Source organism: Micromonospora sp. NPDC047707 (assembly GCF_040704235.1).
In the GTDB taxonomy this organism is placed as follows: domain Bacteria; phylum Actinomycetota; class Actinomycetes; order Mycobacteriales; family Micromonosporaceae; genus Micromonospora.
In genome coordinates this window covers 1-57,066 of sequence record NZ_JBEYSU010000025.1, presented here as the reverse complement: position 1 = coordinate 57,066, position 57,066 = coordinate 1, and the positions used below count along the sequence as shown (strand labels likewise).

Here is a 57,066-nt window from a genome sequence, read left to right as displayed (position 1 = left end):
GGCCCGGTGGCTGGCCGACGCCGCCGTTCGCCGAACTGGCGGCAGACGGGACGTGGCGCGCGTCCGACGGCTGCAACGGCTCGGGTGGACGCTGGGCGGCCGGGCCCGGCGGTGCGTTCGGGGCGACCGGGGGCATGAGCACCCTGATCGGCTGCGACAACGTGCCGGTCAACGGGTGGCTCACCACCGCCCGACAGGCCGGTCTCGACGGTGACGTGCTGGTGCTGCGGGACGCGCAGGGCAAGGAGACCGGCCGGCTGCGGCGCGGCTGACCGACCGCGCCGGCCCCGGGGCGGGATGCTCCCGTCCCGGGATCAGTCGTGCAGCTCGGCGCGCTGGATGTCGGTGAAGGCGGCGGCCAGGTGCGCGTCGAGCGTCGCCCCCGTGGCGGCGAGCAGGTGCGCGACGAGCAGCGGGGCGTGCCGGGCGTACGCCTCCGGGGCCGGCGGGGCCTCGTCGGCCTCCGGGTCGTACAGGCCGAGCGCGCCGGCCAGGAGCACCAGCAGGACGTGCGGGTCGACGTCGGCCCGCCAGGTTGCGGCGCCACGGACGCAGCGCTCCAGCACCGCTCGGACGTCGTCACCGGCGAGCCCGTCCGGATGACCCACCTCCAGCAGGGACCGGACCACGGCGCCGAGGACCAGCCCGGACCGCTCGGCCGCCGCGAGACGCGCGGTCGTCAGGTCGTACGCCTCGACGTCGCGGCCCTGCGCCGCGGTGACCGCGTCGGTCGCCGCCACCGCGATCTCCCGTGCCGGTGCGGGCAGGTGGCGCCACGTCGTGGTCATCGGGCCAGCATCGCAGACCCCACCGACGGCGTGGGTGCTCGTGCTGTCAGGCGGCGGGCGCCTCGGTGGTGAGGCGGATCCGGTCCAGCGCCGGGCCGGACACCGGAGAGTTCGCGGTCAGGTACGCCACGAACGCGTCCAGGTCGATCTGGCCGGTGACCTGGTTGGTCCCGCCGGTGAGGACGCTGAAGCCGTCACCACCGCCGGCCAGGAAGTTGTTCACCGTGACCCGGTAGGTGGCACCGGTCTCGACCGGCACGCCGCCGAAGGCGAGGCTGCCCCGGACCACGCGGGTGCCGGCGCACGGGTCGGCGGCCGGGGCGGTGGTGCCGTCCGGGTCGACCACGTAGCGGACGGTCGACGACGGGTACAGGACCCGGCCGGTGACGAACTGCTGCTCCAGCAGGCAGTACAGCTGCGCGCCGGTGAGGTCGAGCGTCACCAGGTTGTTGGCGAACGGCTGCACCGTGAACGCCTCCTCGTAGGTGACCGGGCCGGCGTCGAGGTCGGCGCGGACACCACCGGGGTTCATGAAGGCGGCGACGGCGTTCTGCTCGTCGTCGGTGGCCCAGAGCTGCGCGTCGGCGATCAGGTTGCCCAACGGGGACTCGCCCCGAGTCGTACCGAATAGGGTCTCCTGGGTCCGGGTGATCGCCTCGGTGGTGGTGCCCACCTGCCGGCCGGCCACCGGGCCGAGGACGGCCTTGTAGCGGTCGATCAGCGCGGTCTGCGCCGGGTCCTTGGCGACGTCGCGGGTGACCACGACGTTCTCGGCGGTCGCGGTCAGCACGTCACCGGTGCGCCGGTCGATCTTCAGGTCGATGTCGGTGACCAGGCGGCCGAACGAGCTGGCGCTGGTGACCAGCTTGTTGTTGACCTCGCAGTTGTACGCCTGGTGGGTGTGCCCGCTGACGATGACGTCGATCGACGGGTCCATCCGGTTGGCGATGTCGACCACCGGGCCGGTGAAGTCGACGCAGTCGTTGATGCCGCCGGCGCCGGCCTGGGTGCCGCCCTCGTGCAGCAGCACGACGATGGCCTCCACACCCTTGCGGCGCAGCTCGCGGGCGTACCGGTTGGCGGTCTGCGCCTCGTCGGTGAAGGTGAGGCCGGCGACGCCCTGCGGGCTGACGATCTCCGGGGTGCCCTCCAGGGTCATCCCGATGAAGCCGACCTTGACGCCCTGGACCTTGTGGATGGCGTACGGCGGCAGCAGCGGCTGCTGCGTCTCGTCCACGAACGCGTTCGCGGACAGGTACTGGAAGCCGGCGCCCTCGTACGGCGTACCGTCGGCGCAGCCGTCGACCGGGTGGCAGCCGCCGTTCTGGATGCGCAGCAGCTCGTCGGAGCCCTCGTCGAACTCGTGGTTGCCGACACTCGCGTAGTCGAGGCCCGCGAGGGTCAGCGCCTCGATGGCGGGCTCGTCGTGGAACGCGGCCGACAGCAGCGGCGAGGCGCCGATCAGGTCACCGGCGGCGACGGTGATGGTGTTCTTCTTCCTGCTGGCCTCGCGCAGCTCGGCGAGGTGGGTGGCGAGGTATTCGACACCGCCGGCGGGCTGGCCGGCGATGGTGCCGCTGGACCCGCTCGGCGGTTCGAGGTGGCCGTGGAAGTCGTTCAGCGCGAGCAGGGTGACGTCGACCGGCTTCGGTCCGGCGTCCGCCTGGTCGGGGGTGGTCGCGACCGCGCCGAACGCGGTCACGGCGAGCGCGGTCAGACCGATGGCGGCCCGACGCATCCCGGGGATGGACATGGATCTCCTCGTGGGAAGCGGCGCGGACGCCCGGGCGATGGGTCGCGCCGGGCCAGGCCGCGCCGTCGGCAGGTTCGGTCGCGGGTGGCGGCGGTGGGGGACCGCCGCCGGCGTCGGTCACAGCCTCTCACCGGGAACCGTCGCCAGTCGACCGGAGCAGCACATCAGAGCTGCGGGTACGGCGGATTGCCCGGACACACGGACGGACGAGTCCGACATGACCGGCGAATGGCCGCCGGCCGGTCCACATCAGAAGCTGCACGTTGTCCCGGCGGCGTGGCTGACCTGCACGAGATGCGTGACGCAGGCGGCGCCGTCGAGCCGGTGCAGCAGCAGCGCGGTGGGCTCGGTGACCCAACCGATCTGCTCGTCCGGGCTGAGAGTGAGCGAGCTCTGCCGCCACGTGCTCGGCGCGGTGGTGAGCACCGTACCGGCGAAGCCGGCCGTCACCGGCCGGTGCAGATGTCCGGCGGCGACGCGGACCACGTGGGGGTGCCGGCCGATCACCTCGGCCAGCGCGTCCGCGTCGGCGAGCCCGATCGCGTCGGCGGCCGGAATGCCGACGGTCACCGGCGGGTGGTGGAGGCAGACCACCGCCGGCACCTCGGGCCGCCCGGCGAGCACACCGTCCAGCCAGCCGAGCTGCTCCGGGCCGATCCGGCCGCCGCCCGCTCCCGGGACGAGCGAGTCCAGCACCACGACGGTCACCTCCGGGTGGTCGACGTGGTAGTACGCGGAGAAGCCCCCGCCCAGCCACGGCGTACCGCCGAACGCGTCGAGCAGGGACTCCCGGTCGTCGTGGTTGCCCGCGACGAGATGAACCGGAAGCGGGAACCGCCCGATGATCTCGCGCAGGGCCGCGTACTCGTCGGGGCGGCCCCGGTCCACCAGGTCGCCGGTGATGACCACGCAGTCCGGCCGGGGGTTAAGCGCGAGGACCCGGCCGAGGGCCCGGTGCAGCCCGGTGGCCGGCTCGGCGGCGAGCACGCCGGTGGTCAGGTGCGGGTCACTGAGCTGGGCGATGAGCATCGGACCTCCACTCGACCGGGATCCCCACGCTATCGCCACGGCGCACCACCCGGGGCCCGGCCGCAGTGAACACACAGGCCCCGTCCACACCCTGTGGATAGCACGTGTGTACGAAGGATCCGCACGTCACCGCGCGCTGGTTACGCTTGATCGCGTGACCCGGCGACGGCCGGGCCGCTGCCGACCTGGGACGACGTACGAGTGGATCATCAGCGAGTCATCCGTGACGTCACGGTCCGCCTGCCGATGGCGTCGACCGCGGCCGAGGCGTGCCAGTGGACCGTCACCGCGCTGGCCCGGCACGCCCCGGCCACCATCTCGGTGCTCCTCCAGGTCCACGACGGGCTCCGCTGCGTCGCGGCGACCGGCTCCTGGCAGGTCTACTCGACCGTCCCGCCGGACACCGGCATCGTCGGGCGGGTCTACGCGTCCGGGCGCACCGCCGTCGTCCCCGACGTCGCGGCGGACCCGGACTACATCCCGGTACGCCCCGACGTCACCAGCGAGGTCTGCGTACCGGTCCTCGATCCGGCGGGCCGGCCGATCGGCGTGCTCGACCTCCAGTGGAGCGAACCGGCGGACCTGGTGGCCTGGCGGGACACCGCCGAACGCCTGGCGGGCCGGCTCGGCGCGCGGATCGTCGCACTCGGCGGACCGCCGGCGGAGAGCCGCAGCGAGAAGCTGCTCCGGCACGCCGCCGCGCTGAATTCGGCGCCCACCGAGTGGGACCTGATGCACGCCGCGATCACCGCCGCGAGGGACGTCTCCACCCTCTCCGCCGCCGTCCTGGTGCTGGCCGGCCGGCAGGGCCCCCGGCTCGGCGCGCCGACCGCCGCGCCGGGCGATCTGGAGTCCCGCATCCGGGCGGAGCTGGCGGAGGCCGGCCCCGAAACGCTCAGCCGCATGATCAGCCTCGCCCACCGGTACGGCGCCGGCTACACCCTCGGCGAGGCCGGGCACCCGCCCACCGACGACCATGCCCCGCTGACCCGCGCCGGAGCACGCACCCTGGTGGCGGTGCCGGTCGGCCCGTCCGACGGCGGCGGGCTGCTGCTGGTCGCCGACGAACGGCTGCTGCGCCCCGACCCGACGACGGTGAACCTGGTGGAACTGCTCGCCGGGCAGGCCTGGAACGCCCTGGACCGGCTGCGCACCCTGGCCCGACTGCGCGAGCAGGCCAGCTCCGACCCGCTGACCGGGTTGCGGCACACCGGGCCGTTCGGCCAGCGCATCGCCGCGGCGACCCCCGGCCGTACGGCCCTGCTCGCGATCGACGTGGACGGCTTCAAGAACGTCAACGACACGTACGGCCACCAGGCCGGCGACCGCGTGCTCGTCGGGCTGGCGCGGGCGCTGGAGGGGGCGCTGCGGCACGGGGACGAGCTGTACCGGATCGGCGGCGACGAGTTCGTGGCGGTGATCGAGGTGAACCGCCCGGAGGAGGCCGTCCGGATCGCCGAGCGGCTCACCGAGGCGGCCCGGCGTATCGGTCGGACGATCAGCGTCGGCGTCGCCCTGCCCCGCCCCGGCGAATCTCCCGACCTGACCCTCCGCCGAGCCGACCAGGCCCTCTACCGTGTCAAGCGCGAGGGCCGCGACGGCGTCCACCTATCCGCCGCCTAACCGCCCCTCCCCCGGCGGACACCTCCCCGCCAAGCTCCGGTCGATCATGAAGTTAGCGGGTGATTCGATCTCTAAATCACCCGCTAACTTCATGATCGACGCGGGGATCCGGGGGGTGGGGGGGGGACCGGGGGGTGGGGGGACGGGGGGTGGGGGGGGGTTATGGGTGGGTTAGGGCTTGGGCCAGGAGTTCGGCGATCTGGGCCGTGTTCAGGGCCGCGCCCTTGCGGAGGTTGTCGCCCGTGACGAAGAAGTCGAGGGCGCGGGGGTCGTCGAGGGCGCGGCGGATGCGACCGACCCACGACGGGTCGGTGCCGACCGCGTCGATCGGCATCGGGAACTCACCGGCCGCGGGATCGTCGACCAGGATCACGCCCGGCGCGTTGCGCAGCACCTCCCGGGCGCCCTCCGCATCCACCTCGGTGGCGAAGACCGCGTGCACGGCCACCGAGTGCCCGGTCACCACGGGTACGCGGACCGAGGTGGCGGACACCTTGAGGTCGGGCAGGCCGAGGATCTTGCGCGACTCGTTGCGCAGCTTCATCTCCTCCGACGACCAGCCGCCGTCGGCCACCGAGCCGGCCCAGGGGACCACGTTCAGCGCGAGCGGCGCCGGGAACGGGCCCAACTCGTCGCCGACCGCCTGCCGCACGTCGCCGGGGCGGGAGCCGAGCACCCGGTCGCCGGCGATCTTGGTGAGCTGGGTGTGCAGGGCGTCCACGCCGGCCTGCCCGGCCCCGGAAACCGCCTGGTACGACGCCAGCACCAGTTCGCGCAGGCCGTACTCGCGGTGCAGCGGCGCGACCGCGACGATCATGGCGAGCGTCGTGCAGTTCGCGTTGGCGATGATGCCCTTCGGCCGGTTGCCGACCTGCTCGGGGTTGATCTCGGGCACGACCAGCGGAACGTCGGGGTCCATCCGGAACGCGCCGGAGTTGTCGACCGCGACCGCGCCCCGGCTGACGGCCACCGGGGCCCATTCGGCCGACACCTCGTCCGGCACGTCGAACATCGCGACGTCGACGCCGTCGAACGCCTCCGGGGTCAGGGCCTGGACGGTCAGGTCCTCGCCCCGGCACCGGAGCACCCGCCCGACCGAGCGGGCGGAGGCGATGAGCCGGATCTCGCCCCAGACGTTCCTCCGCCCGGTGAGCAGCTCGCACATCACCGTGCCGACGGCACCCGTCGCCCCGACCACGGCCAGGGTGGGCAGCGACGTCACGGCACTACCGCCCGGTCCCCGCGTACACGACCGCCTCGGTGTCGCCGCCGAGGTCGAAGGCTTCGTGGATGGCGCGTACCGCCGCGTCCAGGTCGGTGTCGCGGCAGACCACGGACACCCGGATCTCCGACGTGGAGATCATCTCGATGTTGACGCCGGCCTGGCCGAGGGCGGCGAAGAACCCGGCGGCCACGCCGGGGTGCGAGCGCATGCCGGCGCCGATCAGCGAGACCTTGCCGACGTGGTCGTCGTAGAGCAGGCCCTTGAACTTCACCACGTCCTGGATCTTGCTGAGCGCGGCCATGGCGGTGGGGCCGTCGGTCTTGGGCAGCGTGAACGAGATGTCCGTGCGACCGGTGCCCTCGGTGGACACGTTCTGCACGATCATGTCGATGTTGATCTCCGCCCCGGCGACGGTGTCGAAGATCCGCGCGGCCGCACCCGGCTCGTCGGGCACGCCGACGATCGTGATCTTGGCTTCGCTGCGGTCGTGGGCGACCCCGGTGATCAGCGCCTGTTCCACGGGAAGGTCCTCCATCGATCCGGTGACCATCGTGCCGGTGTTGGTCGAGTATGACGAACGGACGTGGATCGGCAACCCCGCCCGGCGGGCGTACTCCACGCTCCGCAGGTGCAGCACCTTGGCGCCGCAGGCGGCCAGCTCCAGCATCTCCTCGTACGTGATCTGCCTGATGTGCCGCGCGTTCGACACGATCCGCGGGTCGGCGGTGAAGACGCCGTCGACGTCGGTGTAGATCTCGCAGACGTCCGCGTGGAGCGCGGCGGCCAGCGCGACGGCCGTGGTGTCCGAACCACCGCGGCCCAGCGTGGTGACGTCCTTGGTGTCCTGGGAGACGCCCTGGAACCCGGCGACGATGACCACGGCGCCCTCGTCGAGCGCTCCCTTGAGGCGCCCGGGCGTGACGTCGATGATCCGTGCCCGGCCGTGCACCGACGTGGTGATCACGCCGGCCTGCGAGCCGGTGAACGAGCGGGCCTCGTACCCCAGGTTGTGGATCGCCATGGCGAGCAGCGCCATGGAGATGCGCTCCCCGGCGGTGAGAAGCATGTCCAGCTCGCGGCCCGGCGGCAGCGGGCTGACCTGGTTGGCGAGGTCGAGCAGCTCGTCCGTGGTGTCCCCCATCGCGGAGACCACCACCACGACGTCGTCGCCGGCCTTGCGGGCCGCGACGATCCGCTCGGCCACCCGCTTGATCCGCTCGGCGTTGGCGACGGAGGACCCGCCGTACTTCTGCACCACGAGTGCCACGACGGTGCACTCCCTCCCAGTGACCCTGAGCGTGCCGACGCCGCCGGGTGAGGGCCGGCGGCGCATGTCAGACGCCCTCAGCCTATCGGGCGGGCGGATCGGCGGGGTCGGGTGATCCCACCATCCGGCCCGGACGCCGGCACCCGGTGGCGTACGACACGCCGGCCTCCGCCCGGGCGGCGGGGCACCGGACACGGGCGGTGCACCCGAGAATGGGCGGGTGCCCGCCCACCTTCGTCCGGCCGTACCCGCCCGGCTCCCGGCGGTGCCGCCGACCCGGCGGCTCACCGGCCCGCTCGCGCTGGCCCTGCCGGCGCTCCTGGTCTCCTGCACCGCCGACCAGCCGGCCGCCGGCCCACCGACACCGACGGCGCCTCCGACGGCGGCGGCTAGCGCGGACGCGGCGCGGGACGAGCTGGCCGCCCTCGCAGCGGCGGCGCAGGACCGCCACCTGGTTGCCAGCTACACGCTGCGCGGCACGGACGGTCCGGACCGCACGATCCTGGTCACCACCGCCGGTGACGGCAGCTGGCGGGTCGACGTGCCCGGCGGTGCGCTGGGCGGCGGGGTGGACGTCTCACTCGCCGCGACCGCCGACGGCCTGTTCCAGTGCGCCCTGCCGTCCGCCGCGCGGCCGGAGGCGGCGGGCTGCGTACGCGTCGGCGACTCCGACGACGCCCTGCCGCGCCGCCTGGACCCCCGGGTGCAGCACCCCTTCACCGACTGGCTGGACGTGCTGACCGACCGCCGGTCGCCGCTGTCCGTGTCCCCGGCGCAGCCGCCGCCCGGCGCCACCGGGACGTGCTACTCGGTCGAGACGACGTCCGCGTCGATCAACGCGCCGCTGGACGTCGGGATCTACTGCTACGACGCCGACGGGACGCCCACCGCCGTCCACACCGCCTCGGGAACGCTGACGCTGGCCGGCCCGCCGGCGCCCGGCCCGGCCACCGTGCAACTCGCGGGACCGGTGACCGAGGGGGAACCACTGGGCACGGCCGCGCCCGAACCGACCGCCGGAACGGTCTAGACGGCAATCCGTTACGGGTGCGTTTGCCCACATTCCAACCCCACCGCCCTCACCCGCAAATCGGCCATACGGGACACTGCCTCCCATGCCCGACCTCACTCCGCTACTCGCGTTCCGCTGGAGCCCCCGGTCGTTCGACCCCGGCGCCGACCTCAGCCCGGCCGAGGTCGGCGTCCTGCTGGAGGCCGCCCGATGGGCACCGTCGGCGGCCAACCGGCAACCCTGGCGCTTCGCCGTCGGCCGGCGCGACGACGAGACCTGGAAACGAATCATGGTGAACCTGCCGGCGCGCGACCAGCGGTGGGCCGGCCGCGCATCGGTCCTGCTGCTGGCGGCGCACCTCACGCCGCAGGCCGACCCGACCGGCTGTGCGCCCTACGACCTCGGCCACGCGGTCGCGCACCTGACCGTGCAGGCGACCGCCCTCGGGCTGCACGTCTGCCAACTGCGCGACCTGGACCGGGCCGGCCTCACCGCCGACCTGGACCTGCCCGGCGACGTGCACCCCACCGTGGTGGTCGCCGTCGGCCGGCTCGGTGACCCGCTCAGCCTCCCCGCCGACCTGCTGGACTCGGAGACCGGCCTGCGCCGCCGCCACCCGGTCGCCGACCTGCTGCTGACCGACGCCACTGCGAACTCCGTCTCATAGAGCGGACCAGCCTTCCCACCGACCGTCCCACCACGTAGGGTGACTTCGTCATGTGGCAGGCGTACCTCCTCCTTGGTCGCCGCGACGAGGCCTGACGGCCGGCACCTCGTCGCGGAGTCGAACCGCGCCGCCCAGCACTCACCGATCTTTCTCTTCGGCACCGTCGCCGACTCGGCACCGTCGCCGACCTCTGACTGCTGACGTCACATGACCACGGGAGCACTCCGCCATGGCTCACCCAGCCGGCACCACCGACGCTGAGACCGATCCGATCGCCCGGCAGCGGCCCAGCCGCATGCCGCACCGGCGTTACCAGCCGTACCAGCAGCAGTTCCGCATCGACCTGCCGGACCGCACCTGGCCCACCCGGCACGTCGAGACCGCGCCGCGCTGGTGCGCCGTCGACCTGCGGGACGGCAACCAGGCCCTGATCGACCCGATGTCGCCGGAGCGCAAGCGGCGGATGTTCCAACTCCTGGTGCAGATGGGCTACAAGGAGATCGAGGTCGGCTTCCCCTCGGCGAGCCAGACCGACTACGACTTCGTACGGCAGCTCATCGAGCAGGACCTGATTCCCGAGGACGTCACCATCCAGGTGCTGACCCAGTGCCGGGAGCACCTGATCGACCGCACCTTCGAGTCGCTGCGCGGCGCGAAGCGGGCGATCGTGCACTTCTACAACTCGACCTCCACGCTCCAGCGCCGTGTGGTGTTCGGGCTGGACCGCGACGGCATCACCGACATCGCCACCACCGGCGCCCGGCTCTGCCAGAAGTACGCCGAGATCCACACGCCGGACACGGAGATCCACTACGAGTACTCGCCGGAGTCGTACACCGGCACCGAACTGGACTACGCGCTGGAGGTCTGCGCGAAGGTCATCGAGGTCGTCGACCCGACGCCGGACCGCAAGCTGATCGTCAACCTGCCGGCGACGGTCGAGATGGCCATGCCGAACGTGTACGCCGACTCGATCGAGTGGATGCACCGGCACCTGCCCCGCCGGGACAGCCTGGTGCTGAGCCTGCACCCGCACAACGACCGCGGGACCGGCGTGGCCGCCGCCGAGCTGGGCCTGCTGGCCGGCGCCGACCGGATCGAGGGCTGCCTGTTCGGCAACGGTGAGCGCACCGGCAACGTGGACCTGGTGACGCTGGGGTTGAACCTGTTCTCCCAGGGCATCGACCCGATGATCGACTTCTCGAACATCGACGAGATCAAGCGGGCCGTCGAGTACTGCAACCAGCTGCCGGTGCACGAGCGCCACCCCTACGCCGGCGACCTGGTCTACACCGCCTTCTCCGGCTCCCACCAGGACGCGATCAAGAAGGGCTTCGACGCCCTGGCCGTGGACGCGGCGGCGGCCGGCGTGCCGGTCGACGAGCACCCGTGGGCGGTGCCCTACCTGCCGATCGACCCGAAGGACCTGGGCCGCACCTACGAGGCGGTCATCCGGGTCAACTCGCAGTCCGGCAAGGGCGGCGTCGCGTACATCATGAAGAGCGAGCACCAGCTCGACCTGCCGCGCCGGCTCCAGATCGAGTTCTCCGGGGTGGTCCAGCAGGTCACCGACAGCGACGGTGGCGAGGTCGACCCGCAGGCCATGTGGGAGATCTTCGCCGGGCAGTACCTGGTCGACCACCAGACCGACCCCGCCGTCACGCTGGCCGACTACGCGATCGGCACCGTCGAGGGCAAGGTCGAGATCGAGGCCCGCGTCGTGCACGGCGGCGAGCAGCGCGCCATCACCGCGGTGGGCAACGGTCCGGTCGACGCGTACGTCAACGCGCTGCAGGCGCTCGGCGTCAACGTCCGCGTGCTCGACTACCACGAGCACGCCCTCTCCTCCGGCGGCGACGCCCAGGCGGCGGCGTACGTGGAGTGCGAGGTCGACGGCCGCACGGTCTGGGGCGTCGGTGTGGACGCCAACATCGTCACCGCGACCATCAAGGCGGTGACCAGCGCCGTCAACCGCGCCCGCTGACGCGCAAGGAAGGGCCCCTTGTTAACGCCTGGCGTTGTACAAGGGGCCCTTCTTAACGCTTGGGCGGGGTGGCGGCAGGCAGGGAGTGGCACGGCTGGGAGGGCGGCGCCTCGCGCGGCGGGCGGTGGACGAGCAGGGCGGCCAGCGCGGCGCCCGCGATCATCAGCCCCGCGCACCAGAGCATCGCGGCCCGGTAGGCGCCGCTCAGCTCGGCCGACTGCTCGTACCCGGTGCCGGAGAGGCCGACCAGCAGCGGTAGCGCGGCGACCGCGAGCAGCCCACCGGCGCGGGAGGCCGCGTTGTTGAAGCCGCTCGCCACCCCGGCGAAACGGTCCTCGACGGCGGCCAGCACCGAGGCGGTCAGGGGTGCCACCACCAGGGTCAGCCCCAGACCGAAGATCGCCACGCCGGGCAGGACGTCCCGCCAGTACGAGGCACCCGGCCCGACCCCCCGCAGCAGCAGCAACCCGGCGGCGGCGACCGCCGGCCCGACGGTCAGCGGCAGCCGCGGCCCGATCCGCGCCGACAGGGCACCGGCGCGTGGTGACCCGACCAGCAGCAGGACCGTCATCGGCAGCAGCGCGAGCCCGGTGAGGAACGCCGACCAGCCGACCACGTTCTGGAGGTAGACGGCGAGGAAGAAGGTGAACCCACCGAGTGCCGCGTAGACCACCACGGTGAAGACGTTCAACGCCGAGAAGAGCCGGCTGGTGAACAGCCCGGTCGGCAGCATCGCGGTGTCGCCCCTACGCCGTTCCAGCAGGACGAAGGCGACCGCGCCGAGCACCCCGACCGCCGCCGCCACCAGGACCGGGGCGGAGTCGAAGCCCCGGGCGGGCGCGTCGATCAGGGCGTACGTGACCCCGGCCAGGGCGGTCGCGCCGAGCAGCGCCCCGAGCACGTCGAACCGGCGGCGTCGCCGGCCCGCCCCCGCCGTACGCGACGTGTCCTCGTCCCGGCTCTCCGGCACCCAGCGCATCGCGGCCAGCACCACCAGCGCCGCCAGCGGCACGTTGAGAAAGAAGATCCACCGCCAGGAGAGCGCGTCGATCAGCCAGCCGCCGACGAACGGGCCGAGCGCGGTGGAGACCCCGGAGAGCCCCGACCACGCGCCGATCGCCTTACCCCGGTCGTCCGGGTGGAAGCTGGCCTGCAGCACCGACAGCGAGCCCGGGGTCAGCAGTGCCCCACCGGCGCCCTGGAGGAACCGGGCGGCGACCAGTTGCCCGGTGTCCTGGGCCAGCCCGCACAGGAGCGAGGCGACGGTGAACCACGCCACCCCGAGCAGGAAGATCCGCCGCCGACCGAAGCGGTCGCCGAGCGCGCCGCCGAGCAGGACGAAGGCGGCCAGCATCAGCGCGTAACCGTTGATCGTCCACTGGAGACCGGACACGGTGGCGTCGAGGTCCGCGCCGAGCCGGGGCAGCGCCACGTTGACCACGGTGCTGTCCAGGAAGACCATGCCGGAGGCGAGGACCGCCGCGAGCAGCGTGCCCCGCCCCGAGGCGGTGCCCATCCGGAGCGCGGGTGCCGTCATGGCACCCAATCTGCCCTGCACGATGTGCGAGACGCCACGAAACGCCGAAACCTTCCCCGGGTACTGTGCGGGATCGCCGGGAGCCCCCAAGCTGGAGAGGTGTCGTCTGTGCGTACCAGATCAGGACCGCGAGCCGCCGCGGCGCTCGCGGCGGCGCTGGCGCTCGGCGTGACCGCCTGCGCGCCGGTCCCGGAACCCGACACGACGCCGACCAGCGACGGCGGGAGCGCCGTGGAGAAGCTGGCCGAGCTGACGGTGGCCGGCGCCGGCTCGATGCGGGGCTACAGCCGCGACCACTTCCCACACTGGCGGGAGACCGGCAAGAACTGCGACGTGCGGGACACGGTGCTCAAGCGCGACGGTGAGGACATCAAGCTCTCCGGCTGCAACGTCGTGGCCGGGCGTTGGGAGAGCGTGTACGACGGCCGCGTCCTCACCGATCCGTCCGACGTGGACGTCGATCACATGGTGCCGCTCGCCAACGCCTGGCGCTCCGGCGCCGACGAGTGGACCGACGCGAAGCGGGGCGACTTCGCCAACGACACCGAACTGCCGCAGCTCATCGCGGTTTCGCGCACCTCCAACCGGGCAAAGGGTGATCAGGATCCGTCCCAGTGGAGGCCGGCGAACCGGTCGTACTGGTGCCGCTACGCGGAGAGCTGGGTCACGGTCAAGCACCACTGGCGGCTCACGGTGACCAGTGCCGAGAAGGCCGCCCTGGCCGAGATGCTGGAGGGCTGCACATGGGCGAGCAAGCCGTGACCGGAGGCGACCCGACCTCGACCACCGCCGGCATGGCGGCGGACGGCAACGCCGGCACCGCGGTGCCCGGTGCCGGCATGAGCGCGGACACCACCGGCGCCCCGGGCGGAGGCACGCCGGGCGCCGGGATGAGCGCCGACGCCGGCAGTCCGGCCGCCGGGCCGCAGGCCCGCACGGCCGACATCGTCCCGGGCCCGGGCGGGGTGATGACCGACGAGGTCGGCGTGGTCACCGGCGGACTGACGCTCCGCACGGAGTACGCCGACGGCCAGGTCACGCTCAGGGTGCAGTATCGGGAGGCGAACGAGTGGTACGCGGTGACCGGCGGGCGGGCCGCCCTGGCCGAGCCCACCGGGCTGGACGCCGTGCACACGATCGCGGTCGCCCTGCTGCACCGTCCCGAAGGCTGACACACAGGTGTTAGGAAGGGCCCCTTCCTATACGCCAGGCGTTAAGAAGGGGCCCTTCCTTCCACTCAGACGTAGGAGCCGGGCTCGCTGGGTGCCGACACGGTGTGCGGGTCCTCGCCCTCGTCGAGCGGGCGGGTGATCTGCACCTCGACCTTGTGCGGGCGGAGTTCGCCGCTGGCGATCTGCTCGGCCCAGTGGCAGGCCACCCGGCTGCCACCGATCTCGCGCAACGCCGGCCGCTCGTCGGCGCAGCGGGTCGGCTGCGCCCACGGGCAGCGGGTGTGGAACCGGCAGCCCGCCGGCGGGTTGGCCGGCGAGGGCAGATCACCCGCGAGCAGGATCCGCTCCCGGCGGTCCTCGACGTCCGGGTCGGGAACCGGCACCGCCGACATCAGCGCCCGCGTGTACGGGTGCAGCGGCTCGGTGTAGAGCCGGTCGCTCGGCGCCTCCTCCACCAGCGCCCCCAGGTACATCACGCCGACGGTGTCGGAGATGTGCCGGACGACGGCCAGGTCATGGGCGATCACCAGGTAGGTCAGGCCGAGGCTCTCCTGGAGTTCGTCGAGGAGGTTGACCACCTGGGCCTGGATCGAGACGTCGAGCGCGGAGACCGGCTCGTCGGCGACGATCAGTTCGGGCCCGAGCACCAACGCCCGGGCGATGCCGATGCGCTGCCGCTGCCCGCCGGAGAACTCGTGCGGGTAGCGGGAGAGCGCCCAGCGGGGCAGGCCCACCTTGTCGAGCGTCTCGCCGATGATCTGCCGCCGCTCGTCCCGGTTGCCGCCGATCCCGTGGGTGTGCAGGCCCTCGGTGAGGATCGACTCGACGTTCTGCCGGGGATCCAGGCTGGACATCGGGTCCTGGAAGATCATCTGCATTCGGCGGCGCATCGACCGCAGCCTGCCCGCCGGCAGCTTCGTCAGCTCGACGCCGTCGAAGACCACCTCGCCGTCGGTGGGCGGGGTCAGCTGGAGCAGCGCCCGGCCGAGCGTCGACTTGCCGCAGCCGGACTCGCCCACCAGGCCGTACGTCTTCCCGCGCGGGATCCGCAGGTCGACACCGTCCACGGCCTTGACGTGGCCGACGGTGCGGTCGAAGATCACCCCCCGCTTGATCGGGAAGTGCACCTTCAGGTCGCGTACCTCGACGAGGATGTCGTTGTCCGTCACGCTGTCTCCTCCTCGCGCGGGGCGGGACCGAGGCCCGGCACCGCCGGCGGGTCGTTCGGGACGGCCTGCGCCGGCACCGAGCCGGGCTCGGAGTCCGACGGCACCGCGCCCACGATCTCCTCGGCCGGCGTCATCCCGGGCAGCGGCGCCGGGTTGATGCACCGGTAGCTGCGGCCGTCATGGGTGAGCACCACCGCCGGCGGTTCACCCAGGCAAGCGTCGATCCGCCGGGAGCAGCGCGGGGCGAACGCACACCCATCCGGCCACGACAGCACGTCGCGCACCGAGCCGGGGATCGGGGTCAGTCGCTCACCGCGCCCGCCGTCGAGGCGCGGCACCGAACCGAGCAGACCCACGGTGTACGGGTGCCGCGGCTCCCGGAACAGCGGACGCCGTCGTGCCGTCTCCACCACCCGGCCCGCGTAGAGCACGTTGATGGTGTCGCACATGCCGGCGACCACACCCAGGTCGTGCGTGATCATCACCAGCGCGGTGCCCGAGTCCCGGACCAGCTCCTTGAGCAGCTCCAGGATCTGCGCCTGGATGGTGACGTCCAGCGCGGTGGTCGGCTCGTCCGCGATCAGCAGCCGGGGCCGGCAGGCCACCGCCATGGCGATCAGGGCACGCTGCCGCATGCCGCCGGAGAGCTGGTGCGGGTACTCCTTCAGGCGACGCTTCGGGTCGGGGATGCCGACCCGGTCCAACAGCTGGGCCGCCTCCTTCTCCGCCGCCGCGCCCTTCATCCCGCGGTGCCGGGTGAGCACCTCGGTGACCTGCAACCCGATGGGGATGACCGGGTTCAGCGACGACAGCGGGTCCTGGAAGATCATCGCGACGTCGCGACCGCGGATGTCGCGGCGGGAGCGGTCGTCGAGCTGGAGGAGGTCGGTGCCGTCGAAGACGGCCTTGCCGCCGACCCGCAGACCCGGCTGCTTGGGGAGCAGCCCCATGATCGCCAGTGAGGTGACGCTCTTGCCGCAGCCGGACTCGCCGACCAGGCCGACGACCTCACCGGCGTCGACGGAGAACGAAACCCCGTCGACGGCGTGCACGGTGCGCTGACCGCGCCGGGCGAAGGTGACGGAGAGGTCGTCCACTTCGAGCAGTGCCATGGCAGACCTACTTCCGCAGCTTCGGGTCGAGGGCCTCGCGCATCGCCTCACCGAGCAGGGTGAAGCCGAGCGCGGTGATGATGATGGCGACCGCCGGGTAGATGGCCAGCCCCGGCCGGACGCCGAGGTACTGCTGCGCGTCGGCGAGCATGACGCCCCACTCGGGCACCGCCGTGTTCGGGTTGCCGAGGCCGAGGAACGAGAGCGCGGCGGCCTCGATGATCGCGGTGGCCAGCGTGAGGGTGGCCTGCACGATCACCGGGGCGAGCGAGTTCGGCACCACGTGGCTCAGCGCGATCTTCGGCTTCTTGACGCCGAGGGAGGTGGCGGCGAGGACGTAGTCGCTGTTGGCCTGAGCGATCATCGAGCCCCGCAGCAGCCGGGCGAAGACCGGCACCGAGACCACGCCGACCGCGATCATCACGGTGGTCAGGCTGGCCCCGAGCAGGGCGGCGATGCTCACCGCGAGCAGCAGGCTCGGCATGGCCAGCAGCATGTCGATGAAGCGCATCAGGACGTTGTCGACCGCCCGCCCCCACCGGCCGCCCAGCCCGGCGGCGGCGCCGGCGACCCCGCCGATCAGCGCACCGATGGCCAGACCGATCAGCGTGGAGACCACGCCCACCAGCAGGGTCTGCCGGGCGCCGACGATCAGCCGGCTGAACTCGTCCCGGCCCTGGTGGTCGTAGCCGAGCCAGTGGTCGCCGTCCGGGCCGGGGATGACACCCGGTCGGATCAGGCCCTCCCGGATGCCGATCGTGTCGGTCGGGCTGTACGGGACGAGGAACGGACCGATCAGCGCGACCAGGACGAAGATCGTCAGGATCACCGCGCCGATGATGGCCGCTGGGTTGCGGCGCACCCGCCGGAACGCCTCCTGCCAGAGGCTGACGCCGCGCTCGTCGTCCCGGGCGGCCAGTTCGGCGAGCCGGTCGAGCTTTTCCTTCTTCCTGCCGGTGGTGATCGTCATCGGACCCTCACCCTCGGGTCGATCAGGCTGTAGGAGAGGTCGACCAGGAGGTTCACCAGCACGTACACCACCGCAATGATCATGATGAAGCCCAACAGCACCGGGTAGTCACGCTGGTTGATCGCCTCGGCGATGAAGGCCCCGATGCCGGTGAACGCGAAGACGGTCTCGGTCAGCACCGCACCGGAGAGCAGCAGACCGGTCTGCAGACCGATCGAGGTGACCACCGGGAGCATGGCGTTACGCAGCACGTGCCGGCCCCGGACGGTCCGCTCGGTCAGGCCCTTGGCCTCGGCGGTCCGCACGAAGTCCTCGTTGATCACCTCGAGCACGCTGGCCCGGGTGATCCGGACGATGACCGCGAGCGGGATGCTGGCCAGCGCGAGGCCCGGCAGCACGAGGTGCCAGATGGCGTCGGCGGCGGCGTCCCACTCCCGGGTCAGGATCCCGTCGAGGACGAAGAAGTTCGTGATCCGGGTGGCGTCGATGGTCGGGTCCTGGCGTCCGCTGGACGGGAACCAGCCGAGGTTCTCCGAGAAGATCGCCTTGAGCACGTACGCGAGGAAGAAGACGGGGATGCAGATCCCGATCAGCGAGCCGCCGACGGACAGGTGGTCGAGGAGCCGACCCCGGCGGCGGGCGGCCAGGTAACCCAGCGGGATGCCAATCCCGATCGCGATCACCAGCGCCGTGACGGTCAGCTCGACCGTGCCGGGGAAACGCTCCAGGAACTCGCTGACCACCGAGCGCTTGGTCGAGGTCGAGGTGCCCAGGTCCAGCCGGATCAACCGCCGGACGAAGCGGCCGTACTGCACCAGGATCGGCTCGTCGAGACCCATGCTGCGGCGGATCGCCGCGCGCATCTCGGGCGTGCCGCGCTCGCCGAGGATGGCGGTCTCGGGACCGCCGGGCAGGCGGCGGAGCCAGATGAACAGCAGGAGGGAGAGCCCGAACAGCGTCGGTATCAGCTGCAGCAGGCGTCTGACGATGAACCGGAACACGGTGGCCTCGAAATGGGTGGGGAGGGGCGCGGGCGGACGCTGTCGAAACAGCGCCCGCCCGCGGTCCTTGCGTCAGATCAGGACTTGAACTCGGCGGTGGCGTACCGCTCGTCGGTGAGCGGGCTGGCCTTGATGCCGGTCACATCCTTGCCGAACACGATCGCCGGCGGCGAGTGCGACACCGGGACACCCGGCAGGAAGTCCATGATGGCCTTGTTCAGGGCCTTGTACTTCTCCGTCCGGGCCGCCTGGTCGGCGGTGGTGTCGGCGTCCTTGAACTGGTCGAAGAGGGCGGGGTTGTTGAAGCCCCACTCGTCCTTCTGCCGGTCGAAGAAGGTGCCGATGAAGTTGTAACCGTCGCCGTAGTCGCCGGTCCACCCGAGGAAGTGCAGGTCGTGCTTGTTACCGGAGGTGGTGGCGTTCAGGTAGTCCGGGCTCCACTTCAGCGGGATCGGCTCGACCTTGATGCCGACCGCCTGGAGGTCCGCCGAGAGCAGCTCGAACAGGTCCTTCGGGTTCGGCATGTACGGCCGGGTGACCTCGGTCGGGTAGTGGAACCGCAGGGTCAGGTTCGCCGCGCCGGCATCGGCCAGCAGCTGCTTGGCCTTGTTGACGTCGTACTCGTACTTGGTGACGTCGCCGTTCCAGCCCTCGACGGTGTCCGGCATGAAGTTCACCGCGACCTTGGCGCCCGGGGGCAGCTTCGAGTCGACCAGGGCCTGGCGGTTGAGCGCGTGCGCGATCGCCTGCCGGACCTTGAGGTCCTTCAGCTTCGGGTTCCCGTTCTGGTTGATCGCCAGGTAGAGGATGTTGAACGCCGGACGGGTCAGGACGTTGAAGCCCTCGCTCTTCAGCGGCTCGACGTCCGCCGGGCCGACCAGGTCGTAGCCCTGGATGTCACCCGAGCGGAGCGCCTGCTTGCGCGCGTTCTCGTCCGAGATCGTCTTGAAGATGATGGTCTTCAGCTTGGCCTTGTTGCCCCAGTAGTCGTCGTTGCGCTCGATGGTGAGCGTCTTGTTGGCGACGTCCCAGGCCTTGAACTTGAACGGGCCGGTGCCGGTCGGGTGCTCCGTCGCGTACGCCGGGTACTTGATGTCCTCGGCGGTGCCACCGACGTTGCTGGCGTCGTACTGCTCCAGCGCCTTCGGGCTGTGGATGGAGAACGACGGCAGCATCAGCGCGGCCGGGATCTTGCTGGAGACCCGGGTGAAGCTCAGGTCGACGGTGGTGGCGTCCTTGGCGGTGCACGACTTGAAGAGGCTCGGCGGGAGCGTCTCGTCCTCGTTCTTGGCGAAGCCGCCCATGACGTCCTGCCAGTACGCGGTCACGTCCGGGCTCTGCATGAGGCCCTTGGCGTTGTACCAGCGGTCGAAGTTCTTGCAGACGGCCTCGGCGTTGAAGTCGGTGCCGTCGTGGAACTTCACGCCCGAGCGGAGCTTGAAGGTCCACGTGGTGCCGGCGGCGTCCGGGGTCCAGGACTCGGCCAGACCGGGGGTGACCTTGGTGCCACCCTCCTCCGGACGGACCAGCGTCTCGAAGACCTGACGTGCCACACGGACTGACTCACCGTCGCTGGCGAAGCTCGGGTCGAGCACCTTCGGGTCTCCGGCTACGCCGAAGACGAGGGTGTCCTTCTTGCTACCGCCGGAAGAATCATCGCGGTTGCTCTCGGCGCAGCCGGCTACCGCGAGGGCCGCGACCGCGACGGCCGCGATAGCGGCCTTCGGCCTGGATGCACGCATGGTGCTTCACCTCGTCCTTGGGGGTACGGACAACGCGGTGACAGGGGCCACCGATGGCGGTGACCATAGCTCCCAGGTCGACGGTGCCGAAACTGCCGGGTGGACGGTTGGTATCGGATCGTGTCTTGCCTGCGATCTGGCCGAAGAATCGAAGGTGAACAGCCGGCATCGCCGAACGATCCGCGTCCACGATGCCAAACTGTTACGTCGACTTGACCCTTATGACCTCTCGGTGTCAGACCCGCCGAGCCTGCTCAGCGACGCCTCAGACCGCCCGGCGCCCCTCGAAGGCACGGCCCAGCGTGATCTCGTCGGCGTACTCCAGGTCGCCGCCGACCGGGAGACCGCTGGCCAACCGGGTCACGGCGATGCCCATCGGCTTGACCATCAGCGCCAGGTACGTGGCGGTCGCCTCGCCCTCCGTGTTCGGATCGGTGGCGAGGATCAGCTCCTTCACCGCGCCGCTGCCCAGCCGGGTCATCAACTCCCGAATGCGCAGGTTGTCGGGGCCGATGCCCTCCAGCGGATTGATGGCACCACCGAGCACGTGGTAGCGGCCGCGGAACTCGCCGGTCCGCTCGATGGCCACCACGTCCTTCGGCTCCTCGACCACGCAGAGCACCTCGTCGGTGCGGCGCGGGTCGCGGCAGATCCGGCACTGCTCGGACTCGGCGACGTTGTAGCAACTGGTGCAAAACCGCACCAGCTCCTTGACCTTGCGCAGCGCGCCGGCCAGCCGGTTCACGTCGGCCGGGTCCGCGGACAGGACGTGGAAGGCGATGCGCTGGGCGCTCTTCGGGCCGACACCCGGCAGCCGGCCCAGCTCGTCGATCAGATCCTGGATGGCGCCCTCGTACATCGGCGGCTCAGAAACCGGGCAGGCCGAGGCCGCCCATCCCGCCCGCGACCGGGCCCATCTTCTTCTCGGTCAGCTCCCGGGCCGCCTCCGCCGCGTTGTGCACAGCCGCGACCACCAGGTCCTCCAGGGTCTCCACGTCCTCCGGGTCGACCGCCTTCGGGTCGATCTTGATGGACTTGAGCTCCCCGGTGCCGGCGACGGTCGCGGTGACCAGGCCACCGCCCGCGGTGCCGGTCAGCTCCGCCTCGGCGAGCTCGGCCTGCGCCTTGGCGATCTGCTGCTGCATCTTCTGCGCCTGCTTCAGCATCTGCTGCATGTTCGGCTGTCCACCTGGGCGCACGGATGGCTCCTTCTCGCACTCGTCTGCTCGGCCGCCGCCCAGCCTAGTCGCTGGGACCGACCCCTACCGCGCGGCGCTTCCCGCCCGGCCGAGATCCACTCGACGCCGCCGGCTTCGGGGTCTCCAGGCGACAGGACACCGCGATGCCGCCGACACGGAGTCGATCACCCGTCCACCGGACGTCGACCCGACTACCGGGCGTCGACCTCGTTGATCTTCTCGGCGCCGAACGCCTCGCGGAGCAGCCGTACCGCCTGCTCCTCGCTGGACTGCCGGGCCGTCCGCTCGTCGATCACCTCGTCCAGCGGCTCGTCGCCCGGGTCGAACCCCTCGTACACCGGGGCGGCCGGCGGGGTGTCGCCACCGCGCACCGGACCGTCGTAGTCCGGATCGTAAGGCGGCTCGCCGGCCCAGTCCGGATCGGCCGTCTGCCGGGCCGCCGGGGTGGGACGCTGCCCCTTGCCGGCCCCGGCGGCCGCCGCGCGGGCGGCGGCGATCGCGCTGCTCACCGACGCGGCGCCGGCCTGCGGCACCGCCGGCCCGGCCGGCCTGGGTACGGCGGCCGGCGTAGCCGGAACGGTCGGCCCGCCCGCGTCCTCCGGGGCGGCGCCGGCGTCCGACGGTACGGGCGGGTCAGGGTCAGCCGGGGCCACCGCGCCACCCGGGCGCGCCGCCTGCGGCCAGTCCTCCACGGCCTCGGCGGGCGCGGCGACCGGCGCGGGAGAGGCGCCACCGGGTCGGGCGGGTTCGGGCCAGTCCTCGTCCTCGCCGTCGGCGATTCCGGGCCCGCTCCCGCCGGCCGGCTGGTCACTGTCCGGGCGGGTCGGGGCGGGCGGCGGTGCCGAGCTCGGAGCAGCCGGGGTGGCGGCGGCCGGCCGGGCCGGGGCGGCCGGACGGGAGGGGCCGCCGAGCGGCGCCCCGCCCCGCTCACCGGCAACCTCGCAGCGGATCTGCCAGCGCCCGCCCAACTCCTCGTAGAGCGCGTCGGCGAGCACCGCGGCGTGGTCGGACATCATCCGCGCCAGCACCGACGACTTCACCGTCAGCACCAGCGTGTCGCCGTCGAGGTCGCGGACGACCGCGTCCCGCATCAGGGCCGCGATCCGCTTGTTGGTGCGGTTGACCTTGCCGACGACCTCGGGCCAGACCCGACGCACCGCGACCGCGTCCAGGGCACCCGGGGCGGCCGCGCCGGGGCGGGGCGGGGCGGGGGTCACCGGGTCGGGCATCACGGCGGACGGCGGGACCCGGCGAGCCGCGCCCGCGGAGTCAGCCGCCGCGGCAGGACCCCGGGCGTCGGCAGCGACGTCCGCCACCGCACCGGACCCGGCGCTGCCGGCCTGCCCGGCCCCGGCATCCGGACCGGCGTGGGTCGGGGCGTCGTGGACCGGGGACGGCCCGTCGACGCCCGCAGCGGCGCCGGCCCCGGGATGGGCGGTCACCCCGGCAGGGGCACCGGCGCCGGCGGCGGCACCCGGGTGGGCGGTCGCCCCGGCACGGGCGCCGGCGGCGGCACCCGGCTGGGCGGTCGCCCCGGCACGGGCACCGGCACTCGCGGCGGCGGCGCGGGCGGCGGCCACCCCGGACGGGGCGCCGGGAGCCGCCGGCGGGCCGGCGGGGTCGGTCGTGACCGCGGCGGCAGCCGCGGGCGGGGCGGGAGACGCCGCGCGTACCCCCTGGGGGTCGGCGGCGGGCGCGGAGCCGGCGGCGGCCGGCGGCGCGTCGGTGCCGGCGAGCGTGAGCCGGCGCTCCATGCGTTCCAGGCGCTGGAGGAGGCCGCCGGTCGTGTCGTCGGCGCCGGGCAGCAGCATGCGGGCGCAGATCAGCTCCAGCAGCAGGCGCGGAGCGGTGGTGCCGCGCATGTCCACCAGGCCGTTGTGCACGATGTCGGCGCACCGGGACAGGGTGCCGGGCCCGAGCCGCTGGGCCTGGGCGGTCATCCGCTCGACCTGGTCGTCCGGGCCGTCGATGAGCCCCTTGGCCACGGCGTCCGGGACCCGCTGGAGGACGATCAGGTCACGCAGCCGCTCCAGCAGGTCGGACGCGAACCGCCGCGGGTCGTGGCCGGCCTCGGCGACCCGGTCGACGGTGGCGTAGGCGGCCGCCCCGTCCCCGGCGGCGAGCGCGTCGCACATCTCGTCGATCAGCGCGGAGTCGGTGACGCCGAGCAGCGCGGCGGCCCGGGCGTAGGTGACGCCCTCGGGACCGGCGCCGGCGATGAGCTGGTCGAGCACGGAGAGGCTGTCCCGGGCGCTACCACCGCCGGCCCGCACCACCAGCGGGAAGACCGCCGGTTCCACCTGGACGCCCTCCGCCTGGCAGAGCTGTTCCAGGTACGGCCGGAGGATCTTCGGCGGGATCAGCCGGAAGGGGTAGTGGTGGGTCCGCGACTTGATCGTGCCGAGGACCTTCTCCGGCTCGGTGGTGGCGAAGATGAACTTGACGTACTCCGGCGGTTCCTCGACCAGCTTGAGCAGGGCGTTGAAGCCGGCCGACGAGACCATGTGCGCCTCGTCGATGACGTAGATCTTGAAGCGGCTCTGGGCCGGCGCGAAGAACGCCTTCTCGCGCAGTTCGCGCGCGTCGTCGACGCCGCCGTGGCTGGCCGCGTCGATCTCGATGACGTCGATCGAGCCGGCGCCGTCGGTGGCGAGCGCCCGGCACGAGTCGCAGGTGCCGCACGGCTCGGGGGTGGGGCCGTGCGCACAGTTGAGCGAGCGGGCCAGGATGCGGGCGCTGGAGGTCTTGCCGCAGCCGCGCGGGCCGGAGAAGAGGTACGCGTGGTTGAGCCGGCCGCTACGCAACGCCTGCGACAGCGGCTCGGTGACGTGCTCCTGCCCGATGACCTCGGCGAAGGTACGCGGCCGGTACTTGCGGTAGAGCGCCAGCGCCACGGCGTCCCGCCTCCTCTCGACCGGGCCATTCTGCGCCCGTCCGGCGTGGGTGACCACCCACCACCCCGGCCCGACTCAGGGCTTCACATGATCGACCCGGGTTGCGGCATCCGGCGGTGCCCGCAGGCCGGGACACCCCGACGTGCCGCATGTCGAGTGGATCACGGCCTACCGACGAAAAGGCCCCCCGTGCACCCGTCAGAGCCCGCTTATCCTTGCTGCCTTCCGGCCCTGGGGAGGTTCACGAGATGCACGCCGCACGGGGGGTACGCCAAGCGTACCCGACCCGTGGTCGATCCTCCGGGGGTGGTGGCGTGGGCGATCCCGGCGGACCCTGTATCCTGTTCCGCGGAGGATTCGCCTAGAGGCCTAGGGCGCACGCTTGGAAAGCGTGTTGGGTTAACACCCTCACGAGTTCGAATCTCGTATCCTCCGCTCGCCAGAGCAGAGCAGCGCAACGGTAGGGCCGGCCCCTCGGGGACCGGCCCTTCGTCGTTGCCGTGGCCACTCTCGCCTCGACTGTCCCGTTCCCCGGGGCGGGCGGCCCGCACCCGCCGGGTCAGCGGACCGGGCCACGCCCCGGTGATACTGGCCGGGTGGGATACCAGCTCAGCGCGGTCGTCGCGGACGTCGAGCTGCTCCGTGAGGAGACCCGCGAGCTGGAACACGCGGTCCTCGGCGGGTTGCGCCAGGACTTCGCGCTGCTGCCGGTGACCCCGCGGCTGGTGGAGGATCTGACCGGGGCACCGCCGGACTACACGGCCGGCGAGCCCGATCCGGAGCAGCCGTTCACGCTGGTGCTCTCCCCCGCGCTGACCGGGGTGCTGGCCCGCTGGTCCCGGCGGGGGCCGATCGCGTACGTCGAGGCGGCGTTCGCCGGCGGCCTCGGGCACCAGGCGGCGGTGGTGTGGCTCGGCGGCGCGCGATCCTGGGGGCCGCGCTTCGACGCGGTGTTCGACGGGCCGCGCGGCGAGTGGCCGATCAACGCCGCCCTCGTCGAGCTGGGCGTGGAGCCCGGCGCCTGGATCGACCCGTTCGCCGAGTTGGGGTTGCACGTCGAGCGGGACACGGCCGGCTGGCTGGCGCACGGGCGACGCGGGCTGACCGTCGACTACTGGGACGAGCTGGCCGAGGAGTGGGAAGAGCGGCAATCCGGCATCGGCCAGCAACCAGATGGGCCCCGTTCCGTTGGGGACTGGGGGATTCCATGAAATTGCGACAATTCGGCCTCATCGCCGCGCTGATGACCGCTGCCTCGATCGCGGGCAGCGGTCCTGCTTCACCGGACCGGATCGCCGTGGGCGAGCCGGCCGGCGCGGTCACCGTGGTCGACCTCGACGGACTGGCCGATGTGGACTTCGGCGACACCGAGGACGAACTCACCCGGCGGGGCATACTCCGGACGGACGTCGACGCCTGCGGCCCGATGCTGGCCGGGCACGAGACGGTCAGCCCGATCTTCGTGGAGGACCGGCTGGTCCTGCTCTGGGTCGGCGACCCGGTACGCACGCCCGAAGGGGTCGCCGCCGGCACGCCGCTCGCCGAGGTCCGGCAACGCTACCCGGAGGCGCGACACCTCGACGCTCCACAGGGGACGCACCGGTTCGACGGCCTGCTCGTCCGGGACGGCGACCGGGCGTACCTCTTCCTGCACGACGGGCAGGCGGTCCGCAAGGTCATCGCCGGGTACGCCGACTGGGCCCAGCGCGCCTTCGACGAGGGCCACGGCCCCTGCTGACCCGGCCACGGACGGAGCGCCCGGGGTCCCCCGGGCGCTCCGCCAACCGGCGGGCTGCTGGTTCAGGCGGGCCGGCCGCGCCCGGCGGGCGGAATGGGATCGTCGTACGCCCCCGGAGGACCGGTGTAGCGCTCACCGTCGAGGTACGGCATCGCGTTGGCCGTGCAGCCGTGCAGGCCGAGTGTCTGCTGCTGCATGACGGGTGCCGGGCGGCCCCGCCCGGGGCACAGCTCGTGACCGTGGCCGAGGCGGTGCCCCACCTCGTGGTTGACCATGTACCGGCGGTAGGTGGCAAGGCTGGCCCCGTAGCGCGGCACTCCCTTCACCCAGCGAGCCACGTTGAGCACCACACGGTGGCCGTTGCGGCACGAGGTGTAGCCGTCCGCCTGGTCCTGGCACAGCGCGTCACGGGTGCCGGGGGTGGCCAGGTAGACGGTGAAGTCGGCGGGTTGGTCCGCGCCGACCCGGCGCAGGCGCAGCGTCCCGCCGGCGGTCCAGCCCTGGGGGTCGTTCAAGGTTCTGGTCACCTCGGCCGCGAACTCGGCCACGGGAAGGCCCTGGATGTCGCGCTCGACCGCCACCCGGTAGCGCCACAACCGTCCGGCGCCCTGCGGCCGTGACGGCTCGGCGGCGGCGATTCGCCACCGGTTGCCGCCGCTGGCGGGATAACTGACCGGGGTCGCCTTCCGGGCCGGCCTGGGCGCCGGCACCGACACCTCGGGTGCCGAGGTGGCGGCACCAGCGGCCGGGACCGCTGACCGACCAGCCGTCGGCGCCGAGCACCCCGTGACCAGTGCGACCAGCACCAGCCCCGACACCGCGCTGACGCGAATCAGCCTCGTATTCTTGCCTGCCATGTGGTTCTCCTCGCTGGTCAGCGCCTGTCGGCGCTGCGCAGCGGGAAGGACGGGTGGTCCGGTCGCAAAGTTGGTGTCGCAGGGGCTCAACCTTTCCGCCGTGCCGCTCGTCCTGTCCGGCGTGAGGTGTGGGAAGGGCCGGCATGGCTCGGGGTGATGCGGAGTTCGTCGAGTTCGCCCGGGCGGCGTCCGGGCGGCTGGTGCATGCCGCCTACCTGATGACCGGCAACCACCACCAGGCCGAGGACGCGGCGCAGACCGCCCTGGTCCGGACGTACGCGTCGTGGTCCCGGATCCAGGACGACGACGCGTACGGGTACGCCCGCTCGGTGCTGGTCAACCACCTCATCGACAGCTGGCGACGCCCGATCCGCGAGTACCCCACGGAGGAGCTCCCGGAGCAACGTCGGGACGACATCGCCGACGAGGTCGCCACCCGACGCTGGCTGCTCGCGATCCTCGGCTCGCTCAGCCCCCGCGAGCGCGCCATCGTCGTCCTGCGGTACTACTTCGACCTTCCGGAGGCCCAGGTGGCCCGCGAGCTGAACGTGTCGGTCGGCACGGTCAAGAGCACCAGTTCACGAGCCCTGCAGAAGCTGCGCACCACCGGCCGCGTTTCCGATGCGCAGGAGGCGTGCCGATGAACGAGGTGGAGCAGCTCCGCCAGGCCATGCGGGCGACGGAACGCGCCCCCCGGGGCGCCCTCGACCTGGGCACCATCATGCGCGAGGGCCGCCGGATCCGTCGGCGGCGCCAACTCGCCGGCGCCGGCGGGGCGGCGCTGTCGGTGGCCGTCGTCCTCGGCGTAGCGGTCGGCGTGCTGGGAGACCGCCCGCCGCAGCCGGAGCCCCAGCCCGCTCCGGTCGCCACCGCACCCGCCCACCCGACGGCGGCCCCCGGCCCGACCGAAGGCACCCAGGAACCGCGACCGGTCGGCGATGTGGTGGACAGCGGGATCCGGTACGGCGGCGAGGAGCGGGTCTTCTACTTCGTCCGGGTCGACCTGCCCCGACAGCCTCGGGTGACGATCGGGTTGGTCGCCGGCCGCCGCACCGCCGACGGGACGCTGACCTCGGACTTCCTGGCCAACGACGTGGAGGGCAGTGACCGCCGGCCCGGATTCCACGCGATCGGCTACGACCAGGCCGGATCCGTCCCGACGAAGCCGCAGGTGCCCACCTTCGGGTACTTCGTCGGACCCGCGCAGCGGATCGTCGGCACCGTCGACGGCCGGCAGATCACGGCCCGGCAGGCGCGGTGGAGTGAGGATCCGCAGGTGGTGATCTTCTGGTTCGAACCGCGCAAGCTGGCGCCGGGAACCCCACTGGACGGCATCGTCGCCCGCGACGTGCGCGGTCGGAAGCTCTGACCGACCGACCGACCGACCGACCGGCGGCGGCGGCGGCGGCGGCGGCGGCATACTGAGTATGCTGCTCGCCGTGCGCCCCGACCATCGAACGTTGGCACTCACCGCCGTCGCAGGAGGCTTCCTGCTCGGCTTCCTCGACTTCTTGTGGATCAAGTTCGTGCCGTACCCCTTCGCCGAACTCGGCAACTCCACCGCCACGTGGGCAGTCGCCGCCTTCGCCTTCGGCTGCTGGGCCCGGTCGGGCTGGTTGCGCGCGGCCCTGGGCGCCGCCGTCCTGCTCGTCGTGGCGGTGCCCAGCTACTACCTGGCGGCAACGCTCGTCCAAGGTGACGATCTGGCCGTGGTGTGGGCACCGTCGTCGCTGCTCTGGATGGTCTTCGGTGTCCTGGCCGGCGTGGTCTTCGGCATCGGCGGCACCTGGGCGCGTGGGACGGGCTGGCGACAGATCGTCGGGACGGCACTGCCGGCCGCCGTGTTCTTCGAGGAGGCGACCAGGTACGCCCGCAATGCGAACGATCCCAACTATCCTCCCGGCCTCCTGTGGAACGTCGTCATCGACGTCGCGCTCGGCCTCCTGGTCGTCGCGCTGATCGGGACCGGAAGCCGGCAACGGATGCTCGCACTGGCCGTGGCCCTGCCCCTGGCCCTGCTCATCCTCATCGCGTTCGCGGTGGCCGGCGGCTGGTGACCGAAACTGAGACCACAAGCGGAACGCCCGGCTGATCCTCGCGGATCAACCGGGCGTTCTCGCTGTTCACGAGCGGTGGTGGCGGGATTTGAACCCGCGGAGGGCGTGAACCCTCACACGCTTTCGAGGCGTGCTCCTTAGGCCACTCGGACACACCACCGCCGAGTAGGGTACAGGACCGCGGGATCGGACGCCGGACCGGTATGCCGCTGAGCGGCCTGGCAGGATCCTTGCCATGAGTACGCACATCGGCGCTAAGCCGGGAGAGATCGCCGAGCGGGTCCTGATGCCGGGTGACCCGCTGCGGGCCAAGTGGATCGCGGAGACGTACCTCGAGGGTGCCCAGTGCTACTCGACGGTCCGCGGGATGCTCGGCTTCACCGGCCGCTGGAACGGCGTCGACGTCTCCGTGCAGGGTTCCGGCATGGGCATGCCGTCCGCCTCGATCTACGCGCACGAACTGGTCAACGAGTACGGTGTGAAGTCGCTCATCCGGGTCGGCTCGTGCGGCGCCCTCACCGAGGACCTCCAGCTGCGTGACGTGGTGGCCGCGATCGGGTCGTCCACCGACTCGAACATGAACCGGATGCGCTTCGACGGGCTGATCGACTACGCGCCGGTCGCCGACTTCGGGCTGCTGCGTACCTCGGTGGAGGTCGCCGAGCGGCGCGGCATCACCATGCGGGTCGGGCCGATCCTGGCGGCGGACGCCTTCTACACCGACCGGCCGGACCTCTACGACACCCTCGCCGACTACGGCGTCCTGGCGGTGGAGATGGAGTCGGCGGCGCTCTACACGATCGCGGCCCGGTTCCGGGCCCGCGCGCTGACGATCCTGACGGTGAGCGACCACATCCGCACCGGCGAGAAGACCACGTCGCAGGAGCGGGAGCAGACGTTCAGCCAGATGGTGGAGATCGCCCTCGACACGATCATCGCCTGAGCAGACCCGCCCCGCCGCCCGTCCGGGTGGCGGGGCGGCGTGCGTCGCGGGTGAGCGCGATCACCGCACAAACAATACGACCGGTCGTGCTTTTTGAGTACGCTGCCCTCATGACCGTCGACGGACGCCTCGTGCGGGGTGAACGGACGCGCACGGCCGCGTTGGACGCCGCCGTGGTGCTGGCCACCGAGGCCGGTCTGCACGGGCTCAGCCTGGCGCAGCTCGCCGACGCGCTGGGCGTGAGCAAGTCCGGGCTCTTCGCGCACTGGCGATCCAAGGAGGCGCTCCAGCTCGCCGCGATCGACCGGGCGGTGGAGCAGTGGCGGGAGCGGATCGTCGAGCCGGCACTGCGCGCCCCGCGCGGGGTACGCCGGCTCCGGGCGCTGCACGAGGCCAGGATCGACTTCTATGCGGCGCGGGTGCTCCCCGGCGGCTGCTTCTTCGCCAACACCCAGTTCGAGTACAACGCCCGCCCCGGCCCGGTGCGGGACCGCCTGGCCGAGGCGTACGCCCGGTGGACGGCCTTCCTCGAACAACTCGTCCAGCAGGCGGTCGACGCCGGCGAACTCCCCGCCGACCTGGTCGTCGCCCAGCTGGCGTACGAGATCGACGCGCTCGGGATGAGCGCCGCGATGCAGTCCCGGCTGCTCGAGCCGGACACCGCCTACCGGCACGCCCGCCACGGCGTGCTGGACCGCCTCCGGGCGCTGTGCCCGGACCCGACCCTGCTACCGGAAGGCCTCACATGAGCCACGCCCTCGCCGACCCGCCCGCCGTCGACTTCGGTCACGTCGAGCACGTCACCGTGCACTTCGACGACCTCGACGCCCTCGGGATCCTGCACAACGCCCGGTACGCGGTACTGCTGGAGCGGGCGCTGACCCCGTACTGGGCCGACCGGGGCGTCGCCTTCCAGGGCGGGAACAGCGCACCGGACGTGTTCCACGCGGTACGCGAGTTCGCGATCACGTTCCGGGCGCCGATCACCGGCACCGGCCCGGTCGCGGTGCACTTCTGGCTCGACCGCTTCGGCACCAGCAGCGCCGAGTACGCGTTCCAGTTCCGGTCGGTCGACGGCACCACGGTGTACGCCGACGGCCGGCGGGCGATCGTCCGGCTGGACCCGGCCACCATGCGGCCGGCGCCCTGGACCGACGCCGCGCGTGCGGTAGCGGCGACCCTGCTCCGCCCGGAGCGTTAGGAAGGGACCCTTTTACTACCGCAGGCGTTAATAAGGGGCCCTTCCTTACTCCCTCAGCGGAAGAAGGCGCGCAGGACGGCGGCGGTCTCGGTCTCGAGGACGCCGCCGTAGACCTCCGGGCGGTGGTTGAGCCGGCGGTCCCGCAGCACGTCCCAGAGCGAGCCGGCCGCGCCGGTCTTCGGTTCCCAGGCTCCGAAGACGACGGTCGAGACCCGGGCCAGCACCAGCGCGCCGGCGCACATCGTGCACGGCTCCAGCGTGACCACCAGGGTGCAGCCGTCGAGCCGCCAGCGCCCCAGCCGCTCGGCCGCCCGGCGCAGCGCCAGCACCTCGGCGTGCGCCGTCGGGTCACCGGTCAGCTCCCGCTCGTTGCGGCCGGTCGCCAACTCCACGCCGTCCGGGCCGTACAGCACGGCCCCGACCGGAACGTCGTCGGCGGTGGCCGCCGTGTCCGCCCCGGTCACCGCGATCTCCAACGCCCGGCGCATCCACAGCTCGTACCGCTGCCGGCGGCCCGCGCCGTCCGGGTCGGCCAGCCCCTCGTCCGCCCCCGGGCCGACCCGCCCGGCCCGGCCGGGCGTGGGCTGCCCCGGTCGCACCGTCTCCAGGGCGGGGTCGGTGGCGTCGGCCGGCTCGCCGCCGTGCGGGAGCGGTGCGCCCCCGGCCGCCGGACCGGACGCGCCCGGCTCAGACCTCACGCAACTCCTCGACCTCGTCGGCGCAGCCCAGCACCGTGCAGATCTCGGCGGTGACGTCGGCCGGCAGCATGCCCTCGTGGGTGCAGAGCGCCAGCAGCTTCGCCGCCGGGATGCCCAGGTCGGCGAGGAGGTCCGCGTCGCCGACCGGGTCCGCCTCGGGGTCGACGGCCGGCTGCTCGCTCTCCTCGTCGCCGCCGGCCGGGCGGGACTCCTCGGTCTCGTCCAGGCCGGTGACCGACGCCTTGAGGTCACCGACCAGCAGCGCGCCCAGGCGGGACTCCTCCGCGTACGCCGAGTCGGAGCCGAAGACCCGCAGGTCCTCACCCTCGTCGAGGCGGAGGATCACCAGGTACGCGTCCTCGGCCTCGACGAAGAGCAGCGACAGGTCGGCGTCCCCGTCGACGTCGCGCAACCGTTCGGCGACCTCGTCGATGTCGGTGACCCCGCGCAGGTTCACCTCGGCGGCGGTCCAGCCGCTCTCGTCGCGCACCACCGCCGCAGCGAAATACGACACGGTCCCCCCAAACTGCCTCGGCGCCCCTACAGCCGACCCGTTACGCGTGCACGTTAGCCGGTCGGGTCGGCAGGCGACCGGTCAACGCCCCGAAGGGCCGGCCAATCCTGGGGAAAGTCGGGGTCACCCGACGAGGCGGCGGCGGGTGGCGATGAGCTGCTTCAGCCGTTCGCTGCGGAGACGCTGCGGCCGCTCCCGCTGGCGTACCGCCCGGGCACCCGCCAACTCGGCGAGGAGTTGCAGGCGGCGACGGCTGCGTTCGGGGTCGAGCCGCGGAGTGGTCCAGGCCATACCGCCGAGGGTGCGGCAGCCTACACGGTCACGTCAAGACGGGCTTCGCTGCGCAGCCGCGCGACGACGGACCGCGACCTCACCAGAGTGGCCAGTCGCCGCTCGTCGCCCACCGGACCACCACGATCGCCGCCGCGATGCTCCACCCGCCACCGGTGACGATGGCGATCCCGGTGCCCACGCCCCGGTCGCCGTGGCGCACCAGCAGGAGGGCGACCAGCCAGGCGAGACCGCCGGCCACGAGCGTCCACCACACGTACGTCCGCACGCTCGTGCCGAGCAGCCCGAACAGCAGCAGCCACGCCGCCGCGCCGGCGCCACCGGCGGCGACACCGCCCCCGGAGACCGGGTGCGGCTCCCGGTAGGTCGGCCGTGCCGGGGGCCCGGACGGGAAGAGCCCCGACGGGCTACGCGGGCGGAACCCGCCGTACGGATCGCTCGTCACGGTCACTCCTCCCGCCACGCACGCCTCTCGTCCTCACCGTACTGGTCTGTCAGGATGGCGCGATGCCCTCGCCGTCGACCGGGCACCGCCCGGTGTACCCGGTCCTGCTGCTGCTCGTGTCGGTGCTGGCCGCCGGTTGCGCGACGACCCGGCCCGGGGCGGACGTCGGCCCGCCCACCGCGCCGGCCACGGCGGACCAGCCGGCGGCGTCGGCACCCGGTTCCGCGCCGGGCGCCGCGACCTCCGGGGGCCCGTCGGCGGTGCCGACCCGCGCCGGGCTCACGCACGTCTTCCCGGTACGCGCCCGCAAGGTCGCCTACCACCCGACCCACTCGGCGTACCCCGGCACGGACATTTTCGCCGACTGCGGGGAGCCGGTCGTGGCGGTCACCGACGGGACGGTCCTGGAGGTCAGCCGGGTGGACCGGTTCGACCGGCGCGGCCCGCTCGGCCCGTGGAACGGCGGGCTGTCGGTCTCGGTGCTCGGCGACGACGGCGTCCGCTACTACGGCTCGCACCTGACGGAGGTCGCCGCCGGGATCGATCCCCGGGTCCGGGTGCGGGCCGGTCAGCAACTCGGCACGGTGGGCCGCACCGGCAACGCGAACAACGTCTGCCACCTGCACTTCGGCATCTCGCCGCCGTGCGCCGGGCAGGACGGCTGGTGGATCCGGCGCGGTGTGGTCTGGCCGGCGCCCTACCTGGACGCGTGGCGGCGCGGCATCGACCGCAACCCGGCGACCGAGGTGACCGCCTGGCACCGCCGGCACGGCTGCCCGAAGGCGCCACGCACCGGCTGACGGGCGGGTCCCCGCGCCGCCGGTTCGTCCCCCCGAACGGCCGCGTGGGCGCGTAGGTTGCAGGACATGGCCGCCCGGGATCCCATCGCCGACCTGCGCCGGATCGCGTTCCTGCTGGAACGCGCCAACGAGGCCACCTACCGGGTACGCGCGTTCCGGTCCGCCGCGAACGCCCTGGCCGCCCTGCCGGCGAAGGACGTGACGGAGCGGGCGCGCAGCGGCAAGCTCACCGAGCTGTCCGGGGTCGGCGACGTCACCGCCCGCTGCGTCGTCGAGTCGCTGGCCGGTGAGGAGCCGGTCTACCTGCGCCGGCTGGTCGCGACCGAGGGGACCGACCTGGACGCGGAGGCGACCGCCCTGCGTACCGCCCTGCGCGGTGACTGCCACACCCACTCCGACTGGTCCGACGGCGGCTCACCGATCGAGGAGATGGCGCTCGCCGCGGCCGAGCTGGGGCACGAGTACCTGGTGTTGACCGACCACTCGCCCCGGCTGAAGGTGGCGCGCGGCCTCACCGCCGACCGGCTGCGCCGCCAGCTCGACCACGTGGCGAAGCTCAACGAGGCCCTGCCCGAGGGGTTCCGGATCCTCACCGGCGTCGAGGTGGACATCCTCGCCGGCGGTTCGCTGGACCAGGACGAGGACCTGCTGGCCCGGCTCGACGTGGTGGTCGGTTCGGTGCACAGCGGCCTCAACGACGAGCGCGGCAAGATGACGCGCAGGATGCTGGCCGCCATCGCGAACCCGCACCTGGACATCCTCGGTCACTGCACGGGTCGGATGGTGTCGTCCCGGCCGGCCGGCGTGACCGGCCCGGGTGACCGGGCGCACCGCCCGCGTACCCGGGGCGAGAGCGACTTCGACGCGGACGCGGTCTTCGCGGCCTGCGCCGAACGCGGCGTCGCCGTGGAGATCAATTCGCGGCCGGAGCGGCAGGACCCTCCGAAGCGACTGATCCGGCGGGCGTTGGAGGCCGGCTGCCTCTTCGCGATCAACACCGATGCGCACGCCCCCGGGCAGCTCGACTGGCAGCGCTTCGGCTGCGAACGCGCCGCCCGCTGCGGCGTCCCCGCCGACCGGGTCGTCAACACCTGGCCGGCGGATCAGCTCGTGGTGTGGGCCGCGAAGCGCCAGGAGCCGCGTCAGTAGGGTGCCCGGCCGGGCAGCACGGGCTCGGCGGCGGGCACCGCCGGCGTGCCCACCGGTGTCGGCGTCGGTCGGCGGCCGATCAGGCCCTGGGTGACGGCGACGCCGAGGAGCACCACCAGCGCGCCGACCGGCTGGTGCCAGGTCAGGCGCTCGTCGAGCACGAGCGCTCCGATCAGCACCGCGAAGACCGGGATCAGGTAGGTGACCGTGGAGGCGGTGCTCGCCCCGGCCACCCGGATGTTGCGCAGGTTGATGACGAAGGCCAGCCCGGTGCCGAGCGCGCCGAGCGCGAGGACGCTGGCGACGACCTCGCCGGACAGGGCGGTGGGCACCGGCGGGGCGCCGGCCACCAGCGGCGCGACGATCGCGAGCTGCGCCACCGCCATCAGCAGCTGCGCGGCGGAGAGCGACAGCCCCGAGTGGGCGCTGCCCGCCACGAACTTCTTCTGGTACGGGATCCCCACGCCGTAGCAGGCCGCCGCGCCGAAGCACATCAGCTGGCCGGCGAAGTGGGAGCCGCCGACGCCCTCCCACACCCCGAGCACCACGAGCACCCCGGCGAAGCCCAGCCCGAGCCCGACGGCACGGCGGGCCGTCAGCCGTTCGGTGCGGAAGACCAGCACCGCCATCGGCAGCACGATCAGCGGGGTGGTGGCGTTCCAGATGCCCGCCAGCATGGACTCGACGCGCTGCTCGCCGTAGCCGAAGAGGGTGAACGGGACCGCCACGCCGAGCGCCCCGATCACGAAGAGGTGGGCCCAGATCCGCGGCTCGCGGGGCAGCCGGTCGCGCAGCACGGCGAGCACGACGAGCAGCGTCACCGCGCCGGCGGCGACCCGGTAGAGGGTGAGGTGCAGTGGGTGCAGCTCCCGGATGCCGACCTTGATGAACAGGAAGCTGGAACCCCAGATCGCGGCCAGGGCGATGAACCCGGGCAGCCAGCTCCGCAGCGCCGCCCGGTCAGGAGTGAAGTCCGCCGTCACCCCTGACACTCTGCCGCAGGGGTACGACGAAGTCCCGCGCTTTTCGGACGCCGTGTCGACCGCCACAGCACCGGCGGTCCGGACCGGCGCCGCCCCGGTCGGGCCGCTGCCCGGCGCATCGCAAACAGGGTCGACAACCAGGCCGTGGGGTCACGTAGGGTCGCAGCGTGGGACGAATCGATGACATCGCCAACCGCTACGTGGCGGACTGGGCCGCGCTGAGCCCGACCGGCGCCACCTACGTCGGCATCGCCGGCTTCGACGACCAGCTCGACGACCTGTCGCCCGCCGGTTACGCGGCCCGCGCCGACCTGACCCGGCGCACCCTCGCCGACCTCGACGTCACCGAGCCCGAGTCGGAGGCGGAGCGGACCGCCCGGGAGGCCATGCAGGAGCGGCTCGGCCTGGACCTCGCCCGCTACGAGGCGGGGGAGGTCGGCAACGGGGTCAGCGTCATCACCAGCGGCCTGCACGACCTGCGCTCGGTCTTCGACCTGATGCCGACCGACGGCGAGGACGCGCGGGCGAACATCGCCGCCCGGCTCAACCGCTTCGCCGGCGCGCTGGAGGACTACAAGACCACGCTGCGCGAGGAGGCCGCCGCCGGGCACGTCAGTGCCCGGGCGCAGCTGCTGGAGGTCGCGAAGCAGTGCGACATCTGGGTCGACCCGGACGGCGACAACTTCTTCCACGGGCTCGTCGAGCGGTTGGGCGAAGACGGCACGCTCGGCGCCGAGCTGCGGCGCGGCGCGGCCGCCGCCACCGGGGCCACCGCCGAGTTCGGCCAGTTCCTCCGCACCGAGCTGGCGCCCCTCGGCCGGGAGCGGCAGGCCGCCGGCCGGGAGCGCTACGAGCTGGCCTCGCAGTACTTCCTCGGCGCGAGGGTCGACCTCGACGAGACGTACGCCTGGGGGTTCGAGGAGCTCGCGCGGCTCGAGGCCGAGATGCGGACGGTGGCCGCGCGGATCGTCGGGCCCGGCGCGACCGTCGACGACGCGGTCGCGGCGCTCGACGCCGACCCGGCCCGCACGATCCAGGGCAAGGAGGCGTTCCGCGACTGGATGCAGGCGCTCGCCGACAAGGCCGTCAGCGAGCTGCACGGCACCCACTTCGACATCCCGGAGCAGGTACGCCGGATCGAGTGCTGCCTGGCGCCGACGAGCGACGGTTCCATCTACTACACGGGCCCCAGCGAGGACTTCTCCCGACCGGGCCGGATGTGGTGGGCGGTGCCGCAGGGCATCACCGACTTCTCCACCTGGCGCGAGGTCACCACCGTCTACCACGAGGGCGTGCCGGGCCACCACCTGCAGATCGCGCAGACGGCGGTCCGCGCCGAGAAGCTCAACCGCTGGCAGCGGCTGCTGTGCTGGGTCTCCGGTCACGGCGAGGGCTGGGCGCTCTACGCCGAGCGGCTGATGGACGATCTGGGCTACCTGGAGGACGCGGGCGACAAGCTCGGCATGCTCGACGGCCAGGCGTTCCGCGCCGCGCGGGTGATCGTCGACATCGGCATGCACCTGGAGCTGGAGATCCCCGCCGACAACCCGTTCGGCTTCCACCCGGGGGAGCGGTGGACGCCGGAGCTGGGCTGGGAGTTCATGCGGGCCCACTGCCGGGTGCCGGACGAGAACCTGCGCTTCGAGCTGAACCGGTACCTGGGCTGGCCCGGGCAGGCACCGTCGTACAAGGTCGGCGAGCGGATCTGGCTCCAGGCCCGGGACGACGCGAAGGCCCGCAAGGGCGCCGACTTCGACCTGAAGGAGTTCCACCGCCAGGCGCTCGACCTGGGTGCCCTCGGGCTGGACCCGCTTCGCCGGGCTCTCGCCCGCCTCTGACGGGAAGAAGGTGCGGGGCCGGTGGCGCCGGCCCCGCACCGGGGTGGTGGTGGAGCGGGGTCAGTTCAGGGTCAGCCGTAGCCGCGGCTTCGCGGTCAGCGTGTCGCTGGTGACGAACGCCAGGTCCATCGCCGGCTCGGTGAAGGTGATCGGGATCGGTGAGGTGATCGGCAGGCCGTCGGGGAACGGCAGGTCCGGCGTCAACGTGATCTTGATGCCGAGCAGCCGCCCCACGAAGCGGGTCGCGTAGAAGTCGACGTTCCCCTGGACGGTCAGCTGGCCGGTGGCGAAGCCCATGGTGCGCCCGGCCGGGCCGGGTACGCGGAGCAGGAAGTCGTCGGTGACCGCCCGCGCCATGCTGAACTTCAGCGCCTTGAGGGTGCCCTGGGCGGTGGGCAGGTCGACGATCCCGTCGAACCGCAGCCCGGTCATGGTGACCTTCGAGCCGGTCAGCTTGGACGGCACGGCGTTCACGGGCGGTTGTCCCGGGTCGACCGCGACGCGCGGCAGCGGCTCGCCCGCCTCGACGTCGCCGCTCGGCCGGGGGGTGGGCGTGGCCGTGGGGCAGCCGGGCGCGGTGGGCCGAGGGCGGGGCGTGCCGGTCGCGGCGGGCCGGCCGGTCGCGGTCGGAGTCGCGGAGGCCGACGGCTGCTCCTCCTCGTCGTCGCCACCACCGAACAGGTCGCCGATGCCCTCCAGGATGTCGGTGATGAGGTTGCCGTCGTCCTCGTCGGCGTCCGGGCTCGGGCTCGGGCTCGCCGACGCCGCGCCGCTCGGGCGGGGTGTCGCCGACCGGCTCGGCGCGGCCGGGCCGGTCGTCGCCGGTCGGGTCGGGCAGGCGGCGGGGGCCGCCACGACCGCCCGTCCCGCGGGGACGGCCGCCCGCGCCGGGGCCGGCGCGGCGAGCGCCGCGGTGGCGGAGAGCCCGACCAGCCCGAGCAGCACCGCGAGGTACCGCGGATCGCGCGGCCCGGGTACGGGCGGACCGGCCGGAGGGTGGGGCCGCGGCTGGTACGCCGACGGCGCCGGCCGGGCCGCGCGGAGCCGGTCGCCGGCCGGTCCGGCCTCGTCGACGAGCGTCGGCGTGTCCGGGTCGGGGCCGGCGGGCACCGCCCGCAGGTGACGTGCCGTCGCCTCGGCCGGCGCGGGCTCCGCTCCGGTGTGGTCGGTACCCGCGTCCTGATCGACGTCGGGCGTCGTGGTGGGAGGTCGGTCCGGGGTCCAGGCGAAGGCCAGGGCGCTGCCGACCATGCCGAGCAGGAGCCCGGCGAAGAATCCGCCGAGGTTCACCCCGATCAGCGAGAAGAGCGCGGTGACCGCGGCCACCACGGCGTAGAAGATGCGCTGCTGCGGGCTGAACCAGATCAGCAGGCCGCAGGTCACCAGGATGGTGGGGATCAGCCAGGAGAGGAATCCGGTGGGTCCCATCTGGAAGGAGAGACCGCCGAGCGACATCTGGGTGGTCCCGAAGATCTCCAGGCCGGCCAGCGCGGTGAGCAGGCCGCCCCAGAACGGGCGTACCCGGCGCCACCGGCGGAAGCCGCGCCAGGTCTCGCGGAGACGACCGGGCCGGGCGTGCTGCGGTTCGGCGGTTGTCACGTACGCCTCCTGCCGGGTGAGGTGTCGTGGGCAGGGAACGGGCCCGCGGAGCGTGCCCTCCGCGGGCCCCGGTGATCAGGTCAGAAACATTCCTTGGCGTCCGCGCCGACGTTGACCTTGAGCTTGAGCCCGGTCAGGTTGAACGTGCCAGCGTGGGTGGAGCGGGCCACCTGGCGGAGGTTCTTGATGACCACCGTGTCGGACTGCTGGCCGAACGACTTCTTCTCGCCGGTGGCGCCCTTCGGGCCGCCGGTCAGGGTGGAGGCGTCCTGGCCGATGTTGATGTTCTTGAACTCGGCGTCGCCCTCGAGCAGGTCCATGTCGATCAGCAGTTCGCTCGCGGTGGCCGGCTTGCCGCCCCCACCGGCGTTGATCGTGAGGACGACCGGCGCCCCGGGCACCTTCACCGACTGGCACAGGTCGTAGAGCTTGGCGTCGCGGATGCCGGAGACGGCGACCGGGTGCTTCGTGCCGTTCTCCTCCTCGGCGATCCCGCCGTACTGGACGAAGCCGTTACCGCGCAGCTCCGTCGCGGAAACCTTGAACGTCTGGCCGGAGACGGCGAACGACGCCGCGATCGCGCCGTTGGACATGCCGAACACGATCGCGCCGGCGACTGCCGTCGCGGGCACCATGAGCGCGGCGAAGCGCCGCCACCGGGTACGACCCGGGTTGTCGAACCGATCCTGCACGGGGCCCTCCTCGGGGTGATGTCGCGCGGGGTGGCCGGTCGGCGGGGGTGACGACGCCCGCACCGGGTCGTCACCTGTTACCGGCGGGTAACGAGCGTGCAGTGATGGTGCACCCCTGAGGCCCGCGTCACAAGGCCCGGATTACCTGTCAGTAACAGGGGGCTGACGTACGGGCATGATCTCGTTACAGGACGTTGACAGAACGGCGTCGTTTGTAAAGTTCAAGCTGACCAATATCCGGCATTCCTGGGCACAGAGGTAACGCGCGGTAGCCAAACCATCGACGGATTACGATTCCGTAACGACCACCCGGCGTGAACGGGAAAACACTGAGGGGTGGACCCGTTCGGTCCACCCCTCGTCCGTGCCGGGCCCTCAGCCCGGTCGCGTCACCGCTGCTCGACCTCGCCCGGAGCGGGTCGCTGGCCCGGCACCGACCCGTCGTCGGCCTTCCAGTTGGTCGTCGCCGGCGGGATCTCGTCGCTCATCGGACCGCCCTGCGGTTCGGCCGCCGGCTGCGCGTCGTCGCGCACCGGCTCCTGGTCGACCCGGGTGTCGTCGGTGAGCGGAGCGGCGCCGGCCCGGTGCCGGGCACCGTCACCCCCGCCGTTGCCCCGCAGCACCAGCAGGATGCCCGCCACCAGCGCGATCAGGCCGAGGACGCCGGCCACGATCGGCAGCCACAGGCTGATCAGGCCGATCTTGAACCGGTTGTCCTTCGCCGTCTCGACGCTCTTGGTGATCGTCTCGTCGGTGTAGTTGAAGTCCGCGTCCAGCAGCACCGTGGGCGTGCCGACGTCGGGGCGGAGCTCCTTGTGCTGCTGCTCGCGCACCTTGACGTACGAACCGGTCACCGGGTCCACCCACACCGTGCGGGTGTTGCTGTAGACGACCTGGCCGGTGGTCGCGCCGGGCGAGAACCTGCCGAGCAGGTTCTTGACGCTGTCCTCCGGGGTGTTGAGCACCTCGTTCTCGATGCGCTGCTCGAACCGGTACGCCTCGAGGCCCTTGACGGTCTCGGTGCCGGTGAACTTCGCCGGCAGCGGCTTCTTCAGGTCCCGGTCGAAGATCTGGTAATCCCGCTTCCGGGTGCCGAACGGGAACTTGTAGACCTGGCCGGCGTAGCTCACGTTGCCGACCGGCGTCTGCTCGGCGCCGCTCTCGTTGAGCCACTGCTCCTTCCACGGCGCCGCGGCACCGGACACCCGGAGCAGGGCGAGCTCGGTGCTGTACTGGCTGACCACGTCCTGGTTGTCGGCGCGCCGGACCGTCTGGTAGACGTTCCAGATCACCGCGTCACCCTTGAGCTCCTTGGGCAGCCGGTCCTTGGTGTCCTCGGGCTGCGGGATGACCTCGACCGTGGAGAGCAGCGTGGCCCGCGGAACGTCGATGGTGACCGACTCCCCGACCTTCGTGATCTTCAGGAACTGGGCGTCCTTCGCCTCGGCCACCGACGTGGTCGGGTCGAGGTCGTAGGGGAGCTTGGTCACGGCTGGAGCCACGTACAGCGGCAACCCGGCCGCGAAAACCAGCAACAAGACGCCCAGCCCGAAGAGCGCGGCGCCCACACGAAGCTTCACTCATCCTCCCGCAACCTGCCGCCCTACGACTGTCGCCGGGGGCACCCGATCCTTAACATGGCGGGAGGTTACTCTCCGGTCACCCTCAAAGCGACCCCCTGGATGTCCAGATGTCCACAGCCGCCGCGCCACCTGCGTCGGAGCCTTCGGCCAGCGGCCGACTTCCCGCCCTCGACGCGCTCCGCGCGGTCGGTGCGGCCGCCGTGGTCGGTCACCACGTCGGTTTCCACACCGGCGCGACCGCCGCCGAGCAGTGGGGTGGGTGGCTCGCACGGCTGGACGTCGGGGTCGCGATCTTCTTCGTGCTCTCCGGGTTCCTGCTGTTCCGGCCCTGGGCGCTGAGCGCCGCCACCGGCCGGCCCCGCCCCGGCACCGGCCGGTACCTGTGGCGCCGCGCGCTGCGGATCCTGCCCGCGTACTGGCTGGCGGTGGCGGTCTGCCTGATCGTGCTCCCGCAGAACCGGCCCGCGTCGGCCGGCGACTGGCTGCGCCACCTCACCTTCACCCAGATCTACGAACGGGGTCAGCTCCGGCACGGCCTCAGCCAGACGTGGAGCCTGGCGACCGAGGTGGCGTTCTACCTGATTCTGCCGCTGGTCGCCGCGCTGGCGGTGGGCCGCACCTGGCGGCCGGTCCGCACCACGCTCGTGGCCGCGGGCGGCGTCCTGGTGACCGCCGCCTGGCTCGGCGGTATGGCGGGGGGCTGGCTCGACACCGGCCTGCACACCACCTGGCTCCCCGCGTACGGGGCCTGGTTCGGCGCCGGCATGGCCCTGGCGGCCGCCCACGTGGCGCTGCAGACCCGGACCGCACCGGCGGCCTTCCGGGTGCTGGACGACCTGGCCGCGGCACCGATCGCGTGCTGGGTTGCGGCGGTCGGTCTGCTCGCGATCGCGACGACGCCGGTGGCCGGCCCGCGTGACCTCGCCGAGCCGACCGTGGCGGAGTTCGCCGTCAAACTCACGCTGTACCTCGCGATCGGGGTGCTGATCCTGGTGCCGGTGGCGTTCGGCCGGCCCACCCGGACGCAGGCCGTCCTCGGCGCCGCCCCCGCCCGCTGGCTCGGCGCGGTGTCGTACGGGTTGTTCCTCTGGCACCCGCTGATCCTCGAACTGATCTACCTCGTGGCCGACCGGCCCCTGTTCACCGGCGGTCTGGTCAGCACGTTCGCCCTGACCATGGCCGGTGGCCTGGCCTACGCGGCGGTCAGCTACTACGGCATCGAGCGGCCGATCACGCTGCTCGGCAACCAGCGCCGACAGCAGCCGGTCACGCCCGTCCCCGACGCCCCGCTGCCGGCGGTCGGCCCGTCACGCTGAGCAGCGTCATCGGATCTGACCATTGCCGCCGCCAACTGTTAACGCCTAGTGTGACGCGCGTCGCGAATTTATTACTTGAGAGTAGGACTCGCGTGGAACACAGCGCCGACACCCCCGGACACGTCCTGTTCCTCAACTGGCGGGACACCCGCAACCCCGAGGGTGGCGGCTCCGAGGTGTACGTCGAGCGGATCGCCGCGGAGCTGGTCACCCGCGGCTTCCGTGTCACGTTGTTCTGCGCCGCCCACGACCGGGCACCCGCGGACGAGGTCAACGACGCCGGCGTTCGCCTGGTGCGGCGCGGCGGTCGCCACACGGTGTACCTGTGGGCGGCACTCTGCTACGTCGCCGGCGCCCTGGGCTTCGGCCCGCTCTCGCGGCGGCGGGGCGGCCGGCCGGACATCCTGGTGGACGTCTGCAACGGCCTGCCGTTCCTGGCGCCGCTGTGGGCACGACGGCCGGTGGTGAAGCTGATCCACCACGTCCACCGCGAGCAGTGGCCCGTGGTGCTCCCGCCGTGGGCGGCCCGGTTCGGCTGGTGGGTCGAGTCGTCGTTCGCCGTACGCGTCTACCGCCGCTGCCGCTACGTCACGGTCTCCGAGGCCACCCGCCGCGAACTCGCCACCCTCGGCGTGCCGCCGGAGCAGGTCTCCGTGGTGCACAACGGCACGCCCACCCTTCCCCGCACCGACGTCGAGCGGGCACCGTTCCCGCTGCTCGTGACGCTCAACCGGCTGGTCCCCCACAAGCGCGTCGAGGTGGCGCTGCGGGCCGTCGCGGCCCTCGCCGACGAGTTGCCGCAGCTGCGGCTGGTCGTCGCCGGACAGGGCTGGTGGGAGCCGCACCTGCACGACGTCGCCGGCGACCTGGGCATCAGCGACCGGGTAGAGTTCCGTGGCTTCGTCACGGAGGAGGAGAAGGCGGCCCTGCTCGCCTCGGCGTGGGTGGCGCTGACCCCGTCGCTCAAGGAGGGCTGGGGGCTGACGATCGTGGAGGCAGGCTCCGCCGGCACCCCCACCGTCGCGTTCCGGGACGCCGGCGGCGTCGCCGAGGCCGTGGTGGACGGGCGCACCGGACTGCTCGCCGACGACATCGACGACTACGTGGCCAAGGTGCGCACGCTGCTCCACGAGGACGAAGTCCGGCGGAGGATGGGCGCGGAGGCCCGGCAGCACGCCGCGTCCTTCACCTGGGAGGCCGCGGGCGGGCACTTCGCGGCCATCGTGGCCGCGCAGGATGCGCCCCGCCGGGTTCACCGGCGGGGCGAACCGTCCTACCTGATGCCGTAGACCGTCGGGGCGTACGGATCCTGCTTGCCGGCCCGCTGGGCCGCCTCACGGACGCTCTTGGCCTCCTGTGCCGCCTCGACGTCGGTGGTGGTGGCGGCTGCCGCGACACCCCCGAGGGCCAGGACACCGAGCAACGCCGCGACCAGACCCGAGACGAGCAGGGTGAGGGCTTTACGCATGCCAATCCTCCTATGGCGAGACGTGCGAGCGGACGTTACCACGCGGTAGGCCTCCGGCGTAGCGCCGAAAGTGCCGCACCGAGAACCACCAGGACGGCAGCCGCCAACGCCGCCACGACCGACCACCGCGCCGTTCGGACGGACGCCGGGCGGGCCGCTGCGTCCGGATTGCGGTAGAGCGTGAGGAACGGACCGTCGTGGACGACCTGGAGGCCGGCGAGGGCGGCGGGCTCCACCCGGCCCGCCGACCCGTGCTGGACCACCACCCAGCGCACCCCGGTCGCGGCCACCGGCCGGCCCTCCCGCAGCAGACGGCGCACCTCCCGGACGCGCGGGTTCTCCCCGGCCACCTCCAGGGTCCCCACCCGCAGCGTGTCGTCGGCGAGCACCGTCCCGGGCAGGTAGCGGGGCAGGGGATCCAGCACGACCCGGTCCGGGTTCCACGGGTACGCCCGGTACGCGGACAGCGGCAGCGCCAGGATCTCCCCGGGCTCACCGGTCACCCGCCCGGACACCACCCGCCAGTCCGCCGGGTAGTCGACCGGACGTAGCCGCCCCGCTCCGCCCACCGCGAGGTCCGGCATGGTGGCGATCGGCAGGAGCAGCAACCCCGCCAGGACCAGCCCGGCCAGATCCCGGTCGGCCCGGGCGGCCAGCCGCTCGGCGCCCAGCGCGACGCAGAGCACCAGCAGCAGCGCGTACGGGGCGAGGAACTTCTGTCCGTCACGCAGCAGCCCGGCGCCCGGCACCTCCACCACGGCCCACCGCAGCAGCGCGTCCCCGCCGGGGAGCACGCCGAGCGCCGCGAGCAGGAAACCCCCGGCGGCGAGGATCGCCAGCCGCCCGGCTGCGCCCGCCGGCAGTCGCCGCCACAGCAGGCCGACACCGGCCGCCGCGAGCGCCAGCAGCACCAGTGTCACCAGCGGCACCAGCGGCGCGGACCGGCTGCCGGGCGTCGCCTGGGCGCTCCAGATGCCACCGGTGCCCGCCAGCGCGGCCAGGGGGCCGGCCCAGTTCTCGGCGCGGGCGGCGAACGCCGCCACCCCGGCCGGGTCCGAGGAACCACCGGCCCCGGTGACCGCCGCCGCCACGATCCACGGGGCGTTGAGCAGCGCGACGGCACCCACCACCAGCGCCGACACCCGCCGGCGGCCCCGACCGACCACGAGCAGGGCCACCGTGCCGAACGCGAGCAGACCACCGGTCGGGGTGATCGCGGCGGGCGCCGCGACGAGCACCAGCCGGGGCGCCGCGCCCGGCACGCCCGCCCGCACCTGGAGCGCCCCGCGCACGATCCACGGCAGCGCCGCGTACGCGACGAGCAGCCCCCACTGCCCGATCAGCAGCCGTTCGGCGAGGTACGGCGTCCACGCGTACCCGACCGCGGCGAGCAGCCGCACCGCTCGCCGCTCCGTCGGCACGAGACGACCGGCCCCGACGGCGGCCAGGAACACCGCCGCGACGAGTACCAGCCGCTGGAGCAGCCAGCCCGGCAGGAGCTGCGTGACGACGGAGACCACCGCGTCCATCGGCACCGCACGCGGCAGGCTCTGCGCGGGCGCGACCAGTTCCCAGCTCAGCGGCTGCCGGGGCACGAACACCATGTCGTACAGCAGCACGTAGCCGGGTAGGGCGAGCGGGGCGAGCACCAGCGCGGTGACGGCGGCGGCGACGACGTACAGCGACGCCGAGCGGCTGTGGACGGCGGGGGGCATGGGACCGGTACTCAGGACGCCGGCACCAGCCTGCCGACGGTGATCAGGTTGGTGCAGAGACCGACCTTCGGATCGTCGACCGTGATCTGGACGGCGTCCCCCGCCCCTTCCAGGTTGAAGTAGACCTCGTTGAGGCCGCGCCGCAGGTCGAGCTCCCGCGTCGCCTCGCCGAGCCGGAACGTCGCCGTGGCCTCCCCGGAGCTGAGGTAGCCGAAGTGCACCACGTACGGCCACTCCTCCAGCGGGCCGTCCAGCGGGATCCGGGTGGACAGACCGTCCCTGACAATGTGCCCGCAGTCGGGCACGCCACCGGGCAGGATCTTCCGGCCCTGCACCGCGGCGGGCCGGATACGGCCCGCGTCGTCGAACATCGACGGCCGCTCGGCCACCGTCACGAAGACCGGCCGGCGCTCCGCCGGGCGGAAGAAGTGCGACTGCCGGTTGTCCGGCCAGAAGTACCCGGCGACGACCCGGTCGGGCACGAGACCGTCCAGGAAGACGGTCCCCGGTGGGGCCGCCGCCAACTCCTCCTGAGCGGTGGCCAGGTACTCGCGGCCGTGCTTGGTGCTCCAGTTGTCGCCGAACCGGGCGGTGGTCCAGAGCGTGCCGACCCCGATGGTCACCAGCACGGCGATCATCGACACCAGCCCGACCGCGAACGCGCCGGGCTCGCGCAGCACGGTCGGCACCGGCCAGGCGCTGACGTCGGCCTCCTCCGCGTCGGAGCGGCCCAGCAGGGCCGTTCCCACGCAGATCGCGGCGACCACCACCACGTCGGCGACGTACCGGGGCACCAGACCGGCGAGCGGGCTGAGCACGTCGCCCAGCCGGGTGGCGGCGAACAGCGCGCCCACCATCGCGACGTACGACAGCAGGAGCAGCCACGCCCGACCGGCCGACGGACGCCGCCGCACGGTCACCACGACCACCGTGAGCAGCGCCGCCCAGGACAGCCACATCGCCACGTCGTACGGGTCCGCCAGTGGCGGCCCGTCACCGGCGTACGTCCACCGCCACGGGCCGCCCAGCAGCCCGGGGATCAGCGTCTTCCCGATCAGGTCCCCGAGGAACCCGAAAACCTCGCCGACCGAGCGTGGACCGGCCAGTTCCCCGGCCGGTCGGGTCAGGTAGAACGCCAGGTAGGCCCCCGAGAGCACACCCAGGATCAGCCACGCCGGCCAGTGCCGGCGGACGGTCTGCGCCAGGGACCGCCCCACCCCGCCCGAGGTGAAGAGGAAGAGCGTCAGGAGGAACAGCAGCGGCGCGATCAGCAGCGCCTTGGTGTCGAACAGCAGGCCGAAGACCAGCCACAGCGCGATGCCGACCAGGTGCCGCTTCCGCCCGGTCCGCACGTACCGCACCTGGGCCTTGACGGCGAGCACCATCGCCAACTGCACGGGCAGCAGCAGCAACCCGACCAGCCAGAGCGAGGACGCCTCCAGGGTCAGCGGGCTGAACAGGAACATGCACAGCGGGATCAGCAGGCCCCAGCCGGGACGCAGCAGGTCGCGCAGCAACCGGTAGAAGGCGACGCCCAGCGCGGCCTGGCCGACGGCCAGGAGCACCACCCACGGCCAGCCGGTGAAGCCGGCCGCCCGGACCATCAACCACGTCGCCAGCAGGCCGCCCGGCATCAGGTGGTTGTTGAAGGTCTGGAGGAGGAAGTCCGGTGTCAGTTGCGTGTCAATGGCCCGGGCGGCGATCACGAACTCGTCCTGGGAGAACCACCCCCGGGTGGCGAGGCTCGCGCGCCACGCCACGGCGACGACGATCAGGGCGATCGCGACGGCGCGGACGCGGTCGGCGCGGAGCCACCGTCCGAGGGACCAGCGTCCACCGTCGGCCGGTGCGGCCGGTTCCGGACGCGTCACGGCCTCAGCTTCTGGCATTGACATGGTCGGCAGCCTGCCACACGCTTACACGCCGTGGGGACCGCCGTTTTCCCGATACGCGACCCCAGCGCCCCAGGTCGCCGCCCGGAACGGTGTCCGGCTACCCTCTCGCGACACCGCCAGGCGTGGGCGGCGCGTCAGGACGGCGGAGACAGGAGCCGAGATGCGTGCAGAGGTGACAGATGCCACCGATCCGGGACTGAGCCGGACACGGCGTAACGCCCGGCGCTTCCGGCACCTGACCATCTGCATCGCGCTCTCCGCGCTCGCCTTCCAGCAGGAACCCGGCCTGATCGTGCCGGACACCAAGGTCGACCTCAACGTCAACCCCGCCGGCTGGCTGCTCCGCTCCCTGCACCTGTGGGATCCCGCCGGCACGTTCGGCCAGCTCCAGAACCAGGCGTACGGATATCTCTGGCCGATGGGACCGTTCTTCCTCGTCGGCTCGGAACTCGGCCTCGCCCCGTGGGTGGTCCAGCGGCTGTGGTGGGCGCTGCTCTTCTGCGTCGCGTACCTGGGCGCGGTCCGGCTGGCCGGCCGGCTCGGCATCGGCACCCCCGCCGGCCGCATGATCGCCGGCGTCGCGTTCGCGCTCTCCCCCCGCATCCTGACGCAGCTCGGCTGGTCGTCCGTGGAGGCCTGGCCCAGCGCGGTCGCGCCCTGGGTGCTGATCCCCCTGGTGGGCCTGGCGCGGGGAGCCCCGCTGCGGCGCGCCGTCGCCGGATCGGCGGTGGCCGTCGCCTGCGCCGGCGGGGTCAACGCGACGGCGGTGTTCGCGGTCGTCCCGCTCGCCGTACTCTGGCTGGCCACGCTGCGGCCGCTACGCCTCCGGCTCACCGCGCTCGCCGCCTGGTGCGGTGCGGTCCTCCTGGCCACCGCCTGGTGGCTGGTGCCACTGCTGACCCTCGGCCGCTACAGCCCCCCGTTCCTCGACTACATCGAGACCGCCCGCTTCACCACCAGCGTCACGGACGCGGTCACGGTCCTCCGCGGCACCTCGTACTGGGTGGCGTACCTGGGCAACCCGTTCGGGCCGACGATCCCGGCCGGAGCGCGACTCGCCACCGAGCCGCTGCTCGTCGTGGCCACGCTGGTGGTCGCCGGTCTGGGCGTGCTGGGCCTGTCCCGGCGCGGGATGCCCCACCGCCGGTTCCTCGTCACCGGCGTGGTGCTCGGTGCCGCCATGGTCGGCCTCGGCCACCTCGGCGACCTGCCGAACACCTTCGCCGAGCCCCAGCGCCAGTTCCTCGACGCGGCCGGCGCGCCGCTACGCAACGTGCACAAGTTCGACGTCCTGCTGCGCCTGCCGCTGGCGCTCGGCGTGGCACACCTGGTCGGCCTGACGGTACGGGCCGCGCGGACCGCGCCCGCCCGGCGCCGTCGCCGTACGGCGGCCCGCGCCTGGCTGACCGCGGGGGTGGCGATGACGGCGGTCGCCGGGGTGGCCGCGCCGGCGCTCGCCGGCTCGCTCGCGACACCCGGCAGCGTCCGCGACGTCCCCGGCTACTGGCAGGAAGCCGCCGACTGGCTGGACGCGAAGAGCGACGGCGGGCGGGTGCTCGTCGTCCCCGGCGCCCGGTTCCCCTCCTACGACTGGGGCAACACCACCGACGAGATCACGCAGCCGCTGCTCGACGGCCCGTGGGCGGTCCGCAACGCCATCCCGTTCACCCCGCCGGCCACGATCCGACTGCTCGACGCGATCGAGTCCACGCTCGCCACCGGCGCGGGCTCGGCCGGGCTCGCCGACCTCCTCGCGCGCTCGGGGGTCAGCCACGTCCTGTTCCGCGCCGACCTCGACCACGGCCGCTCGGACACGGCCCGCCCGCTGGTCGTGCGCCAGGCGCTGGAACGGTCACCCGGCCTGACCCGGGTGGCTACCTTCGGCCCGGTGCGGGGCGGCCCACCCGAGGGCACGCACCGCGACCAGGGCCTCGACGCTCCGGTGCGGGCCCTGGAGATGTACCGGGTCGACCGTCCCGTGGAACGGGTCGTCGCGTACGACAGCGCGGACGTCACGACCGTGGTGGGCGGTCCCGAGTCACTTCTCGACCTCGCCGCGGCCGGGCAACTTCCCGCGGCGCCGACCATCCTCGCCGGCGACCTGCCCGACGGCGGGCCGCCCGGTGCGGTCACCCTCACCGACGGGCTCCGCAAGCGGGACGTGTCGTTCGGCCGGCTGCGCGACAACACGTCCGCGACCCTCACCGCCGCCGACACCTACGACGTACCGGCGCCGGCCCACGACTACCTGCCCGAGTGGGGCGCCGAGCAGAGCACGGTCGCGCGCTTCGAGGGCATCGACGCCGTCCGGGCGTCCTCCGCCCGCTCGCAGGTCGGGGTACGCGGCGGCGCCCGGCCCGAGCACCAGCCGTACGCGGCGATCGACGGGGACGTCACCACGTCCTGGCAGTCCGCCCCGGACACCGGCGGCAGCGGGCAGTGGCTCCAGATCGACCTCGCCAACCCGACCCGGGTGACCGAGGTCCGGGTCCGCTTCGACCTGACCGCCGACACGGTGCCGACGAAGGTGACGGTCACCGCCGGCTTCGAGGCGCTCTCCGTCGAGTCGTTCGGCGACAGCATGACGTTCGCCCTGCCCGGCGTCCACGCGACCCGGGACGTCCGGATCGCCATCGACGGCACCATCGGCACCGGCCGCGGTGGCGGCACGGTCGGCATCGCCGAGGTCGAGATCCCCGGCATCCGCACCAGCCGCACGCTGGCACTGCCCGCCGCCCCCGCCACCGAGCGCCCGGCGGCGCTGCTCGTCTCGGCGGCTCCGACCACGCCGGCCTGCTTCTTCGTCGACGGCCGCCCCCGCTGCTCGACCGACGCCGCCCGGGGTTCCGAGGACGGCCGCGCGATCGACCGCACGGCGACCCTGCCGGCCGCCGGCACGTACACCGCGAAGGTGTGGGCGCGCCCGACACCGGGCGATGCGCTGAACGCGGCCCTCGACGAGGAGGTGGCCGCCGCTCAGGCGCTGCGGCTGGCCCCCACGGTGACCGCTTCCTCCACGGCCGTCCCCGACCCGGCCGGCCGGCCGGGCGCCGCGCTCGACGGGGACCCGGCGACCGCCTGGTCCCCCGCCACCAGCGACGAGGCCCCGATCCTGCGCCTGCAGTGGCTCCGGCCGCAGCTCATCACGGGTCTGCGGTTCTCGCTCCCCGCCGACGCGGCCGCCACGAAGGTGGGCAGCGTACGGGTGGTCGGTGACGACGGTGTCCGGGGCGGGCTGCTGGGCGCCGGCGGCCTCCTCACCATGGACCCGCCGATGCGCACCGACGAGATCACCATCCAGTTCCTCGACAAGCCCTCCGTGTACAGCACCGACCCGTACGGGCTGCGCCCACCGGAGCCGCTACCGGTCGCGGTCGGTGAGATCACCGTCCTGCCGGCGGCGTCCACGGTGCGGCCGAAGCTGGACGCGCCCGTCCGGCTCGCCTGCGGCACCGGCCCGACGGTGGAGGTCGGCGGAGCCCGCGTCACCACCGCGCTCCGGGCCACCGTGCGGGACCTGCTGGAGCTGCGCGAGGTGCCGGCGGAGCCGTGCGGCCGTGGCACCCCCCGGCAGATCCGGCTCGCCGAGGGCGACCAGCGTCTCGTCGCCTCGGCCAGCCGCCTGGCCGCGCCCACCCGGGTCGCGCTGGTGCCGAAGGAGACCGGGACCACCGGCGCGGTGACGCCGAGCGCCGTCCAGGTCTCCTCGTGGGACGCCACCGAGCGACGGGTACGCGTCGGCGAGCACGCCGCCGACCGTGTCCTCGCCGTCCGGGAGAACACCAACCCCGGCTGGGAGGCCACCGTGGCCGGCAAGCCGCTACGGCCGGTCGTCGTCGACGGGTGGCAGCAGGGCTGGCTGCTGCCGGCCGGTGTCTCCGGCGAGGTCGTCCTGCGCTTCGCGCCCGACGGCTCGTACCGGGTGGGCCTGCTCGCCGGCGGTGTCCTGCTCGTGGTGGTCGTGGTCCTGGCGGTGCTCCCCGACCGCCACCGGGGTGACCGACCGCCGACCCGTGCGGTCCGGCGCCGGTTGACCCGGTCCGTCCCCCTGCTGGCGGTCGGCGCCGTCGCGCTGCTGATGCTCGGTGGCCTCGTCGGCGGTCTGCTGGTCGCCGCCGGCGTCCTGCTCGCCCTCCCCGGCGCGATCCCGCTGCCCCGGTCGGCGGATCCACGCCGGGTCCGGCTCGTCACCCGGATCGCCGAGACCTGGCTCCCGGCCGCCCTGGTCGTCCTGGCGGGCTGGGCGTACCTCGACGCCGCGCAACGGCACACGGCCGTCCTTCCGCAACTGCTCATGGTGCTCGCCCTCGGCTGCCTCTGGGTGTCGACGACCGTCCGGCGGCGGCCCGTCCGGCGCACACCGCCACGGCCGGCCGAGTCCGCGTCGCCGCCCGTCCCGCCGCCCGGGCTGCCGCACCAGCGCGGTCCGGAGGCAGCCTCGTGGCGCGACTCCGACCTGTCGGGGATCACGTGAACCGGCGAACCGCCGGTGGCGACGTGGTGCGTACGCGTCCCGAGCCCGTCGGCGTACGCGCGCTGGGCGCGGCCGGCCTCGCCGTCACCGCCGCCGGGATCCTGGGGAACGGTCTCGCCTACGTGGCGCCGGTCCTGGCCGCCCGGCAGCTCGACGCGGCCGACCTCAGCGCCCTCGCCACCGCCCTCGGCCTGATCGCCATCGCGAGCGTGCCGGGATTCGGCCTGCAGCTCGCCGTCGCGGTGCACCACGCCCGGCACGGGCACTCGGACACCCGCCGGGCCGCCCTGGTGACCGCCACGCTCTGCGCGGGGGCGCTGGTCGTGGCCACTCCGCTGCTCACCACCGCGCTGCGCCTCCCGGTCGAGGTGTCGATCCTGTCCGCGGTCACCACGGCGGCGATCGTGCTCGCCTGCCGCCCGCTCGGGGAACTCCAGGGCGGGCAGCGGTTCGTCCGGCTCGCCGTCGGGATGGTCCTGCTGGCCGTCGGCCGGTACGGGGGCGTACTCGTCGGTCTGCTCCTGGGTCTCGGACTGACCGGGTCGCTGCTCCTCGGCGCGGTGTCCGCCGTGCTCACCCCGCTCGCGCTCGCCGTGCTGGCCCGACCCGCCACGGAGACGGCCGCACCGGGGGCCCCGCCGCTCGGCGCCAACCGGATCCTCACCGGTTGCGGGGCGACGCTCGCCATGCTCGTCGTCTCGTACGCGGACCTGCTGCTCGCCCGCCAGCTGCTGCCGGCCGGCGACGCGGGGGCGTACGCCGTGGGGACGGTCCTCACGAAGGGCGCGCTCTGGGCACCGCAGGTGGCGACGGTGCTCGCCCTGCCCCGGCTGGCCCGCGGCGACCGGCGCAGCCGGACCGTCGCGCTGGCCCTCACCGGCGGGTGCGGGCTGCTGCTGGTGCTCGCCTCGGCGTCCGCCGGTGGGCTGGCGTTCCGGCTCGCCGGGGGCACCGACTACACCCATCTCGGTGGGTACGCGCCGCTCTTCGCCGCCGTCGGGGCGCTCTACGCGGTCGTGTTCGTTCTGCTGAACGCCGCGGTCGCGGCCGGGGTCCGCTGGCCCGCCGCGCCCCTGTGGGTGGGGAGCGTCGTCCTGGTCGTCACCGCGGTGTCGATCGCGCCCCGTACGGTGGCCGGCCTGCTCTGGTGCGCCCTCGGCACCGCCGTGGTCATGACGCTCACGATGGCCGTCCGCGCGTGGCTGACGCCGCCGCGTGCCCTGCAGCCGGCGTCTCCCGGTGTGCGGGGCCACGGCTGACCTGCCGGGATCAGCCCTCGGCGAGCCAGCGGTTCAGCAGGTGGTGGTCGATCGAGTCGAGCCGACCGAGCGGCCGGCCCGCGGCCACCCGCTCCCGCAGCTCGGCACGGGTGAACCAGCGTGCCTCCAGCAGTTCGTGGCCGTCGACCCGTACCTCCTCGGACGCGGCGGTGGCCCGGAACCCCACCATCAGTCCGGCCGGGAACGGCCAGGCCTGCGAGCCCTGGTACGCCACGTCCGTCACGACCACACCGGCCTCCTCGGCCATCTCCCGCCGGACCGCGTCCTCCAGGCTCTCGCCCACCTCGACGAAGCCGGCCAGCGTCGAGTACGCCCCCTCGGGTGCGCCGGCGTGCCGGGCCAGCAGGCAGCGGCCCGGCGGACCGGGGGCCTCCACCAGCACGATGATCGCCGGTTCGATCCGGGGGAAGAACAGCCGGCCGCAGTGCACCGCGGCGCAGCGGCGGACGTGCCCCGCGTCCCGGGCCTCCGTCGGCGCGCCGCACGTGCCGCAGTACCGCTGCTGGCGGTGCCAGTGCAGCAGGCCCCGCGCGTACGCCTGGGTGGCCGCCTCGGCGGGGGTGACCCGCCCGACGAGCCTCCGTACGTCGGTGACCGCGGTCGCCCCGGCCAGTTGGCGGGCGGCGTCCTCGGTCAGCCCGGACAGGTCCACCGCGAAGACCGGCTCCCCGGCGTCCAGGCCGAGGAACACGGCCTCGTCAGCGACAGCACGCGCCTGCGCAGCCCGTTCCCCGACCAACCGGACCGGTGTGTCCCCGGCCACCAGGCAGTGGTCCCGCCAGAGGGCCAGCACCCGCGCCCCGGGCCCGGCCAGCAACGCCGCCATCCGCTCCGGGTCGGCCCGCAGCGCCCCCACCCGGTCCACCCAGCCACCGCCGTACGCCAGGACCGCATCGTCCACCCGCATGCTCACACCGTTTCATGTTCGCCACCGTGGGCGACCATCGGGTCGGTCCGCGACACGCGCTGACGGGACGGGCCGGGAGCAGGCTGCCGCGGCGCCGACACGTTGGTTACCGTAGTTGTCTTCCGGGCGGGAAACCCGCTCGTGTGTTGCGCCCCCGATCGAGGTGACTGTGACGCTGTACGGCGAAAAAACCCCGCCCGCCGACGACCGGCCCACCGTGCAGGTGACCGCGGTGCGGTGGCCGGTCGAGGAGTCGGTGCCCGCCGGGTCGCCGGGTCGCGGGCGGTCCCGCCGCGCCCGGCTGCTGCTCGCCACCGGGCTCGCCACCGCGGTGCTCGCTTCCGTGGCCGGTGTGGGCGCCTACGCGTACGCCGGTGACGTGCCGCGCGGCACGACGGTGCTCGGCGCCGAGCTCGGCGGCCGGAGCCGCTCGGACGCCGCCCGCGAGCTCCGTGCGGAGCTGGACCGGCGGGCGGCCGAGTTCGGCGCACCGGTGACCGTACGCGTCGGCGAGCGCACGGCGGAGATCAACCCGGCCGATGTCGGGCTCGCGGTCGACGTCGACGCGACCGTCGCGGCCGCCGTGCAGGCGGAGGCGCACGCGGTCGACCGGCTGGTCGGGTCCCGCGACGTGCAGCCGGTGGTGACCGTGGACGTGGCCCGCCTCGACGCGGCGCTCAAGAAGGTCGTGGGCGACCAGGGCCGCAAGATGACCATGCCGGCGATCACCTGGAGCGGCCTCACCCCGAAGGCCGTGCATCCGAAGCCCAGCCTCGCCCTCGACCCGGAGCGTTCCGCGCAGGTGGTACGCGAGGGTTGGCTGAGTGATCAGCCGATCGCCGTCCCGCTCATCGAGAAGCACCCGGCGACCACCGCCGAGGAGGTCGACACGATGGTGGCCGAGCTGGCGAAGCCCGCGGTGGCGGCGCCGGTCACGCTGACCACGGACAAGGGCTCGGTGACGATCCCGCCGTCGGCCATCGCGAAGAGCCTGCGGTTCAGCGCCGACGACGCCGGCAAGCTGACCGCGCGGGTGGACGTCAAGCGGCTCCGTACGGCGCTCGGCGGCGACCTGGCCAAGGTCGAGGTGCCCCCGCAGGACGCGCAGATCACCCTCACCGGCGGCAAGCCGAAGATCACCGACGGCAAGCCGGGGCAGCAGCTGGACACCTCCACGCTCGGGGAGGCCCTGCTCGCGGTCCTGCCCTTGGCGGACGGCCGGAAGGTCACCGGCACGCTCAAGCCGGCGGAGCCGGAGCTGACCGCGGCGAAGCTCGCCGGGCTGGGCATCAAGGAGCGGGTCTCGACGTTCACCACCAGGTTCCCCGGTGGGCTCTCCTCGCCGCGCAGCCAGAACATCATCACCGCCGCCAGGGACGTCGACAACACGCTCGTCCTGCCCGGCGAGACGTTCTCGCTCAACGGGCACACGGGGGAGCGGGGCTACGCCCAGGGCTACAAGGACGCCCCGGTCATCCTCAACGGCAAGCTGGTGCCCGGCGTCGGCGGTGGCGTCTCCCAGTTCACCACGACGCTGTTCAACGCGACCTACTACGCCGGCCTGGAGGACGTCGAGCACAAGCCGCACTCGTTCTACTTCAGCCGCTACCCGGCCGTCATCGAGTCGACGATCTTCTACCCGGACCTGGACTTCAAGTTCCGGAACAACACCGACCACGGCGTGCTGATCGACACCTCGTACACGGCCAGCACCATCACCGTCTCGATCTGGAGCACGAAGATCTGGGACAGCGTGAAGACCGAGTACGGCCCGCGCCGCAACGTCACCAAGCCGAAGACGGTCTACCTGGAGCCGGGCCCCACCTGCATCGCCGCCGCCGGCAGCGACGGCTTCACGCAGGACGCGTACCGGGTCTTCCGCAAGGACGGCAAGGTGGTCAAGCGGGAGAAGTTCAGCTGGCGCTACGACGCCGAGCCGCGCTTCATCTGCGCCCCCGAACCCTCCTGACCGCCGTCCCGCGCAAGCTCCACACGGCCCCGCCGGCATCCTCGCCGGCGGGGCTTCGTCATGGCGTACGCACACCACGTCCCGCCCAGGGCCACGCGCACCTGTGCGTGCTCCTGGGCCCGCCGCTCGCCGGCGTGCGGCATGCCGTTGCCGGCGGGCTCGTGAGCTCCTCGACAAGGCGTGCTGGACCGGGCCGAGCCGCAGCCCGGGGCGGCGGTTTCCTGCCGGTGAGCCGGCCAAGCGGAGGTTGTAGCGCCGGCCGATGGTCGTTTCCGGGTGGGCGGCGTTGCGGTATCCGACAGGGTCGGTCACCACCATGCCCGCGGCATATCGAATCGATCACCCGCCGGCACCCGCCGGTGGCTTGGCGCCGATTCCGGGTTGTGGCATGGCGCCGGTGAAGAACAAAAAGGGGGGAAACGCGTTCAGGGCCACCCAGTTGGGCGGCCCTGAACGGGAAAGATGTCCGGCGGTGTCCTACTCTCCCACACCCTCCCGAGTGCAGTACCA

Annotated in this window: 50 protein-coding genes, 2 tRNA genes and 1 other RNA gene (1 of these 53 only partly in view); 24 read left to right on the top strand and 29 right to left on the bottom strand. The window is 73.1% G+C overall.

The window, feature by feature from the left end:
- Positions 1–272, top strand: the final stretch of a protein-coding gene (locus AB0873_RS23240) for a hypothetical protein (protein WP_366602094.1). 637 nt of this gene lie to the left of the window's left edge; only the last 272 of its 909 coding nucleotides appear in the window; its start codon lies off the left edge, out of view; it ends in the stop codon at positions 270–272.
- 42 nt (positions 273–314) lie between these two features.
- On the opposite strand, the gene AB0873_RS23235 is transcribed toward AB0873_RS23240, so the two are convergent.
- The 3 genes from AB0873_RS23235 to AB0873_RS23225 all read right to left on the bottom strand — a co-directional run bounded on the left by AB0873_RS23235 (position 315) and on the right by AB0873_RS23225 (position 3,570).
- The gene (locus AB0873_RS23235) at positions 315–788 is read right to left on the bottom strand and encodes a hypothetical protein (protein ID WP_366602093.1); all 474 of its coding nucleotides are present in this window, start codon (positions 786–788) and stop codon (positions 315–317) included.
- Between the two features lie 46 nt (positions 789–834).
- Entirely contained in the window at positions 835–2,541 is a 1,707-nt protein-coding gene (locus AB0873_RS23230; RefSeq protein ID WP_366602091.1) for a bifunctional metallophosphatase/5'-nucleotidase, read from the bottom strand.
- A 249-nt stretch (positions 2,542–2,790) separates the two neighbouring features.
- Entirely contained in the window at positions 2,791–3,570 is a 780-nt protein-coding gene (locus AB0873_RS23225; RefSeq protein ID WP_366602089.1) for a phosphodiesterase, read from the bottom strand.
- Positions 3,571–3,771: 201 nt separating this feature from the next.
- Between AB0873_RS23225 and AB0873_RS23220 the strand changes: the two genes are divergently transcribed.
- Complete coding sequence (locus AB0873_RS23220) at positions 3,772–5,193, top strand: diguanylate cyclase (RefSeq protein ID WP_366602087.1); 1,422 nt, start codon at positions 3,772–3,774, stop codon at positions 5,191–5,193.
- Positions 5,194–5,353: 160 nt separating this feature from the next.
- Here the strand turns inward: AB0873_RS23220 and AB0873_RS23215 are convergent, their stop codons facing one another.
- Positions 5,354–6,415, bottom strand: a complete 1,062-nt coding sequence (locus AB0873_RS23215) for an aspartate-semialdehyde dehydrogenase (RefSeq protein WP_366602085.1) — start codon at positions 6,413–6,415, stop codon at positions 5,354–5,356.
- A gap of 4 nt (positions 6,416–6,419) precedes the next feature.
- A complete protein-coding gene (locus AB0873_RS23210; RefSeq protein ID WP_155329833.1) occupies positions 6,420–7,685 on the bottom strand; it encodes an aspartate kinase in 1,266 nt (421 codons plus the stop codon).
- Positions 7,686–7,905: 220 nt separating this feature from the next.
- Between AB0873_RS23210 and AB0873_RS23205 the strand changes: the two genes are divergently transcribed.
- From AB0873_RS23205 to leuA, 3 genes are all read left to right on the top strand, one after another.
- Complete coding sequence (locus AB0873_RS23205; protein ID WP_366602083.1) at positions 7,906–8,715, top strand: hypothetical protein; 810 nt, start codon at positions 7,906–7,908, stop codon at positions 8,713–8,715.
- A gap of 85 nt (positions 8,716–8,800) precedes the next feature.
- Positions 8,801–9,364 carry a nitroreductase family protein gene (locus AB0873_RS23200; RefSeq protein ID WP_366602081.1) on the top strand — a complete coding sequence of 188 codons (564 nt, stop codon included), beginning with the start codon at positions 8,801–8,803 and terminating at the stop codon, positions 9,362–9,364.
- A 229-nt stretch (positions 9,365–9,593) separates the two neighbouring features.
- Positions 9,594–11,348, top strand: coding sequence for a 2-isopropylmalate synthase (leuA, locus tag AB0873_RS23195; RefSeq protein WP_366602079.1), 1,755 nt, complete (start codon positions 9,594–9,596; stop codon positions 11,346–11,348).
- A 52-nt stretch (positions 11,349–11,400) separates the two neighbouring features.
- On the opposite strand, the gene AB0873_RS23190 is transcribed toward leuA, so the two are convergent.
- Positions 11,401–12,885 carry an MFS transporter gene (locus AB0873_RS23190; RefSeq protein ID WP_366602077.1) on the bottom strand — a complete coding sequence of 495 codons (1,485 nt, stop codon included), beginning with the start codon at positions 12,883–12,885 and terminating at the stop codon, positions 11,401–11,403.
- A gap of 99 nt (positions 12,886–12,984) precedes the next feature.
- Here AB0873_RS23190 and AB0873_RS23185 point away from each other — a divergent pair, with 99 nt between their 5' ends.
- Positions 12,985–13,647, top strand: coding sequence for an HNH endonuclease family protein (locus tag AB0873_RS23185; RefSeq protein WP_196255821.1), 663 nt, complete (start codon positions 12,985–12,987; stop codon positions 13,645–13,647).
- Positions 13,629–14,057, top strand: coding sequence for a hypothetical protein (locus tag AB0873_RS23180; protein WP_366602074.1), 429 nt, complete (start codon positions 13,629–13,631; stop codon positions 14,055–14,057). Before AB0873_RS23185 ends, AB0873_RS23180 begins: the two co-directional genes overlap by 19 nt.
- Positions 14,058–14,122: 65 nt before the next feature.
- On the opposite strand, the gene AB0873_RS23175 is transcribed toward AB0873_RS23180, so the two are convergent.
- From AB0873_RS23175 to ffs, 9 genes are all read right to left on the bottom strand, one after another.
- Positions 14,123–15,226 (bottom strand): oligopeptide/dipeptide ABC transporter ATP-binding protein, encoded by a 1,104-nt coding sequence (locus AB0873_RS23175; protein WP_366602072.1) that lies wholly within the window; start codon positions 15,224–15,226, stop codon positions 14,123–14,125.
- Positions 15,223–16,338, bottom strand: a complete 1,116-nt coding sequence (locus AB0873_RS23170) for an ABC transporter ATP-binding protein (protein ID WP_366602070.1) — start codon at positions 16,336–16,338, stop codon at positions 15,223–15,225. The genes AB0873_RS23175 and AB0873_RS23170 overlap by 4 nt, the downstream gene beginning before the upstream one ends.
- 7 nt (positions 16,339–16,345) lie before the next feature.
- Positions 16,346–17,308 carry an ABC transporter permease gene (locus tag AB0873_RS23165; protein WP_155329826.1) on the bottom strand — a complete coding sequence of 321 codons (963 nt, stop codon included), beginning with the start codon at positions 17,306–17,308 and terminating at the stop codon, positions 16,346–16,348.
- A complete protein-coding gene (locus tag AB0873_RS23160; RefSeq protein ID WP_155329825.1) occupies positions 17,305–18,309 on the bottom strand; it encodes an ABC transporter permease in 1,005 nt (334 codons plus the stop codon). Before AB0873_RS23160 ends, AB0873_RS23165 begins: the two co-directional genes overlap by 4 nt.
- 77 nt (positions 18,310–18,386) lie before the next feature.
- Positions 18,387–20,051, bottom strand: coding sequence for an ABC transporter substrate-binding protein (locus AB0873_RS23155; RefSeq protein ID WP_366602068.1), 1,665 nt, complete (start codon positions 20,049–20,051; stop codon positions 18,387–18,389).
- Positions 20,052–20,316: 265 nt separating this feature from the next.
- The gene (recR, locus tag AB0873_RS23150) at positions 20,317–20,910 is read right to left on the bottom strand and encodes a recombination mediator RecR (protein WP_155329823.1); all 594 of its coding nucleotides are present in this window, start codon (positions 20,908–20,910) and stop codon (positions 20,317–20,319) included.
- A 7-nt stretch (positions 20,911–20,917) separates the two neighbouring features.
- Positions 20,918–21,226: a YbaB/EbfC family nucleoid-associated protein gene (locus AB0873_RS23145; protein ID WP_230689043.1), complete on the bottom strand. Its 309-nt coding sequence runs from the start codon at positions 21,224–21,226 to the stop codon at positions 20,918–20,920.
- Positions 21,227–21,441: 215 nt separating this feature from the next.
- Positions 21,442–24,144, bottom strand: a complete 2,703-nt coding sequence (locus AB0873_RS23140; RefSeq protein ID WP_366602066.1) for a DNA polymerase III subunit gamma and tau — start codon at positions 24,142–24,144, stop codon at positions 21,442–21,444.
- A gap of 178 nt (positions 24,145–24,322) precedes the next feature.
- Positions 24,323–24,413, bottom strand: an RNA gene (gene ffs, locus AB0873_RS23135) — signal recognition particle sRNA small type.
- A gap of 81 nt (positions 24,414–24,494) precedes the next feature.
- Between ffs and AB0873_RS23130 the strand changes: the two genes are divergently transcribed.
- From AB0873_RS23130 to AB0873_RS23120, 3 genes are all read left to right on the top strand, one after another.
- Positions 24,495–24,579: transfer RNA gene (locus AB0873_RS23130), tRNA-Ser, on the top strand.
- Positions 24,580–24,740: 161 nt separating this feature from the next.
- Positions 24,741–25,355, top strand: coding sequence for a hypothetical protein (locus tag AB0873_RS23125; RefSeq protein ID WP_366602064.1), 615 nt, complete (start codon positions 24,741–24,743; stop codon positions 25,353–25,355).
- 32 nt (positions 25,356–25,387) lie between these two features.
- Positions 25,388–25,882 carry a hypothetical protein gene (locus tag AB0873_RS23120; protein ID WP_366602142.1) on the top strand — a complete coding sequence of 165 codons (495 nt, stop codon included), beginning with the start codon at positions 25,388–25,390 and terminating at the stop codon, positions 25,880–25,882.
- A 62-nt stretch (positions 25,883–25,944) separates the two neighbouring features.
- Here the strand turns inward: AB0873_RS23120 and AB0873_RS23115 are convergent, their stop codons facing one another.
- On the bottom strand, positions 25,945–26,739 hold the full coding sequence (locus AB0873_RS23115) for a DUF3152 domain-containing protein (RefSeq protein ID WP_366602062.1): 795 nt from the start codon (positions 26,737–26,739) through the stop codon (positions 25,945–25,947).
- Between the two features lie 143 nt (positions 26,740–26,882).
- Between AB0873_RS23115 and AB0873_RS23110 the strand changes: the two genes are divergently transcribed.
- The 3 genes from AB0873_RS23110 (at position 26,883) to AB0873_RS23100 (ending at position 28,796) form a co-directional block, all read left to right on the top strand.
- A complete protein-coding gene (locus AB0873_RS23110) occupies positions 26,883–27,383 on the top strand; it encodes a SigE family RNA polymerase sigma factor (protein ID WP_366602061.1) in 501 nt (166 codons plus the stop codon).
- The gene (locus AB0873_RS23105; protein ID WP_366602059.1) at positions 27,380–28,108 is read left to right on the top strand and encodes a hypothetical protein; all 729 of its coding nucleotides are present in this window, start codon (positions 27,380–27,382) and stop codon (positions 28,106–28,108) included. Before AB0873_RS23110 ends, AB0873_RS23105 begins: the two co-directional genes overlap by 4 nt.
- A gap of 91 nt (positions 28,109–28,199) precedes the next feature.
- On the top strand, positions 28,200–28,796 hold the full coding sequence (locus AB0873_RS23100; RefSeq protein ID WP_366602057.1) for a DUF6518 family protein: 597 nt from the start codon (positions 28,200–28,202) through the stop codon (positions 28,794–28,796).
- Between the two features lie 73 nt (positions 28,797–28,869).
- On the opposite strand, the gene AB0873_RS23095 is transcribed toward AB0873_RS23100, so the two are convergent.
- A tRNA-Ser gene (locus tag AB0873_RS23095) sits at positions 28,870–28,956 on the bottom strand.
- Positions 28,957–29,031: 75 nt separating this feature from the next.
- Between AB0873_RS23095 and deoD the strand changes: the two genes are divergently transcribed.
- The 3 genes from deoD (at position 29,032) to AB0873_RS23080 (ending at position 30,940) form a co-directional block, all read left to right on the top strand.
- A complete protein-coding gene (gene deoD, locus AB0873_RS23090; RefSeq protein ID WP_155329797.1) occupies positions 29,032–29,739 on the top strand; it encodes a purine-nucleoside phosphorylase in 708 nt (235 codons plus the stop codon).
- Between the two features lie 110 nt (positions 29,740–29,849).
- Positions 29,850–30,488 carry a TetR/AcrR family transcriptional regulator gene (locus AB0873_RS23085; protein WP_366602055.1) on the top strand — a complete coding sequence of 213 codons (639 nt, stop codon included), beginning with the start codon at positions 29,850–29,852 and terminating at the stop codon, positions 30,486–30,488.
- Positions 30,485–30,940 carry a thioesterase family protein gene (locus tag AB0873_RS23080; RefSeq protein WP_155329795.1) on the top strand — a complete coding sequence of 152 codons (456 nt, stop codon included), beginning with the start codon at positions 30,485–30,487 and terminating at the stop codon, positions 30,938–30,940. Before AB0873_RS23085 ends, AB0873_RS23080 begins: the two co-directional genes overlap by 4 nt.
- Positions 30,941–30,993: 53 nt before the next feature.
- Here the strand turns inward: AB0873_RS23080 and AB0873_RS23075 are convergent, their stop codons facing one another.
- From AB0873_RS23075 to AB0873_RS23060, 4 genes are all read right to left on the bottom strand, one after another.
- A complete protein-coding gene (locus AB0873_RS23075; RefSeq protein ID WP_155334005.1) occupies positions 30,994–31,428 on the bottom strand; it encodes a nucleoside deaminase in 435 nt (144 codons plus the stop codon).
- Between the two features lie 199 nt (positions 31,429–31,627).
- Complete coding sequence (locus AB0873_RS23070; protein WP_155329794.1) at positions 31,628–32,152, bottom strand: tRNA adenosine deaminase-associated protein; 525 nt, start codon at positions 32,150–32,152, stop codon at positions 31,628–31,630.
- A gap of 123 nt (positions 32,153–32,275) precedes the next feature.
- On the bottom strand, positions 32,276–32,443 hold the full coding sequence (locus AB0873_RS23065; RefSeq protein WP_196255818.1) for a hypothetical protein: 168 nt from the start codon (positions 32,441–32,443) through the stop codon (positions 32,276–32,278).
- 79 nt (positions 32,444–32,522) lie between these two features.
- Complete coding sequence (locus AB0873_RS23060; protein WP_366602053.1) at positions 32,523–32,888, bottom strand: hypothetical protein; 366 nt, start codon at positions 32,886–32,888, stop codon at positions 32,523–32,525.
- A 62-nt stretch (positions 32,889–32,950) separates the two neighbouring features.
- Between AB0873_RS23060 and AB0873_RS23055 the strand changes: the two genes are divergently transcribed.
- Both AB0873_RS23055 and AB0873_RS23050 read left to right on the top strand, forming a co-directional pair.
- A complete protein-coding gene (locus tag AB0873_RS23055) occupies positions 32,951–33,688 on the top strand; it encodes a peptidoglycan DD-metalloendopeptidase family protein (protein WP_366602051.1) in 738 nt (245 codons plus the stop codon).
- Between the two features lie 66 nt (positions 33,689–33,754).
- Positions 33,755–34,837, top strand: a complete 1,083-nt coding sequence (locus AB0873_RS23050) for a PHP domain-containing protein (protein WP_366602049.1) — start codon at positions 33,755–33,757, stop codon at positions 34,835–34,837.
- On the opposite strand, the gene AB0873_RS23045 is transcribed toward AB0873_RS23050, so the two are convergent.
- Positions 34,831–35,820 carry a DMT family transporter gene (locus tag AB0873_RS23045; protein ID WP_366602047.1) on the bottom strand — a complete coding sequence of 330 codons (990 nt, stop codon included), beginning with the start codon at positions 35,818–35,820 and terminating at the stop codon, positions 34,831–34,833. The genes AB0873_RS23050 and AB0873_RS23045 overlap by 7 nt on opposite strands.
- 167 nt (positions 35,821–35,987) lie before the next feature.
- On the opposite strand from AB0873_RS23045, the gene AB0873_RS23040 reads away from it, so the two are divergent.
- On the top strand, positions 35,988–37,658 hold the full coding sequence (locus AB0873_RS23040) for a DUF885 domain-containing protein (RefSeq protein WP_155329789.1): 1,671 nt from the start codon (positions 35,988–35,990) through the stop codon (positions 37,656–37,658).
- Between the two features lie 60 nt (positions 37,659–37,718).
- On the opposite strand, the gene AB0873_RS23035 is transcribed toward AB0873_RS23040, so the two are convergent.
- The 3 genes from AB0873_RS23035 to AB0873_RS23025 all read right to left on the bottom strand — a co-directional run bounded on the left by AB0873_RS23035 (position 37,719) and on the right by AB0873_RS23025 (position 41,529).
- Entirely contained in the window at positions 37,719–39,257 is a 1,539-nt protein-coding gene (locus AB0873_RS23035; protein ID WP_366602045.1) for a DUF6114 domain-containing protein, read from the bottom strand.
- 80 nt (positions 39,258–39,337) lie between these two features.
- A complete protein-coding gene (locus tag AB0873_RS23030) occupies positions 39,338–39,949 on the bottom strand; it encodes a DUF6230 family protein (protein ID WP_155329788.1) in 612 nt (203 codons plus the stop codon).
- A 389-nt stretch (positions 39,950–40,338) separates the two neighbouring features.
- Complete coding sequence (locus AB0873_RS23025) at positions 40,339–41,529, bottom strand: DUF3068 domain-containing protein (protein WP_366602043.1); 1,191 nt, start codon at positions 41,527–41,529, stop codon at positions 40,339–40,341.
- Between the two features lie 110 nt (positions 41,530–41,639).
- On the opposite strand from AB0873_RS23025, the gene AB0873_RS23020 reads away from it, so the two are divergent.
- Both AB0873_RS23020 and AB0873_RS23015 read left to right on the top strand, forming a co-directional pair.
- Positions 41,640–42,848 (top strand): acyltransferase, encoded by a 1,209-nt coding sequence (locus AB0873_RS23020; RefSeq protein ID WP_366602041.1) that lies wholly within the window; start codon positions 41,640–41,642, stop codon positions 42,846–42,848.
- Between the two features lie 92 nt (positions 42,849–42,940).
- Positions 42,941–44,137 carry a glycosyltransferase family 4 protein gene (locus AB0873_RS23015; protein WP_155329785.1) on the top strand — a complete coding sequence of 399 codons (1,197 nt, stop codon included), beginning with the start codon at positions 42,941–42,943 and terminating at the stop codon, positions 44,135–44,137.
- On the opposite strand, the gene AB0873_RS23010 is transcribed toward AB0873_RS23015, so the two are convergent.
- From AB0873_RS23010 to AB0873_RS23000, 3 genes are read right to left on the bottom strand one after another with little or no spacing between them, the layout of a single operon-like run.
- The gene (locus tag AB0873_RS23010) at positions 44,122–44,316 is read right to left on the bottom strand and encodes a hypothetical protein (RefSeq protein ID WP_366602040.1); all 195 of its coding nucleotides are present in this window, start codon (positions 44,314–44,316) and stop codon (positions 44,122–44,124) included. The two genes, AB0873_RS23015 and AB0873_RS23010, sit on opposite strands and share 16 nt — an antisense overlap.
- Before the next feature lie 35 nt (positions 44,317–44,351).
- Positions 44,352–46,031, bottom strand: a complete 1,680-nt coding sequence (locus AB0873_RS23005) for a hypothetical protein (protein ID WP_366602038.1) — start codon at positions 46,029–46,031, stop codon at positions 44,352–44,354.
- Positions 46,032–46,042: 11 nt separating this feature from the next.
- Entirely contained in the window at positions 46,043–47,926 is a 1,884-nt protein-coding gene (locus AB0873_RS23000) for a hypothetical protein (RefSeq protein ID WP_155329782.1), read from the bottom strand.
- Positions 47,927–48,086: 160 nt separating this feature from the next.
- On the opposite strand from AB0873_RS23000, the gene AB0873_RS22995 reads away from it, so the two are divergent.
- The gene (locus AB0873_RS22995) at positions 48,087–52,400 is read left to right on the top strand and encodes an alpha-(1->3)-arabinofuranosyltransferase (RefSeq protein ID WP_366602037.1); all 4,314 of its coding nucleotides are present in this window, start codon (positions 48,087–48,089) and stop codon (positions 52,398–52,400) included.
- Positions 52,397–53,659, top strand: a complete 1,263-nt coding sequence (locus AB0873_RS22990) for a polysaccharide biosynthesis protein (protein ID WP_366602035.1) — start codon at positions 52,397–52,399, stop codon at positions 53,657–53,659. Before AB0873_RS22995 ends, AB0873_RS22990 begins: the two co-directional genes overlap by 4 nt.
- A 10-nt stretch (positions 53,660–53,669) precedes the next feature.
- Here AB0873_RS22990 and nudC read toward each other — a convergent pair whose 3' ends face one another.
- A complete protein-coding gene (gene nudC, locus AB0873_RS22985; protein WP_366602034.1) occupies positions 53,670–54,587 on the bottom strand; it encodes an NAD(+) diphosphatase in 918 nt (305 codons plus the stop codon).
- Between the two features lie 163 nt (positions 54,588–54,750).
- Between nudC and AB0873_RS22980 the strand changes: the two genes are divergently transcribed.
- A complete protein-coding gene (locus tag AB0873_RS22980; RefSeq protein WP_366602032.1) occupies positions 54,751–56,556 on the top strand; it encodes a VanW family protein in 1,806 nt (601 codons plus the stop codon).
- Positions 56,557–57,066: the final 510 nt, after the last annotated feature.

What these genes read in the sequence shown, in the direction of transcription:
- leuA (WP_366602079.1), top strand. Translation starts at nt 9,594, where the DNA reads ATGGCTCACCCAGCCGGCACCACCGACGCTGAGACCGATCCGATCGCC.
- AB0873_RS23190 (WP_366602077.1), bottom strand. Translation starts at nt 12,885, where the DNA reads ATGACGGCACCCGCGCTCCGGATGGGCACCGCCTCGGGGCGGGGCACG.
- AB0873_RS23235 (WP_366602093.1), bottom strand. Translation starts at nt 788, where the DNA reads ATGACCACGACGTGGCGCCACCTGCCCGCACCGGCACGGGAGATCGCG.
- deoD (WP_155329797.1), top strand. Translation starts at nt 29,032, where the DNA reads ATGAGTACGCACATCGGCGCTAAGCCGGGAGAGATCGCCGAGCGGGTC.
- recR (WP_155329823.1), bottom strand. Translation starts at nt 20,910, where the DNA reads ATGTACGAGGGCGCCATCCAGGATCTGATCGACGAGCTGGGCCGGCTG.
- AB0873_RS23105 (WP_366602059.1), top strand. Translation starts at nt 27,380, where the DNA reads ATGAACGAGGTGGAGCAGCTCCGCCAGGCCATGCGGGCGACGGAACGC.
- AB0873_RS23170 (WP_366602070.1), bottom strand. Translation starts at nt 16,338, where the DNA reads ATGGCACTGCTCGAAGTGGACGACCTCTCCGTCACCTTCGCCCGGCGC.
- nudC (WP_366602034.1), bottom strand. Translation starts at nt 54,587, where the DNA reads ATGCGGGTGGACGATGCGGTCCTGGCGTACGGCGGTGGCTGGGTGGAC.
- AB0873_RS23115 (WP_366602062.1), bottom strand. Translation starts at nt 26,739, where the DNA reads ATGGCAGGCAAGAATACGAGGCTGATTCGCGTCAGCGCGGTGTCGGGG.
- AB0873_RS23080 (WP_155329795.1), top strand. Translation starts at nt 30,485, where the DNA reads ATGAGCCACGCCCTCGCCGACCCGCCCGCCGTCGACTTCGGTCACGTC.
- AB0873_RS23055 (WP_366602051.1), top strand. Translation starts at nt 32,951, where the DNA reads ATGCCCTCGCCGTCGACCGGGCACCGCCCGGTGTACCCGGTCCTGCTG.
- AB0873_RS23225 (WP_366602089.1), bottom strand. Translation starts at nt 3,570, where the DNA reads ATGCTCATCGCCCAGCTCAGTGACCCGCACCTGACCACCGGCGTGCTC.
- AB0873_RS23165 (WP_155329826.1), bottom strand. Translation starts at nt 17,308, where the DNA reads ATGACGATCACCACCGGCAGGAAGAAGGAAAAGCTCGACCGGCTCGCC.
- AB0873_RS23075 (WP_155334005.1), bottom strand. Translation starts at nt 31,428, where the DNA reads ATGCGCCGGGCGTTGGAGATCGCGGTGACCGGGGCGGACACGGCGGCC.
- AB0873_RS23000 (WP_155329782.1), bottom strand. Translation starts at nt 47,926, where the DNA reads ATGTCAATGCCAGAAGCTGAGGCCGTGACGCGTCCGGAACCGGCCGCA.
- AB0873_RS23005 (WP_366602038.1), bottom strand. Translation starts at nt 46,031, where the DNA reads ATGCCCCCCGCCGTCCACAGCCGCTCGGCGTCGCTGTACGTCGTCGCC.
- AB0873_RS22995 (WP_366602037.1), top strand. Translation starts at nt 48,087, where the DNA reads ATGCGTGCAGAGGTGACAGATGCCACCGATCCGGGACTGAGCCGGACA.
- AB0873_RS23200 (WP_366602081.1), top strand. Translation starts at nt 8,801, where the DNA reads ATGCCCGACCTCACTCCGCTACTCGCGTTCCGCTGGAGCCCCCGGTCG.
- AB0873_RS23010 (WP_366602040.1), bottom strand. Translation starts at nt 44,316, where the DNA reads ATGCGTAAAGCCCTCACCCTGCTCGTCTCGGGTCTGGTCGCGGCGTTG.
- AB0873_RS23110 (WP_366602061.1), top strand. Translation starts at nt 26,883, where the DNA reads ATGGCTCGGGGTGATGCGGAGTTCGTCGAGTTCGCCCGGGCGGCGTCC.
- AB0873_RS23145 (WP_230689043.1), bottom strand. Translation starts at nt 21,226, where the DNA reads ATGCAGCAGATGCTGAAGCAGGCGCAGAAGATGCAGCAGCAGATCGCC.
- AB0873_RS23065 (WP_196255818.1), bottom strand. Translation starts at nt 32,443, where the DNA reads ATGGCCTGGACCACTCCGCGGCTCGACCCCGAACGCAGCCGTCGCCGC.
- AB0873_RS23180 (WP_366602074.1), top strand. Translation starts at nt 13,629, where the DNA reads ATGGGCGAGCAAGCCGTGACCGGAGGCGACCCGACCTCGACCACCGCC.
- AB0873_RS23230 (WP_366602091.1), bottom strand. Translation starts at nt 2,541, where the DNA reads ATGTCCATCCCCGGGATGCGTCGGGCCGCCATCGGTCTGACCGCGCTC.
- AB0873_RS23020 (WP_366602041.1), top strand. Translation starts at nt 41,640, where the DNA reads ATGTCCACAGCCGCCGCGCCACCTGCGTCGGAGCCTTCGGCCAGCGGC.
- AB0873_RS23155 (WP_366602068.1), bottom strand. Translation starts at nt 20,051, where the DNA reads ATGCGTGCATCCAGGCCGAAGGCCGCTATCGCGGCCGTCGCGGTCGCG.
- AB0873_RS23050 (WP_366602049.1), top strand. Translation starts at nt 33,755, where the DNA reads ATGGCCGCCCGGGATCCCATCGCCGACCTGCGCCGGATCGCGTTCCTG.
- AB0873_RS23085 (WP_366602055.1), top strand. Translation starts at nt 29,850, where the DNA reads ATGACCGTCGACGGACGCCTCGTGCGGGGTGAACGGACGCGCACGGCC.
- AB0873_RS23120 (WP_366602142.1), top strand. Translation starts at nt 25,388, where the DNA reads ATGACCGCTGCCTCGATCGCGGGCAGCGGTCCTGCTTCACCGGACCGG.